Origin of the sequence: Myxococcus xanthus (genome assembly GCF_013116825.1) — a bacterium.
In the GTDB taxonomy this organism is placed as follows: domain Bacteria; phylum Myxococcota; class Myxococcia; order Myxococcales; family Myxococcaceae; genus Myxococcus; species Myxococcus xanthus_B.
On the sequence record NZ_JABFNS010000048.1, the window covers coordinates 1 to 57,294 of the forward strand.

Consider the following 57,294-nt stretch of genomic DNA (forward strand, 5'->3'; position numbering starts at 1 on the left):
GCACCACCGGCCCCCGCGCCCCAGACGGAGGCCCCCGCGCCTGTCGCCGCCGCCCCCGCCGCGGAGCCGGCCGCCGAACCCGCTGCCGCCGCGAATGCGGGCAAGGTCCGCTTCAAGCTGATGAGCCAGCCCTCCGGCGCCCGCGTCTTCTACCGGGGCAAGGAGCGAGGCGTCACGCCCTTCACCCTGGAGATTCCGTCGGGACAGGATGGCTCCGTCACGGTGGAGCTGACCTTCGCGATGGAGGGCTACCAGATGGAGACCGTCGTCACGGGCGGTACCGGCGAGGTGGTGCTGTCGCAGAAGCTGCAGAAGCGCCGGGGCGGCGCGGGCGGCAGCCGGCACGTCGAGGTGGCCTCCGTGAGCGCGGATGAGACGGCGGAGGAAGTCGAGCCGGTGGCCACGCCGGGCGGCATGTCCGCGCCGGTGATGCTCGCCCCCACGGCCTCGCCCGCCACGGAGCTCCCTGTCGCGGCGGCCGTCGGTGGCGCCACGGCCGCGGCAGCCGACGCGGCTCCGGCCAAGGGCTCGGCGACCGGGCTCGCGCTGCCGGTCCTCCCCACCGCGGCGGTGGCCTCCGCGCGTGGCGACGTGCTCCCCTACAACGAGGACATGCCTCGCCCGGAGATGGTCGACCAGGGCAAGGACATCATCTACACGCGCGAAGCGATGGCCGCGAAGTCGAGCGGCGTGATGATTGTCCGCTGCACCATCACCCAGCAGGGCCGCGTGGAGAAGTGCCGGACCATCAAGTCCGTGGCCCACATGGAGCGCGCGGTGCTCGATGCCCTCACGTCCCGGACCTACAAGCCCATTGTCTACAAGGGCTACCCGGTGAACGTGGACTACACCTTCAGCATGCGCCTGGTGGCACCGCGCCGCTGAGGATGCATCCCTGACCGCCCCCGCCGGCCCCAGCGCGCATCAGGGTCCGGTGGAGGGCACCACGGGAGGCGCGGGAGGAACGGACGGCACATCGCCGCCGGGCGGCACGCCCCAGTCCACCACCGGCCAGCCCCGCTTCCGGGCGTGGCGCCGCAGCCGGTGGTCCGGGTGGACGGCCACCGGCCGCCCCACCACCTCCATCACCGACAGGTCCGAATACGAATCGGTGTAGAAGGCGCATGCCGACAGTGCCACGCCCGCCTCGCGCACATAGGCCTCGGCACAGACGCGCTTGCCCTCTCCGAAGCAGATGGTGCCCAGGGCGCGTCCGGTGTGGAGGCCCGCGCCATCGACCTCGAAGCGGTTGCACAGCACCGCGTCCAGTCCCAGCTCCCGCGCCACCAGCTCCGACAGATAGCCCGTGGACGACGTCAGCAGGACGAGCCGCTCACCGGCGCGCCGGTGAGCGTCCAGCACGGCCCAGGCCCCGGGCCGATAGAGCGGCCGCACCTGCTCCTCGTAGAACACGGCGGTGCGCTCCTGGAGCGGCTTCGCGGGCGTACCGGCGAGCTGGGAAATCGCGCGCGCGACGGCGTCCTGCATGGACACGAAGCCCAGGTGGTAGCGCGCAATCCAGAGGCTGGCGCGCAGCGCCTGGAAGCGGGAGATGTGCCCCAGCTCGAGCTCGCGGCGAATCCACAGCGAGCCCGAGTTGGCGGCGATGAGCGTCTTGTCCAGGTCAAAGAATGCGACAGCCACGCCAGAACCTTAACCCCGCCGGTGGGGCGCCGCAGCGCGGACCGCACGCCGCCGCACACGCGTCAGGACGAGCGCGGCCAGCCCCAGCGCCACCGGTCCCGGCGCCGCAGCGCAGCCGCTGCCCCGGCCGTCCGCCTTCAACGCAAACCCCGCCCCCTCCCGCACGAAGCACTGGGTGGGCGGCAGGTGACGCGGGTAGATGTCACAGAACCCGGCGGCCGACCCCGGGTCGATGACACGCTTGCGCGTTTCCCCCGGCGGCGCGGTGGCCTCCATGGTGGCGCCCGGGACGAAGACATGGTCCAGCCCCACCACGTGGCCAATCTCGTGCGTCATGGTGTTCTGGATGTCCGTGGCCACGCAGTCCACCGAGTGCTCGCCTTCACACACCGGAGAATCCACCGTGGTGAAGAGGAAGCCGTAGCCCTGTGCCGGCTGGGACGCGTTCAGCTCGATGTCCGAGTCCAACACCCGCCCGTCGCGATAGGAGAACGTGGACGTGGTGAGGCCGATGGTCCCAGGCGGGTGCTCCCAGCACTGGTAGACGTTGCCGCACGTCTCTTCGGTCCAGCACGCATCATCCGCCGGGGCCACCTCGTGGCACGACGTCTCCCGGAACGTGATGATGTTGTAGTTCTCCCGAGGACGCGTCTCGTCGTAGCCCACGGCGATGGGCGCTCGCCGGTCCTCGCCCCGGGTGAACCGGTAGTCGCTGCACCCGTCGGAGACGTCCCGCCACGAGTCGAAGGACGCCTCGATGGCCGCCACCTCGGAGTCTCCAGGCGTGCGCGCGCTGCCCGCCGCATCCAGGTGGTAGACATACTCACGCACCGGCCACACCAGGCACAGCGGGTGCCTGGGCACCACGGTGCGACGGTAGGACGGCTCCTCCTCCATCTGCGCCTGAGCGGAGGTGGCCAGGCACGCGGCCGCGAGCGCCAGCGCCTTCCTCACTGGACCGCCTCCTCGCGACGGCGGCGGCGCGCCAGCCACAGCGACCAGACGGCCACCAGCGACAGCGCCCCACCCGGCCCCGCCGCGGCGCAGCCGCCAGCCTTGGGCCCCAGTTCGATGGACGTCACCGGGTGGAGGCACGACTGGCTGGCCTGCCCCTGGGGGTAGGCGTCACAGACGAAGCCGCGCGAGCCCGAGTCCACCACGCGCTTGGACACCTCTCCCGGCGGCGCGCTGGGGTTCATGGTGGAGCCGGTGGCACGCGTGTGGTCCAGACCGATGAGGTGGCCGACCTCGTGCGTGGCGGTGTTCTGCACGTCGGTGGCCACGCAGTGGGTCGTCACCGGCGGGACGCACATGCCGCCGTTCGCCGTCGTGAAGGAGAAGCGCGCCGCGTTGAAGGAGATGTCCGAGTCGTAGATGATGCCCGAGCGCTCGTCGTACGTGGTGAGGGTGATGGCGATGGTGTTGTCGTCGTCATCCCAGCAGTCATGCGTGTTGGCACACGTGTCGTCTGCCCAGCACGCATCGCTCGCGGGCACCACGGCGTTGCAGTCCCGGGTCCGGAACAGCACCAGGTTGGTATTGGCTCCCTGGCGCCGGTAGCCCACCTGGCGTTCGTCCACGCGCGGGCCTTCCACCAACGTGAGGTTGCCGCACTCGGCGAAGATGTCCTGCCAGCTCTGGAAGGAGGCGCGAATCGCGTCGAACTCGGAGTCACCCGCCGTGTCCGGGTTGCCGTAGGTGCTCTGGTTCCAGACGACGCGATTGGACGTCCAGTAGAGGCACTGCGTGCCCGTGTCACCCACATCGACACGGCTGCGGACGTAGGGGTCCACCTGGCCCAGGGCCAGGGCCAACATCAGGGGCGTGAGCGGCATCACGGCCTCTGCTCCCCAAGGGCTTCACGGATGGCGGCCTTCAGCTCCGCCAGCGTCATGGGCTGGAGCGCGGACGCGGCCGGCTTTCGGGTGACAGGGTCCAACAGCTGCGACTCGGTGGGCTCCGGGACGGCCAGCGCCGCCTTTCCCTCACGCTTCACCTGGAACTTCCCCTGCGCCATGTCGGAGACGCGGAACGCACGGGGGCCGCGCTTCTGCAGGAAGACCACCACCTCCTCGCCCGGCGTGAAGGACGCCAGGCCGTGCACCACCTGGCCAATGTCCCCCATGCGCCCCCCGGGCTGGGTGACGAGCACCGTGCTCCCAGGCTGGCCCTTGAGCGACTCCGTCACCTGGATTTCAACGTCGGTGAGGATGCGCATCTTGTCGCCGCTCCAGCGGCTCTCCACGCGCCGGACGACACCGTGGACCACGGTGTCCGCGCCTACCGCGAGCCCGGACAGGTCCACGCGGAGCTGGGTGGTGGCGGTCGCGGGCACGCCCACCAGGAGGACAGCCAGGAGCAACGTGCGAACTACCTGACGAATCGACATACGAGTTCTCCCTGGCCATCCAACTTACTCCAGGAATGCCCCTCCGCGTTGACCCTCCATCCTCGCCCTGCTAATCCGCGCGCCCGTATGCCTCCTGCCCTTCGCGTCCGCTTCGCTCCCTCGCCTACCGGCTACCTTCACATTGGCGGTGCCCGTACGGCGCTGATGAACTTTCTCCAGGCGCGGCGCCATGGCGGCACCTTCGTCCTTCGCATGGAGGACACGGACCAGGGCCGCTCCACCCCGGAGTCGGTGCAGGCCATCCTGGACGGGCTGAACTGGCTGGGCATCGACTGGGACGAGGGCCCCGGGAAGGAAGGCCCCTACGCCCCCTACTTCCAGATGCAGCGGCTGGACACCTACCGCAAGCACGCCGACCAGCTCATCGCCGAGGGCAAGGCCTACCGGTGCTACTGCACGAAGGAGGACCTCGACGCGCAGCGGCAGGTGGCGGAGAAGGCGGGCGGCGCGTTCAAGTACCCGGGCACCTGCCGTGAGCGGACCGAGCCCCCCGCCGGCCGCAACGCCGCGGACGCCGTCATCCGCTTCAAGATGCCCGCGGGTGACGGCTCCGTGTCCTTCACCGACAAGGCGCTGGGCACCATCACCAAGACGCACAGCGACCTGGATGACTGGGTCATGATGCGGGCGGACGGCATCCCCGTGTACAACTTCGGGTGTGTCATTGATGACCACCTGATGGACATCACCCTGGTCGCGCGCGGCCAGGAGCACGTCAACTCCACCTTCCCGCAGCTCATGCTGTACCAGGCGCTGGGCTGGACGCCTCCCGACTTCGCCCACCTGCCGCTCATCCTGGGCCCGGACCGAGAGAAGCTGTCCAAGCGCAAGCACCCGGAAGCGGACGTGATGGTGCACAAGCGCAACGGCGTCATGCCGGAGGCGCTGCTCAACTTCGTCATCCGCCTGGGCTGGAGCCACGGCAACGACGAGGTCATCAGCCGCGAGCAGATGCTCGAGTGGTTCGACTTCAGCGACGTGGGCACCACCTCCGGCGTGTGGAACCCGGAGAAGCTGCTGTGGCTCAACCAGCAGTGGATGAAGCAACTGCCGGTGGAGACCGTGGTGGAGCGGCTGCTCCCCTTCCTGGAGGCGAAGGGCATCCAGGCGAAGGGCGACCCGCGGCTGGAGACGCTGGTGCGCACGCTGCGCGAGCGCTCCAACACCTTGGAAGACATCGCCACCACCGCGGCCAACGTCTACTTCCGCTCCGGCATCACCCTGGACGAGAAGGCCGCCACCAAGCACCTCTCCGGAGAGTCCCTCAACCTGCTGCGCAAGGTGCGCGAGACGCTCGCCGCTTTGCCGGAGTGGTCGGTGGAGGCGCTGGACGGCGTGGTGAAGCAGGTGAGCGAGGCCTCCAGCGTCGGCATGGGCAAGGTGGCGCAGCCCATCCGCGTGGCACTCACCGGCAACACCACCAGCCCGGGCATCGGTGAGACGCTGGTGCTGGTAGGCCGCGACGAATCCCTGCTGCGCATCGACGCGGCGCTGACGCGCGGTTGAGCCCCCAGGCGCAGGTAGCGGTGGACGTCGGCAGCGCAGGCCCCTATCTTTCGGACCCATGATGCGTGCCCTTGACAGCCTGAAACGCGGTTTCTATAAGGCGCGCCCGCTCGGAGCGGCGCTGGTGGCGCTCTGGGCGGTTTCAGCGGGCGCCGAAGTCATCAATGGCGCGCAGCTGCCGGATGGGTCCAAGCGGGTCGGTGAGAATCGCTACCGGTCGCCCAGGGATTTCGATGGCACGCTGGAGTATTACCGCGCGGTCTACTCGACGAGCGGTTACCCTCGCCGGCAGATCGTGAACCAGCCGGGCGTCAAGGCGGTTCACATCAGCAACCCCTCGGGGAAGAACTTCGCGGGGCTGAATATTTACGAGGCGAACGACGAAGTTCGCATCTACATCGTCCCGACCCAGCAGGCAGCCAAGCCCGCCAAGAAGCCGGAGACGACGAAGAGCAGGAAGAAGTAAACGCCGCACCGAAGTTGTTGCAGTCCCGAAGTGGTGTTGGTAGAGAAGCGCCGCGGTCGAGCAGGTCCTTGGGGAATCGTCTAACGGCAGGACAGCAGACTCTGACTCTGCTTATCTAGGTTCGAATCCTAGTTCCCCAGCTCGTAGTCTCGCAGTTGCAGTGCTCGTTGGTCCGAAGCAACCTGAGCAGGACGAAACAAAAGGGTTGACGAGGGCAGACGAAAAAAGGTAGAAATCGCGGGCAGTTAGCAGCGGTTGAAACAAGTATCGGCCCTGTCGTCTAGCGGTTAGGACGGAGCCCTCTCACGGCTCAAACTCGGGTTCGAATCCCGGCAGGGTCACACTGAGACGCCCACCTTCTGAAAAGAAGGTGGGCGTTTCGCTTTGCGGGCTAGAGCCTGGTGGCGCGAGACGACCCTCCGTGGGGCCCGGCGCCTCTTTCAAGGCGCGGCCCCGCGCGTTCCTACTCACGGTTCAACGGGGACTTCAGGGCAACGGCGCGGCGATGCTCTGCCGGAAGGCGGCGAGCGCCGCGGCGAGCCGATCTTGCGCCCGCTGTACGCCCCGGCGCAGCAGCAACATGCGCACCTTCTCCGGCAGCGCGACGGCGCCCTGGCTGGTGCCGAAGCCCACCAGGTCCATTCGCAGCGTAATCGCCTCCAACAAATCCCCCAGGTCTGCCTGGGGACTGGCGAGCAGCAGCACGTCGGGCTGTCTGTGCTGAAGGCGCTCGGCCAGCGTGCGCCACTGGGGGTCGCCCGTCTCCACGATGACGACGTCCACGCGCTCCAGTTCGGGGGCATAGGGCGGCAACTCCACCGTCTCGAAGCCAGCGTCCTGAAGAACGGTGACGGTGTTCGCGCTGCCCACGACGGCCACGCGGCCATTGAGGCCCAGGCGCACCGCTTCCTCGTAGGCTCGTAGCTCAGCCTCCAGGGCCTCGTAGGCGAGCTCCGGCGCGTCCTGTCCGGAGGCCAGGAGGGCCGCGGCCTCGCGAGCCACCTCCCGGGCCTGCTCACGCACGAGCAGGCCCGCCGTCCGGCGCTCCAGGGCGGCGCGCACCTTGGCGCGCAACACCCGCAAGTCGTCAAAAGGCTTGAGGATGTAGTCACTGGCGCCCGCGGCGAAGGCGGCGACGACGCTTTCGGAGCTGGCGTAGCCGGTAATCATCACCGCTTCCAGGGACGGCTGGAGACGGCGCGCCTCGGCGATGAGCTCCACGCCGCCCCTGCCGGGCAAATTCTTGTCCGTCACCAGGACGTCGAAGCGCTGCTCGGCCAGCAACGGGAGGGCTTCCTCCGCGCTCGCGGCCAGCGTCACCACCAGGTCGGCATCTCGCTCCAGAAGGCGGGCACAGATGTCCAGCACGACGGGCTCGTCATCCACCACCAGCACCGTCGAGGCGAGCGTCCCCCCTTCCCCTCCTTCACCCTCACCGGTTTCGAACGGGAACTCCATGGCCGCGGAGATTCGCACAGCTCACTTCCAACTACGAAGCCCGCATTTGAGGCCCGCTATGCTCAAGGTGTGACGAGCTTTCAAGACGCATTGCAGGACAACCGGGTACCCGGGCGGCTGGGCGACGTGCGGCTGCGTTATGACGGCGGCCGGCTGGTGGGCGAATCCCTACCGCCACCCTGGGAGCGGCGCGCCCTGCCTGGATTGCTCGTCGGCGTAGGACTGGGGTGCGCGGTGGGCGCCGCCGTCCTGGTGGGAGTCCGGGAAGGAACGACGGCGGCCTTCGGCCTGGGCCTGCTCGCGGCGGCCCTGGTGGGGCTGTCCCTCAAGATGGAGTCCCGGCTGGGCCGCCGGCGCTTCGTCCTGCACTTCCGCACCGAGTCCTTGCGGTTGGAGCAACTGGCCTGGTCACCGGGCGCGACCCGCGCGGCGGTGGTGCCCTTCGACGCGGTGCGGGCCGTCCACATGGTGGAGCGCCCCGGTCCCCGTTACGCGCTGGTGGTGGAGTACGCGCCAGAGAATGCGGAGGGCCCGCTGCGCCGCGCGGTGCTGGTGGAGGCCATCCGCGCCTCGGAGACGCAGGCGCTGCACCGCGTGTGGCGCATGCTCAGCAACGCGTTTGGACTCAGGGGAGCGGGGCTCGCCGGAGGGTGATTTCGATTTCGGTGCCCTCCCCTGGCGTGGAGGACAACCGGAGGCTGCCGCCGAACTGCGTGACGAGCTCCCGGCAGATGGACAGACCCAGTCCGGTTCCCACGCCCACGGGCTTGGTGGTGAACATGGGTTGGAAGACGCGCTCCTGCAGCTCCATGGAAATGCCGCAGCCGTTGTCCGCCACCGTGAGCACCACGTCGTCGGGAGTCGTTGTCCACCGGACTTCGATGCGCCCGGGACGTCCCGTGGTCCCCATGGCCTGCGCCGCGTTGACGATGAGGTTGAGCAGCACCTGGCACAGCTTCACCGGGCCGAAGGTGACGCGCACGGGCTCGCCGTTGCTCGTCAGCCGCGCCCGCTCCCGCACCTCGGCGCGCGCCAGCTTCACCGCGAAGGACACCACTTCCGCGACGTCCGCCGTGGCCTCCAGGTCCTCACCGCGGGCCTGGGCTCGCAGCCCCAGCGCCACCTGCCGCAGGTGCTCGGCGCCGTCCGCCAGGTCCTTGATGAGGGCGGGCAGGTCCTCCACCGTCTCCGCCACGGCGGAGTCCGGGTCCGTCTGCAGGTGCCGCGACACGTACTGGATGACGCTGCCCAGGTCTCGCTGCAGCGACGCCACGTTCTGCGACAGGTAGCCCACCGGCCCCATCAGCTCGTGCGCGATGCCCGCCGTCACCTGCCCCAGGGTGGCCAGGCGCTCGGACTTCATCATGCGCCCTTCCACCTCGCGGATGCGCAGCTCCAGTCGGGCAATCTTGAGCGCGTCATCGAGTGCGGCCTGGAGCTCCGTCCGGTCCCACGGCTTGACGAAGTAGCGCGTCACCTGGCCGCGGTTGACGGCGTCGATGACGGCCTGCATGTCAGCGTAGGCCGTGACGAGCATGCGCTTGGCGTCCGGAGCAATCGTGCGCGCCCGCTCCAGCAGTTCCACGCCCGTCATGCCCGGCATCCGCTGGTCGGAGAGGATGACGCCAATCTCGCCTCGGCGCTGCTCCAGGAGCGCCAACGCCTCGCTGGGCGAGGAGCTGCGGAAGATGCGGAAGCGCTGCCCGAAGTTCGCGTCGAAGACCCGGAGGTTCAGCGCGTCATCGTCGACGTAGAGGACCGCGGGGAGTTCAGACGGGTTCATGACGCTCCTCCTGGCCAGCGTCCCATGAAGGGGGCCAGGCTGGTAAGGCCTAGGATAGCGCCTCACCCCCTTCGCGATCTGCTGGGTACCGCGCGCACCACCAGGATAGGGCAAACGCCTGACGCGCCGCGCCTTCCGGAGAGCCCCTCTCCGTCCAGGGGTCGTGTCAGCGCGTAGAAGCCGACTGTTGCGGAACCGTGGCCTCCAGGTCGCCTTCCAGCGCCCGGGCCACCGCGTCCACGGAGCCGAAGCTGGCCCGGGGAAGCGAACCCAGGAGCGAGAGCACCAGGGCCGGGGCCTCGTTCTCACGGGCTACCCAGGTCAACTGCCGCGCGGACAGCGGAAAGACGGCGCCGTCGAGCGCCTTGTGCAGCGATTCCGCCAGCGGCAGCGGCGGGCCTCCGCGCGACTCCAACTCCGACACACCCTGGGCAAGCCGTTCGCGTGTCATGTCGTCGTTCATTGAACGCAAGTTAAGCAGCGAACGCCCACGGCCGCCGACGTTTTTTCGCGCTCGAGGAGCAGGCAGGGGGACGGGCCGTGCAACCCGCTCGTGGGTGGTCAGCACGCGGTACACGTCCCACCGTTACCGCCACGAAGTGTGCCGCACGGCACCTGCTTGGGAGGACACAGCATGGCGGACAACAAGGGTAAATCCGAGGAGACGAAGCACAACGCAGCCGGAGACAACGGCTATGCGGAGCGCATCGAGCATGTGGAGGGCACGCACCCAGAGCCCTGGCCCGGCATCCGCGGTCGCTCGGATGATGAGGAGAACGAGCTGCCGACCGGGACGTCACGCGAGCGCCAGGCAAGCGTGACGCAGACGCAGCGCAAGCTGGAGCAGGAGGCGCACGGCCGCAAGGAGCCGACGCGCAAGTAACAAGGGACCATCCGGGCCCTGCCCCGCCCTCGCGCGCCCCAGGACGGGCGCGCGGAGCGGGGCAACCGGACGGCCTAGAACAGCAGCCGCGTGGGGTGCTCGAGCAGCCCGCGCAGCTCGCGCAGGAACTCGGCGCCAATGGCACCGTCGATGACGCGGTGATCGCACGACAGCGTCGCCGTCATCATCTTCCGGACCGTCAGCTGACCATCGCGCACCACCGCCTTCTCGGAGACGGCACCCACCGCGAGGATGGAGGCCTGCGGCGGGTTGATGACGGCGACGAACTGGTCGATGCCGAACATGCCCAGGTTGCTGACGGTGATGGAGCCGCCGGTGTACTCCTCCGGCTTGAGGGCGCGCTTGCGAGCGCGCTCCGCCAGCTCACGCACGCCCGACGCGATGGCCTGCAGGCCCTTCTGGTCCGCATCCCGGAGGATGGGCGTGATGAGGCCTTCCTCCAGCGCCACCGCGATGCCCACGTCCACACTGTGGAACTGGACGACCTTGTCGCCCTGCAGCGAGACGTTGATCTTCGGGTAGCGGCGCACCGCCATGGCCACGGCCTTCACGATGAGGTCGTTGACGGAGACCTTGAGGTCCATCGCCTTCGCCTCTTCGCGCACCTTCGACGCCGCCTCCATGTCCACCTCGATGGTGAGGTAGAAGTGAGGCACGCCGGGCTTCACCTCCGTCATCCGCTGCGCGATGACCTTGCGCATGGACGTGAGGGGGAGCACGGTCGGCTCGGGACGCACGCCCGGAGCGGGCTGCGCGGCCGGGGCCTTCTTCGCGGCAGGAGCCACCGCCGGTCCACGGGCGAGCGCCTCCTCGATGTCGCGCTTCACCACGCGGCCAGACGGACCGGAGCCACTCACCTGGGTGAGGTCCAGCCCCTTCTCGCGCGCGATTCGCTTCGCCACGGGGCTGGCGCGGAGCCGCCGGCCCCCCACCTGGGCCGGAGCCGCCGCAGGCTTCGCCGCCGCCGGCTTCTCGGGAGCCGGGGCAGGTGCCTTGGGCTGCGCCGCCGGAGCAGCCGGGGCCGCCTTGGCACCCTTCGCGGTGAGGTACGCGATGGGCGCCCCCACCTTGGCCATCTGGTTCTCCCCGACGACGATCTCCGCCAGGGTGCCGTTGTCGTAGGCCTCGATTTCGAGGTTGGACTTGTCCGTCTCCACCTCGGCCACGGCCTCGCCGGAGGACACCTTGTCCCCCTGCTTCTTGAGCCACTTGACGATCTTCCCCTCCGTCATCGTCGGGGACAGGCTCGGCATCTGGATGGCGATGCGGTTGTCACCGCCGCCCGACGACGCGGGCTTCGCGGCGGCCTGCGGCGCGGGGGCCACGGGCGCCGGCTGGGGCTTCTGCGCAGGAGGCGCGGCGACGGGCGCGGCCTGCTTGCCGGCGCCCACCTTCTCACCCTTCGCACCGATATAGGCGATGGGCGCGCCCACCTTGGCCATCTCGCCCTCGCCGACGAGCACCTGCAGCAGGTACCCGTCGTCGTAGGCCTCGATTTCGAGGTTGGACTTGTCCGTCTCCACCTCGGCCACGGCATCGCCGGAGGACACCTTGTCCCCTTGCTTCTTGAGCCACTTGACGATCTTCCCCTCCGTCATCGTCGGGGACAGGCTCGGCATCTGGATGGGAATGGCCATACGCGTTCAAGCTCCCTCGCGGTACAGCACCTTCTTCACCGCGGCGATGATCTTCGGTGCGTCCGGCTGGGTCGCGTTCTCCAGGTTCGCTGCATAGGACATGTTGACGTCCAGGCCCGTGACGCGCTCCACCGGCGCGTCCAGGTCGTCGAACGCCTTCGACTGGATGATGTCCACCACGGACGCGCCCACGCCGGCGAGCGCCCAGCCCTCCTCCACGATGACGGCGCGGTTCGTCTTGCGCACGCTCGCCAGGATGGCCTCCTCATCCAGGGGCCGCAGCGTGCGCAGGTCCAGGACCTCCGCGCTGATGCCCTCCTTCGCCAACTCCTCGGCCGCCTGCATACAGAAGTAGTACATGCGGCTCCAGGTGATGATGGTGACGTCGGAGCCCTCGCGCTTCACGTCCGCCTTGCCGAGCGGCACGACGTGCTCGCCTTCCGGCACCTCACCCTTGATGGCGTAGAGCCGCTCGCCCTCGAACATGATCACCGGGTTCTCGTCCCGGATGGCGGCCTTGAGCATTCCCTTCGCATCCGCGGGCGTGGCGGGCGCAATCACCTTCAGGCCCGGGAAGTGCGCGTAGTTGGCCTCCAGCGCCTGGCTGTGCTGGCTGGACAACCGGCCGCCAGCGCCGCCCGGACCGCGGAAGACGATGGGGCAGCGCAGCTGGCCACCGGACATGTGCCGCAGCTTGGCCGCGTTGTTGACGATCTGGTCCATCGCGAGAATCGCGAAGTTCCAGGTCATCATCTCCACCACGGGGCGCAAGCCCACCATGGCCGCGCCCACGCTCAGGCCGGTGAAGCCCAGCTCGGCGATGGGCGCGTCGATGATGCGCGCGCTCCCGAACTTGTCCAGCAGTCCCTGCGACACCTTGAAGGCGCCGTTGTAGCGGCCCACTTCCTCGCCAATCAGATAGACGTTGGCGTCGCGTTCCATTTCCTCGGCGAGCGCCTGGTTCAGCGCCTCGCGGTACATCAACTCGGGCATCGTCGGCTCCGACTCGAACTCGAAAAAGGGTTGGTAGACAGGTCAGCGCGCGCCTAGCGGACGAGGCCCGCCTTCTTGTCGGCCGCCTCGGCCTGCTCGCGCGGCTCCAGGTCCCACGTCACCTTCAGCTCCTTGCCACTGGGGTACGTCGGCCAGTTCACCTTCTGCCCCAGCACGCGCTCGCGGGGGCGCACGTCCTCCTCGCCCTCCTCCACGATGGTGTCGCGCCACAGCTCGTCCAGGCTGGGCTCGGGCGACTCGTCGGCGAACTTCACCGCCTGGTCCACCTGCGCATTGACCTCCTCTTCGATGGTCTCGAAGACGTCGTCCTGGGCCAGCCCCTGCTTCTGGATGTAGGCGCGCAGCTTCGGAATCGGGTCGCCCTTGCGCTCATCCTCCACCTCCTGCTTGGTGCGGTAGGTGGCGGGGTCGGCCATGGAGTGGCCGCGGAAGCGGTACGTATTGGCCTCGAGCAGCACGGGGCCCTTGCCGGCGCGGCAGTACTCGGCGGCGTCCTTGACGGCCTCGTACATGGCCAGCACGTCCATGCCGTCCACCGGCTCGCCGCGCATGTCGTAGGCGCTGGCGCGCTTGTAGATCTCCGGCACCGCCGCGACGCGGGAAATGGCCGTGCCCATCCCGTAGCGGTTGTTCTCGCAGATGTAGATGACCGGGAGCTTCCACTTGGACGCCATGTTGAACGTCTCGTGGAGGGCGCCCTGGCTGGCCGCCGCGTCGCCGAAGTAGCAGACGGTGACGCGGTCCTCGTTGCGATAGCGGCTGGCGAAGGCCATGCCCGCCGCCAGGGGAATCTGGCCGCCGACAATGCCGTAGCCGCCGTAGAAGTGATGCTCGATGTCGAAGATGTGCATCGAGCCGCCCTTGCCCTTGCTGTAGCCGGTGTCCCGGCCCATCAGCTCGGCCATGACCATGCCCGCGTCGCTGCCACGGGCCAGCGGCTGGCCGTGGTCACGATACGCACTGAGCATGTAGTCATCCGGTCGCAGGGCCTCCACCGGTCCCACCGCCACGGCCTCCTGGCCGATGTAGAGGTGGCAGAAACCGGCAATCTTCCCCAGCGTGTACTGCTGACCCGCGCGCTCCTCGAAGCGACGGATGAGGTACATCTTCCGGTACATGTCCAACAGCAGTTCTTTCGAGTACGGGCTGGCCACTGCGGAATGCCTCCATGCTGGCCGCCCACGGAACTCCCGGGGCGGCAAACGCCGAGCGACTCAATAGCCGCGCGGCAGTGGGACTTCAAAGCCTTTCAAGCCCCGTCCACGCCAGGTCTATTTCAGGCGCGGTGCGTCAGGAACCCAGCGCGAAGTGCGGGACGGAAATGACGCCATCCAGCAACTCCACCGGTCGGCCCGAATGGTCCGTGGCCAGGTGAATGACGGTGGCCTCTGGAAACTTCCGCCGGTAGTCGTTCGCGTGCGTGGGCTCATTGTCAAACGCAGCCACCACGCTCCCCAGGCGGCCCAGTTGCACGTGCGCATCCCGCTTGAAGGCGTCGTCGTCCTCGGCCAGCGTGGGCTTCATCACGAGGAGCACGCGGTCGTCATCCGGCAGCACCAGGCCGTGACGGCGCATGCAGGAGACGGAGCCTTCCCGCATGGCCTCATGGCGGCCCGTGACGTAGACGAGCCTCGCTCCGGTGGCCACCACCTCGTGGGTGAAGCTGGCCGCGCCGTCGATGGCCTCGTCGTCCACGCAGTAGTCGCTGGTGAAGAAGCGCTCGGCCCAGAAGCGGCGGGCTTCGGCGAAGTGGGACTCCACCAGGGCGTCCTCCAGGCCGCAGGCGCGCATGGCCTCCTTCATGTCCCAGCCCGTCACCCAGTGGCGCGGCTCGCAAGCGGCCAGCACGGCCAGCGAGCGGGCGACACCATACTCCCGGAGGATGCGGGCCTGCCGGGGCCGGTTGTCGAACAGGGTGGAGTCCAGGTCGAACGCCAGCACGGCGGAGGAGCCCAGGGAGCGGGCACGCCCCAGGATGGAACGCAGGGTGTCACGCCAGTCGTCGCGGATACGCTTCTTGAAGTCGTCGTAAGCCATGTGCGCCGGGGAGATTACCCCCGCGCGCGCCAGGGCGCCGCCGAAACCTCCACCCGGGGCGTCATGCGCCCCCTCCCTGCCTGGAGCGTCGGGCCCGCCTCAGGCCGCGGACTTCCACCCCGAACGGCTGGGCGGCATTCCGGGGCCGGGGTCCGTGAAGCGTTGCATGCGCTGGATGCCGTTGCGGTCCAGCACCAGCCGCACGAACTGGACGGAGTCCTGGCTGCGGTCCGTCTCCTCCTCCACCACCGTGAAGCGGAACACCATGTCCACCGGGTAGCGCTTGGTGCCGCGGATGTGGCCCACGGACAGGTCCGCCAGGTCCACGTACTCCAACGCCAGCTCCGGCTCATCCATGTCGCGCAGGAAGCGCTCCACGTTGAGGCGGAGGATGTCCGTCACGCCTGTCAGACCGCGCTGCGTGCGCGGCAGGTGCCGCGCATCCAGGACAATCTGCTTCTGGTAGCGGATGACCGTCTCCGACAGCTCGCCCTGCGTCGCGGTGAGGAAGTCATCCCGCTGGCGCAGCGCCGCCACCGTGTCCGGGACCTTCAGCGAAGGCCCGTAGTCCACCCGCTCCTCACACGCGCCAATGACGCGCCCGGTGACGGGGTCCACCAGGTCCGTGGTCCGGTCCGCCAGGTGCATGGCCGCCACCCGGCTGAGCATCCGGCGCAGGCCCTCCTTGATGCGGTCCTTCACCATGTACCCCACCACGAGGATGAGGAAGAAGTTGAGGCTGGCCTGCGCGTAGCGCTCCTGCGCCCAGAAGGCCACCGCGGTGGCGACCGTCATGGCGATGCCCGCGGCCAGCGCGAAGAGCATCTCCTCCCAGCCCTGCCGCTTCTGCCGCCGCTTCGACGACAGGAACAGCACGTTCATGCAGAACTTCTTCAGGAAGCCCAGCCGGAGGATGTACTCCTCGTTGTCCCCCGTGGGACTGAGCACGCTGCGCAGCCGGTGCTCCTTGCGGTACGCCTCCTCCCGCAGCACCGCCTCCATCAGCCCCTTGCGCAGCCCATGCCACGGCTCGCCGCGGGGCAGCGACTTCATGTCCGCCACCGAGCGCCGGAAGCCGCCCTCCACCAGCAGGCTGACGTACTCGTCCACCAGCCGCAGCGACGCCCGCGAGCGCTCCTGCAGGTGCAGCTCCCCCACCGCGCGCAGCCACACGCGGAAGCGCGCCAGCACCTGCGTCACACCGGCCTGCATGGCCAGGACCTCGGACTCCAGCACCGCGCACGCGTCCGTGGTCAGCGCCGCGGGGCCTTCGCACCGCGACTCCACCCCGGTGGCGAAGCGGCGCAGCGCGCCGCGCAGCACGCAGGACAGGAGCTTGGCCTGGTACACGACGTCCTTCTCGGACCCCATCCCCGTGCGCAACCACGCCTCCAGGCGCACCAGCGGCGAGGTGTCCGAGCTGAGCAGCTCGTTCACCGCCATCACCGGCGTCTTGAAGCGCACGTAGTTGTGGATGTCCGCGTAGAAGTCCGCCCGCGGGTACGTCTCCGCGTCGATGTTCAGGCTCCCCGGCAGGAAGAGATACGCCTCCACGAGGTAGCGCGTCTCATCCGCCCCGGAGGGCTGGTACTCGAGCTTGATCTCAAACTGCTTCCGGTCGTGGACCTCGAAGCGGCTCTGCAGGGGTGCGGGTAACTGGGACACACCGGGAGTCTACGCTACATCCCTGTCACGGGGGAGTGACCCCAACGTCACACATCGTTGGGGCCACACGGATATTACCCGCCCGTACCGGTCCGATTCGCTGGCGCCGCCGGGGGCACCGGCAGCGTGGCCGGCACGGGCGTGGACTTCGGCTGCGGCCGGGCGTTCCACACCTGCGTGGCCAGCAGCAGTCCGAGGAAGGACAGCGGCAGCATGGCGTAGGGCCAGTTGCTCCAGTTGGCGGCGGTCTTCGCCACATCCCCCATCGGCAGGATGGAACCCAGCAGGATGGACTGCAACGCGGTGCCCGCGTACACGGCGCCGTCGATGATGCCAACCGCGAGGCCGGCGTTCTTCTTCCCGCCGAAGTCCATGCTGGCCGTGCCGGACAGCATGCCGTGCACGCCGATGACACACAGGGACATGAAGATGACCGTCCAGCCCAGGGCCACGCTCTCCAGGACGAACACGGAGATGACGGCGCCCACCGACATGCCGGCATAGAGCACGGCGGACACGGGGCCGCGGCGCGAGTCGAAGACGCGGTCGCTGATGACGCCGGCGAACATGCCGCCGGTGATGCCCGCCACGCACAGCAGCATGCCCCAGTTGGCGGCGACGAACGTCTCGGCAATTCCCGTCGCCTTCGCGAACTTGGGGTACCACTGCATGATGGCGTTGCGCATGAAGCCGCTGCAGAACTCGATGCAGAGGATGATGATGATGGCGCGGTTGGTCAGCATGCGCTTCAGCACGCCCGCCACCCCCAACGCAGGCCCCGTCTCGCCGGAGGACGCGTCCGCGGTGTCGAAGTCCGGATGGCCCGCGTGGCTGGGCGTGTCGCGGATGACGAAGTAGTCCACCACCAGGAACACAGCGAGGATGGCCGCGGGAACGAAGAACGCCCAGTACGTGGGCGCCGCCTTCACGATGAGCCGGCTCCAGTCGTAGGCGAAGTAGATGCCCAGCGAGATGAGGATGCCGAACACGCCGCCCAGCAGGCCGCGCTCGCGCACGTGGAACCAGGCCGCGTTCACCTTGACGATGGAGACCGCGCCGAAGCTCTGGAAGTACATGTTGACGGCGTAGAGGAACGACAGCGTCGCCACCAGGCCGCCCGGCGGCGCCCAGTTGTGCGTCAGCACCGCGTACACCACGCCGCCCATGGCCACGTTCGCCACCGCCGAACCCGCGGCCGCCATCAGGATGGTCTTCCGGCCCCCCAGCTTGTCCGTCAGCGGGCCATTGAGGAGGAAGGCCACGCCGTAGACGGCGGTGCCCCACGCGAAGATGGTGCCGAAGTCCGCGTTGGAGGTGCGGTCCCCCATGGCGCTGGTGGCCACGTTGAGGTTGTAGCGCCCCATGTAGAGGAACGCGTACGTCATGCCCAACGGGAACCAGTTGAAGAACCGGCGGCGCTTGAATGCCTCCGAGTGTCCCAGCTCCACCTTGGGCAGGCGCGCGAGAACGAGGCCGATGGCCCCCAGGAGGATGAGGATGGGCAGGAACTGGGCCAGCCAGGGGGGCAGCGACGACATGCAGCAACCTCTGCGGTGGATTGCGGAACGCCGCGCACCCTACCCCGGCACGCGGCCGTGCGAAAACAATGCACGCCCTTCAGGGCTGCAGGGCGAGCAGCCGCGTCAACGCGACTTCCGTCTTCGCATCCGGGATGTCACCGCGCCGGCACGCGTCCAACACGTCCTGGATGGGGCGCCAGTGCAGCTGCGTGCCTTCTTCTAGAGGCGAACCATCCCCTTCGGGCTCCTCGGGTGACAGCTCGGTGACGTCCACCGCGGCGGGAAACACCTTTTCGGACAGGATGCCCGGCGCCAGGAAGAAGCCGCCGCCCAACAGCCGGATGTCCTCCGGCCTCACGTTGAACCCGGCCTCCTCATGCACCTCTGCCGCGGCGCGGCGACGGAGGCCTTCCTCGCCCTTGTCCTCCGGCTCCAGCAGTCCCGCGACGATTTCTTCCACGCGCAAGTAGCCAGACGCAGGGTCTGGAACGGTCATCGCGTCCCGGCTGTCCTTCCGGAAATACGCCGCGGGCCGGAGGTTCATCCGCGTCAGGACCTCCAGGCCTGACGCGCCGCGGCGGTAGACGAGCACCGCCACCGCGTCCAACCGGGGCCGGTCCACCACGTCCACCCGGTATACGGGAGAGGAAGAGCCATCCGCGCGCCGGTTGCGGCAGCGCAGCCGCCGAACCCTGAGAAAGCCCTCGTCACACCTCGCAGAAGACGAGAAATCCTCGATGATCTCGATGTCAGTCACACTGGAATGACGCTGCCGCATGTCCGCCTGCTCTCCTGTGGAGTAGGAACGCCGATGGCAGGAACCTGGCCCATCATGGTGGCGTTGCTTGCCCGACAAAGCTTGATCCCGTACCTTGCGCCCGCTTTACCGCTGTCTCCCTCCCGAAACACGGAATTCTCTTGATGCGTCGCCTCCTGCTCGGCCTCTGCTGCGCCCTGGCATCTGCTTCGTGCATGCCGGTGCTGGAAGGCCAGGACTACAACCTCGAGGGGCAGGAGGTGCGTCTGACGCTCCTTCATACCTCGGACATCCATTCGCGCCTCATCCCCTATGACTTCACGCCGTTGAAGACGGACGTGGACCTGGGGACCATCCCGGAAGCGGGTCCCTTCGGCGGCGCCACGCGCATGGGGGCGCTGCTCAAGCGCGAGCGCTCCCAGGGCGAACGTGTGCTGCACGTGGACTCGGGCGACTGCTTCCAGGGCGCGCCCATCTTCAACCTCAACACCGGCGAGGTGGAGTTCAAGTTCCTCTCCGAAGCGCGGCTCGACGCGGCCGTCGTGGGCAACCACGAGTTCGACGCGGGCCTCCTCAACTTCACCCAGATGGCGCAGCAGCACGCGACGTTCCCGCTGCTGGCGGCCAACTACTTCTGGGACGACTGGCGGGCGAACGGCAACCACCAGACGGCCCTGGAAGTGGAGCCGTACACCATCCGCAACGTGAAGGGCCTCCGGGTGGCCATCATCGGCATGGCCAACATCTCCTCGCTCAACTCCATCGTCGAAGGTGGCAACAGCCTCCAGGTGACGCCGCTGGAGCAGAACGAGGTGGCGCGCGCCTACGTGGACCTGCTGCGCCCCGTCACCGACCTCATCGTGCTGGTCAGCCACCTGGGCCTCCATGAGGACCAGGACGTCATCCAGGGCTACGAGGCCTATTACGAGTACTCCCGCGCCAAGGCCTACGTGCAGCGCCAGAAGGAGCCCTGGCAGGTGCTGGAGTGGTTCGGCCCCGAAGGGGACGACAAGTCCGTGGTGCGCGTGCGCATCCCCGGCGTGGTGGGCGTGGACGCGGTGATGGGCGGCCACCTGCACGTCGTGCTCAACCCGCCGCAGCTGCTCACCGACCCCGCGGGCCGCAAGGTGGTGCTCTCGCACTCTGGCGCGTTCGCCAAGTACGTGGGCCGGCTGGAGCTGGTGGTGAAGATGCCCGAGGTGCTCGGCAGCGGTGAAGGCGGCGAAATCATCAGCCAGGACTACCGCGCGTTCCCCATGGACGCCCTGTGGTGCGACGACGCCATGCGCCGCTTCCGCCACGACAGCAGCGTGTTCTGGGAGGAGGGCCAGTTCCTCCGCGACGAGCGCGTCCGTCAGGCCATCCAGGCGTGCAAGAACCAGGAGGACCGGATGACCACGCATCTGCTCCAGCCGTACATCCTGGGCATGGACTTCAACTTCCAGCTGACGTCCATCTTCTCCTACGCGCCGCGCGACGTGCAGCGCCGCAACAACTCCACGGGTGGTGACTCGCCGCTGGGCAACATCGCCGCGGACTCCATGCGCAAGCGCCGCCGCGTCGAGGCGGAGATGGCGCTCACCAACTCGCTGGGCATCCGCGACAACCTCTACGCGGGCGTGGTGAGCCAGGAGTCGATGTTCAACGTGTTCCCGTTCGAGAACACCATCAACATCATGTATCTCTCCGGCAAGGAGATGCAGGAGTTGTTCGACTTCGTCACCGAGCGCTCCGCGGAGCGCGGCTGCGTCAGCCAGGCGCAGATCTCCGGCGCCCGCTTCACCATGGACTGCGCCCAGGTGCAGGTGAACGACCTGCAGATCGCCTGCAACCCGGCGCTCAACGGCGCGGACTGCCCCAACCAGGACCGCCAGGGTCATGCGCCGTGGCAGTGCCTGGTGGACCAGAGCAACGACGCCAGCGTGGGCCGTTGCTACGCGCACCCGGGCACCAACATCCAGATCAACGGCAAGCCGCTGGACGCCACTGGCACGTACAAGGTCGCGGTCAACGACTACATCGCCAAGGGAGGCTCGGGCTTCAACGTCCTCAAGCGCAACACCACCCGCATCGAGACGGGCATCTCGCTGCGCGACTCGCTCATCGGCTACATGCAGGGCTTCTGCACCTGCGAGGACATCCTCGCGGGCCGCGAGACGTCGAAGTCGGGCCACTACTGCGGCAACCTCATCAACGGCCGCTGGACGGTGAACGAACAGGTGGTGGGCGCCTGCCGCGCCGCCGCCGACTTCAAGGCCGCGCTGGACAAGCAGGTGGGCAGTTGCGAGTGCAAGGATCTGCTGTCGCTCCCCTCGGACGCGGCGGAGCGCTGCGGCGTGCCGGGCCTGACGGCCGAGGACATCCAGAGCCAGTGCGACGTACCGGAGGGTCCGTACACAGGCCGCTGCAACTGCCGGGATGTGCTGGCGGGCAACAACCCCATCTGCGGCACGGTGACGAACCAGCTGCGGAACTTCTGTGAGAACCCCACCTCCGTGTCCATCGCGGACGCGGTTGAGGATTCCCGTATCGGCCGGAGGGTGAAGTAAATGAAGCGCCTTCTCTTCCTGTCGGCCCTGGCGACGGCCGGCTGTTACACCCAGGAAACGCCTCAGCCTGATGGCGTCGCCTCGTTCCGGGTCAACCTCACGGGCATCTACATCGGCGGCACGCGTACCCCGCTGCCGGTGGTGAATGAGTGCGCCACCGCGCACGGCGGCCAGAACCAGGTGCCGCTGGAGGTTCGCGGCACGGCGGACTGCCGGCTGGCCCTGCCCCGAACGCCGGTGGACTTCGACGTGGAGATTCTCGCCCTGGACGCGAAGGGGCAGCCCATGGAGTCGTTCAATGGGCCGGTGTCCTTTCGCACGGTGCCGGGCAACCTGATGGGCGAGTACCGCTATCGCTGGACCCAGCTCACCAACGGCCGGGGCACCGGCACGGTGCGCTCCGGCCAGCTCTACGGCGACAGCCACGTCTGGGTGCAGGACGAGCCGCCCCAGGTGGATTACGCCGACGGGCAGGTCATCCCCGGCGAGCTGCCCCAGGAGCCGGCGACGCGCACCAACGCCACCGGCCTGTCTCGGCTGATGAAGTTCGAGGAGCCGACCATCTCCACGGTCCAGGTTCCGCAGAACAGCGATCAGCTCACCGCGTACGCCGGGACGTACATGCGCATCGGGCGCAACCCGGAGGCTGGCCCGCCGCTGCTTCAGAACTGCCCCGAGGGCGACCCGAACGACAAGCAGCCGGTGACGCTGCTGGTGACGGGCACGGACCCGGGCGGCTTCTTCGTCACGGACATGACGGCCTGCCGTGTGGGCGAGACCAGCGTCCCGGGCGCCAACATCCAGACGGGTGAGCCGGACGGCTACTACCCCGGCCGCTTCAACTCGCTCTACATCTACAACTACTCCTTCCCGGAGGGGCTCGACCCGGGCGACCTGCTGTGGTCGGTGTCCGGCTCCGTGCAGGAGTTCACCGCCACCACGCAGCTCACCTTCCCCGCCTGGACGACGCGCGAGCGCGTCCGGCTGCTGCCCCAGTCGGAGTGGGACAAGTACCTGAAGCTGAACCCGCCGGTGGAGATCAACGGCCGACTGTGCGGCTACAGCGGTTCGCTCTACATGACGGACCCGCTGTGCGGTTACAGCTACGGCAACTACAAGATGGAGAGCCTGGAGTCGTCACTGGTGAAGCTCAGCCGGGTGAAGTTCCCGCGCGTCTTCCACAACTGTGACGCCAACGGCAACGGCACCGTCCCCTTCTTCTGTCCCAACACCCGCGCGGGGACGTGGGGAAGCTGCGGCACGGACAACCCGAACGATCCGGACATCGCCGAGCGGCAGTGCAACATCGACTGCACCATGGGCATTGGCCAGTTCGCGGGTGTCCACTGCGCCGAGCGCAACACGTACAACGGCTTCGGCCAGTTCGTCGTGGAGATGAACCCCACCGGCGCCGCCGCGGCGGGCCTGGACGAGTCCGTCCCCGGGCGCATCCAGACGTTCACCACCACCGTCAACGCCGACCCCACCGTCGTCAACTGGGCCCAGTCGGACACGTTCAGCAGGGATCAGCGCGTCAACGTGTCCTGTGACAAGGCGGCCAACGTGCGCTTCGGCGCCAACGGCACGCCGGTGGCGCTGGCGGCCCAGACTCCGCTGCAGCACACCATGGCCGCGGGTGAGGGCATCGTGTACGCCTCCGTCCAGAACCGCGAGGACGGCACCCTCACCTGCAAGGTGGCGGCGGACGCGCGCACGCGCATCAACCTGGTCACCAAGGACGCGATTCCGGATTTGGTTCCCGACTGCCGCGAGGATGACCCGAACGCCGAGGCGGCCCAGCAGTGCCGCAATCTGCATGCGGCCACCTTCGACGTCGTGGGCCACCTGCGGCAAGTGAGCGCCGCCCGCCCCCGGTGGAACGTGCTGCCTCGCGACGTGGACGACATCTGCTGCTACCCCGGCCCGGGCATGGAGTGCCCGAAGCCGATCCGGCCTTGCGTCAATCCGTAGTCTTCTGATGATTCTCGCGACCCGGTGACGGGAAGCAGGGAGGAGCGGTCCATGGGGCCGCTCCGTGGAGAGGGACATTGAAAACGCTGCAGAAGCTGGCCCTGACCGGCCTGATTTCCCTGAGTGCGCCCGCGTGGGCCAGTGACTTCGTGGACACCCGTCTGTCGTTCGTCTTCGCGGACGACAACGTGCTCGCGGGCTCTGGTGAGACGACGCCGAACAGCCCCGATGCACGGTTCGGCGCCGGCAACCAGAACACGCAGTTCTACGACAACTTCAACACCCGGTTCTCCGGCTTCGAGTCCCTGTCGAACGTGGTGCTCTACAAGCGGGCACCGGCCTTCTTCGAGGGCTTGACGACCGAAGCGGCGCTGACGCTGCTGGTGCTCGAGCGGCCGTCGGGCGGCGTCGACATCCGCGACAACTCCAGCTACATCCGCCTCAACTACCAGCCGCCGGGCTGGAGCGAGAAGGAAGGCATCTCGCTCGTCGGCTTCCCGGTGTCGGCGGACCGTTTCCGTCTGGGCTATGCGTACCGCATCTCCTGGGGTGGCAGCGGCGTGTTCACCACCCGCGCCGCCACCAACGGCGTGCCCGGTGGCAAGCTGCAGATCACCCGCGACAACTGGTACGCGTACGTCGGCGGCAAGACGGCGCTCATGCAGAACGAGCTCATCCGCGAGGAAGAGACCAAGTACGGCCTCATGGCCGGCGCGGGCTGGGACATCCTGGAGACGCTGCGCGTCGAGGCGGGCGGCGGCTACTTCCAGAAGGGCCTGGTGCCCGGCCTGGCGACGCTCGGCGTGGAAGCTCCGGTGAACGCCGCGGGCGTGTCCGGACAAATCGTCTACCACGTGGGTGTGCCCGTCGGCACCAGCGTGGACTTCCGGCTCTACAAGAACGACCCGGACATCTATCAGCGCTTCTTCGCGCCGGAGCGGTACCCGGGCGGCCTGTCGTACACCGTGTCGCTGGAAGGCAGCTACCTGTCGCAGACGCTGGAGAAGCCCAACGACTTCGGCGCCACCAAGCCGCAGGGCGCCACCGCCGTGGCCCTCCAGGCGCGCGCGAAGTACGACCTGCTCCGCGTCAGCCTCCTCGGCCTGTACCGCAGCCTGTCCTTCATCCAGTTCGAGGTGCCGGGCTTCCCGCCGTTCCAGGACTTCCCGGAGGGCACGGAGCTGAAGCCGGAGATGTTCCTCGCGGTGGGCGCGGACTACCACCTGCCGAAGCTGCACTTCACGCCGGGCTTCATCATCGGTGTGCAGCAGCCAGCCTCGTTCCGCAGCCCCACGCCGGTGCTGGGCGGCAACAACCCGCCGGAGAACCTCATCGGCACGCGCACCGTCGTGGTGCGTGACGTGAACCAGCTCAGCATCCTTCCGGAGACGTGCGGCCGCGGCGGCGCGGCGTGCAAGGCGGAGCCCATCTACTCCGCGAAGGCCACGTTCCGCTGGGACCTGTCCGACTCCGTCGCGGCCGTCGGCGAGGTCTACTACACGTACGACACCAACCGGACCACGTTCCGGGACGACGTGACGGGTGTGGCGCAGCCGAGCTTCGAGCGTCCGCACGCGCTGGGCTTCAACACGATGCTCCAGGCGCGCTTCTAGTCCACCGCCCTGCCCCACCGGGGCAGCCGAAGGGCTCCGCGGCCCGGTCTCTCCTCGTGGGAGGCCGGGCCGTCGTGCGTCAGACGGTCGTCATCCGCACCACCTCGTCGAAGGCGGTGAAGCCCTGGGCCAGCTTGCGCACGGCGGCCTCGCGCAGCGTCCGCATGCCGGAGCGCCGGGCCGCCTCCACCATCTGCGAATAGGGGGCCTCGCGGGCGATGAGGTCTCTCAGCTCGCCCGCGCTGGTGACAATTTCGAAGACGCCCGTGCGGCCCACGAAGCCGGTGCCACGGCAACGCACGCACCCGGCCCCCTTGAGCAGGCGCACCCCGCCGGGCAGCAGCGGCAGGGGCGCCTGGAGCGCGAGCAGTTCGTCCGGCGTCAGCGTCGTCTCCTGCGCGCAATGGCTGCACACCCGGCGCAGCAGGCGCTGGGCCATGACGCCCAGGAGGCTCTGCGCCAGGAGGAAGGACGGCACGCCCAAGTCCCGCATGCGCGCCACCGCGCCCAGCGCGTCGTTGGTGTGCAGCGTGGACAGCACCAGGTGGCCGGTGAGCGCGGATTGAATCGCGTTCTCCGCCGTCTCCGGGTCGCGAATCTCGCCCACCATGATGACGTCCGGGTCCTGGCGGAGGATGTGGCGCAGCGCCCCGGCGAAGTCGAGCCCCACCTTGGGCTGCACCTGCACCTGGTTGAAGGCGTCCCACACCATTTCGATGGGGTCTTCAATGGTGGTGACGTTGACGTCCGGGCCCGCCAGCGCCTTGAGCGCGGAGTAGAGCGTCGTCGTCTTCCCGCTGCCCGTGGGGCCCGTGACGAGGATGAGCCCGTGTGGCTGGTCAATCCAGGACTCGAAGGCGCTCTTCTCGTCAGGCTCGAAGCCGAGCTGGGCGATGTCCTGCACCAGCGTCTCCGGGTCGAAGATACGGATGACCACCTTTTCGCCGAACGCGGTGGGCAGCGTGGACACGCGGAGCTCGACCTCGCGGCCGTCGCGCTCCGTCTTGATGCGGCCGTCCTGCGGCTTGCGGCGCTCGGAGATGTCGATGCGTGCCAGCATCTTCACGCGCGAGACGATGGGCGGATGCACCGGCGCCGGCAGCGTGTGCACCGGGTGCAGCACGCCGTCGATGCGCAGACGCACCACGCTGGTGGTGCGCTTGGGTTCGATGTGGATGTCCGAGGCGCGATTGTCGAACGCGTAGCGCAGCAGGTAGTCCACCGCCTGCACCACGGGCCGGTCCGACGCCTCCAACTCCTGGGTGCCACTGAGCGAGACGAGCTGCTCGAAGTTGGCGACCTGCGCTCCGGCGGCGGCGCTGAAGTCGTCGGCGGCGCGCGCCAGCGTCTTCTTGAAGCCGTAGATGTCGCTGATGGACTTGAGGATGTCCGCCTTCGCGCTGAGGACGGGCTCCACCGGCAGCCCCGTCAGGCGGTGGAAGCTCTCGAAGAGTTCCCGGTCGAAGGGGTTGGCCACCGCCACCAGCAGCCGGCCCTGCGGGGTGCGCTCCAGGGGAAGCAGCACGTGCTTCTGCGCATAGGGCCTGGACACGATGCGCGTGGCCAGCGCCATGTCGAGCTTGAGCGGGTCAATCTTCCGGTAGGTCATGCCGGCGGCGCGCGCGGCAGCCTCCGTGACGCGGTCCTCGTCCAGCACGCCTCGGCCGTTGGACAGCGGCACCTGGAACGCCGCCACGATTTCCACCGGAGATACGTCGTACCGCGCGGCCTCCTTGCCGCCACCCGTGGCCCCCTGGTGCGCCTTGAGCACCCGGGCGCGCGCGGCCCCCTCGCGGGCCAGCACCTCCTGGGCCTGCTGGGGTTGCAACAGCCCCTGGGCAACGAGCGCCTCCAACACGAACAGCGTGGTGAAGTCATCCCGGCTCTTCGGAGCAGTGCCACCCACGCCGCTCACTGGCTGTACCAAGCGCGTCTCCTTTCACCCCGGGCCGCCCGCCGGAGCGCGACCCCGAAGCGTACCAGACGGACTCCGGCACGCAGCGGTGCGCCGAGCGGAAAACACCCCTGGCGCCCTCCGCTCGGCCAGCCAGGCATGGAGCCGCTGTCAGGCACGTCGCGCGGCCGTGCGGGCACGGCGCCGCGCGACCGTCAGTGCACGGTGCTGGTCACCGCGAGCACGGCGGCATCCACCAGGGACTCTGGCGTCGGCCGCTCCGCGACGGCCGCCGCGGGCACGCCCAGCCGCTCCAGGGCGGACGCCGTCGTCGGGCCGATCGCCACCACCCGCGCGGTGGCCAGGCGCTCGCGTCCGGCCTCTTCCACGAAGGCCTCGGCCGTGCGCGGCGAAGCGAAGAGCACGACGTCCGGCGGGGAGGCATCCAGCAAGGCCAACGACTCCGGTGACAGGGGCGCGGGCGTGGCGCGATACGCCGTCACCCGCGTCACCAGGAGGCCGTACTCTCGCAGCCCGTCTTCCAGCTCACGCCGGCCTTCCTCGGCGGCGGGAAGCAGGACTTCGTCCCCCGGCTGCAGCGCATCCTTGATGAGGTTGAGCAGGGCCGCGCCCGTGCCCTCGGAAGGTTCGGCCACCACGTTCAGGCCGTAGCCCTCCGCGGCGCGCGTCGTGCGCGGCCCCACGGTGGCCACCTTCACCCGTTGAATCCGGTCCTGGGTGCCCGCCTCGCGCAGGGCCTCCATCAGCGCATCCACGCCAGTCGGGCTCGCGAACACCACCCAGGTGTAGCGCTGGATGTGCTCGGCCGCTGACGCCAGCGGACGTGGGTCCTCCGGAGGATGCAGTTCCAGAAGGGGCACGCTCAGCACTTCGGCGCCCTCATCCTCCAGGAGGAAGCACAACTCCTCGGCCCGCTCACGCGGGCGCGTCACCAAGACTCTCTTGCCTTCAAGTCGCCGTTCCACGCGAGCAGCAGTCTAAGACTCCCGCGCCTCGGAGCGGCGCGCGAAATCACGCAAGATGTCCGCCGCCCCACGCGACAGCAGGTCATCCGCCAGGGATTCACCCAGTGCATGGGCCTGCGACACGGGGCCGCGCACCTCGCCCCGCACCACGTGTGTGCCATCCGGACGGCCCACGAGTCCGCGTAGGAAGACGATGTCACCCGAAACGGTGGCATGCCCGGCCAGGGGCACGGTGCAGCCCCCCTCCAGCTTCGCCAGCAGCGCGCGCTCGGCGGTGACGGCGATGCGCGTGGTCTCGTGCTCCAGCGGCGCCAGCAGCGCGCGCACGCGCGCATCGTCCGTGCGGCACTGGATGGCCAGCACGCCCTGTCCCACCGCGGGCAGGCTCACCTCGGGCGGCAGCACCTGGGTGATGACGTCCTCCAGCCCCAGGCGCTTGAGTCCGGCGTAGGCCAACAGCGCCCCCGCGAGCCCCTGCTCCCGCGTCCTCGCCAGGCGCGTCTGCACGTTGCCGCGCACGCTGACGATGTCCACGTCCGGCCGGCGCGAGCGCAGGATGCAGCTCCGGCGCAGCGACGACGTGCCCACGCGCGCGCCCTGCGGAAGCGTGTCCAACGTCAGCCCGCCCAGGCCACAGAAGACGTCCCGCGGGTCCTCCCGCTCCGGCACCGCCGCGAGCATCAGCCCTTCCGGGAACACGGACGTCATGTCCTTGAGGCTATGCACGGCGATGTCCGCGCGGCCGTCGAGCAACGCCTGTTCGATTTCCTTCACGAACAAGCCCTTGCCGCCCACCGCGGACAACGGCGCGGACAGGAAGCGGTCTCCCTCGGTGGTCATCTCCACCAGGGTCACTTCCAAGCCGGGATGCCGCGAGGTCAGCAGCGCGCCCACGTGACGCGCCTGCCAGAGCGCCAGGGGACTCTGCCGGGTGGCGATGCGCACGTGCGTCATCACTTGCCCCCCGTGGCGACCTGGACTGGCGTGGCCATGCCAGAGGGCGCGGCGGCGGCGGTGCCGACCTCCTCCTCCAACAGACCGAACAGCTCGGCGGCGGCACCCGCCAGGCGGTTGCCCTCCCCTTCCGGCCCCACGGCGCGCAGCCGCGCGGTGGGCTCATGCAGCAGCTTGTTGACGATGGCTCGGCCCATGGCCTCGATGCTCTTGCGTTGCTTGTCGTTGAGTCCGTCGCCCAGGGCGCCCAGCGTGCGCTCCACCTCGGAGCGGGCAATGGCTTCCGCGCGCTGACGCAGTCGCGCCAGCACCGGCGTGCCCTCACGCAGCGCACGCTCCTTGACGAAACGCGCTACTTCCTGCGCGACGAGCACGCCCGCCTTCTGCGCCTCTTCCGCGCGCGCCGCGGCGTTGTCCGCGACGAACTTCTGGATGTCGTCCACGTCGTATGCATGCACCCAGTCCAGCGTGCCCACGGCCGGGTCGATGTCGCGAGGCACCGCCAGGTCCACCATGAACAGCGGCCGCCCCCGGCGCCCGCGCCCCAGGGCGCCCACGTTGTCCCGCGTGAAGAGCGGCACCTGCGACGCCGTGCTGCACACCACCACGTCCGCCGCGGCCACCAGACCGAGCAGATCCTCGAAGGGCCGCGCCTGTCCGCCCACCTCCGCCGCCAGCGCCTCCGCGCGCGACAGGGTGCGGTTGGTGACGTAGAGCTTCGACGCACCGGCCTGCTTCAGGTGGCGCGCCGCCAGTTCACCCATCTCCCCCGCGCCCACCACCAGCACCGTCTTGCCCGCGAGCCCGTCGAACACCTTGCTGGCCAGTTGCACCGCCGCCGCCGCCATGGACGTGGCCGCGCGGCCAATGGCCGTCTCCGTGCGCACGCGCTTGGCGCAGCTGAAGGCCGCCGCGCACGCGCGCATCAACTCACCGCGCACCGCGCCCGCCCCCTGGCCCCGCTCGAAGGCTTCCTTCACCTGGCCCAGAATCTGAGCCTCGCCCAGCACCATGGAGTCCAGGCTGCACGCCACCCGGAACAGGTGCACCAGCGCCGCCTCGCCCTGATGCTCGTAGAGGTGCTCCAGGGCTTCCACGCCGCCCAGCACCTGGAGCTCCGTCAACGCGCGCTGCCGCGCCATCGCCGCGTCCGGCGCGAACAGGTACACCTCCACGCGGTTGCAGGTAGACACCCAGAGGGCCTCCACGGGCGCCTGGGCCAGCCGCTGGAGCACGTCCACCTGACGCGACTCCGGCAAGGCCAGTCGCTCGCGGACGTTGAGGGGCGCCGTCCGGTGGGACAGGCCAATGCAAATGAGCTCCATACTCAGGGCATCCCCAGGGTCGCCGCCGAGGGCGACGACACATCATACGAGGACAGGAAGGACACCATGACCAGGCAGAACCCCGCCATGGTGAGGAAGGCCACCCGGCGCCCCCGCCAGCCCGCGACGGAGCGCGCCACCAGCAGCGCCGCGAAGACAGCCCACGCCACGAGGGTGGCCAGCGTCTTCCCATCCACGGTCCAGGGGCCCGGCGCGGTGCCCACGAAGAAGGCCCCCGTGGCCAGCGTGATGGACAGCGCCATGAAGCCCCACACCACCAGGCGCCGGTTCAGCGTGTCCAGGAACTCCAGGGAGGGCAGGCGGGAGAACAGCAACCCGAAGCGCTTCGCCTTCACCTGCCGCTCCATGAGCACGTACATGACGCCCACGCCCGCGGCGACCGCGAACGCGGCCAGCCCCACCAGCGCCAGGGTGATGTGCAGCGGCAACAGCGGCTGACGCACCCCGGGAGGCAGCGGCGCCTGCCCGCCCTGCAACAGCAGTCCGGGCAGCAGCGCGGCCAGCGCCAGCGGCGTGAGAAAGGCGCCGATGACGGGCCGGCGGTAGCGCACGTCCAGGAACAGGAAGATGGCGAGCAGCAGGAAGGCCAGCGCGGAGAAGCCTTGCGCCAGGCCCACCGGACGTCCGCTCTGCACCCCGAGCAACTCGAAGAGCGCCACGCCATGCAGCGCCAATCCACCGCCCACCAGCACGCGCCCTGCCGTGGCCAGGGCCTCGGACTGGCGGACCAGGTAGGCCAGGTAGACGACAGCGGCGATGCCATACGCGTGGCAGGCGAGCGAGACGAGCGTGTGGCTCATAGGGGCAGGCTCATAACCACGAAAGACGGACGAATCAGCCCATCTTGTTGAGGATGAAGGCAGCCAGAAGGTCTTCTTCAGAGTCCGGCTTCTTGTCCGCGCCCTCTGGCCTGGGCGCGCCGGCGGCGACCTCCGCTACATACCCTGGAACGACCTCATAGGCGTTGTCCCCCACCAGCACCGAGTCGGCCATCTGCTCGGCACCCAGTCGGGCAAGTTGCTCCTCGGTCTTCACCCGGGCCACCAACCCCTGGGTGTCTTCGCCCGACACGAGTTGGACGAAGTGGACCGCGGGCGTGAGGGGGAAGGCCACGCCGCCTTCCGCCATCACCACCAGCCGGCCTTCGCGCAGGTCTGCTTTGTCCGCCAGCGCCCACTCCTCGAGCTGGGTCTGGGGCAGGAAGAGCTTCGTCACGCCTTCCAGCTTACACCAGCCACCCTTCCCCCGGGAGGACGCTTGAGGGAAATGGTTGAAACAGGCGCCATCCATCCGCATCTGAGCCGCCAGATTGGCTGATGGCCGGCCGATCCTTGCAGGCCCACCGGACGCGTACTACACGCGCCGGTGGTGCCCGGACAGGCACGAGGAGACACCATGGCAGGCGCGGACGTGACGAACATCGGGGATGGCGACTTCAAGCAGCAGGTCCTGGACTCCCAGGAGCCCGTGCTGGTGGATTTCTGGGCGACGTGGTGCGCGCCGTGCCGCGCCATCGCGCCCTCCATCGAAGCGCTGGCCTCGCAGTACAAGGGGCAGGTGAAGTTCGCCAAGCTCAACATCGACGAGAACCAGGACACGCCGCAGGAGTACGGCATCCGCTCCATCCCCACCCTGCTCCTGTTCAAGGGCGGCCGCGTGGTGGAGCAGATTGTCGGCGCGGTGCCCAAGGCCCGCATCGAAGAGGCGGTGAAGAAGGCCCTGACGTAGACTCGCCAGGCTGCGGGAGCGGACGCGCGAAAGAGCCCCTGCTGCTCTTCCGCGCACCTCCCGTGGCCGCCTCCTGTCTCACCCCAGCAACTCCACGCAGCGGCGGAGCACCTCCAACCGCGAGTAGCGCTTGTCGTTCCCTGGCACCACGTGCCACGGCGCGTCGGGGCGGTGTGTGCGGTCCAGCATCTCCTGGATGGCCACTTCGTACTTCTTCCACTTCGCCCGGTTCCGCCAGTCCTCGGGCCCCAGCTTGTAGCGCTTGGCCGGGTCCGCCTCGCGCTCGCGAAACCGCTGCAACTGCGTCTTCTTGTCGATGTGGATGAAGAACTTCACCATCCGCACACCGTCCGCGGCGAGCATGTGTTCAAAAGCATTGATTTCATCGTAGGCGCGCCGCCACTCCGCCGGCTTCGCGATGCCCTCTACCCGCTCCACCAGCACCCGGCCGTACCAGCTCCGGTCGAACATGCAGACCTCGCCCGAGCCCGGCGTCTTGCGCCAGAAGCGCCACAGGTAATGGTGTCTGCGCTCTTCCTCTGACGGAGAGGAGATGGGCCAGACCTTGTAACCACGTGGGTCCATCAGCGTGGTGAGCCTGCGAATGGCGCCGCCCTTGCCGGAGGCGTCCCAGCCCTCGAAGACGATGATGGCCTTCCGCCCCGCCAGGTAGTTCTGGATCTGCAGCTCGAAGACGCGCTCCTGGAGCGTTTTGAGCGTCTTCTCATATTTCGCGTGTTCACCCGCCGAGACAGACGGGTCGACCGCTGCGAGTGTCACAGTGCCATGAGGACATACGGGAAACACGTATCCATTTGCAGTCTTGTCATCAATTTTTTGAGATCGTTTACGAGTCAAGACAGACCCTCCAAGGTTGTATTGACAGCGATGACTTCAACCGCCAAATAGGCACATAGCAGTGTCTGTGTTGGCTGACTGTTTTCACTTGGAGTACTCATGGCACGTCCACGCAAAGAATTGTCCACCGTCCCGCTGACGCCGGCCATGGTGAACTGGGCCGAAGCATTGGGAGACGCCATTGGGCGCGGCATGCTGCGCGCGCTCAACGACGGGATGCCCAGGCTGGGCAGCACCTCGCCCAGCTCTACCGCGCTCACCGCGGGCCGGCGCCGCGGCCGTCCGCCGAAGGTGATGGCGGGCGCCAGCCTGGTTTCACTGGATCGCCGTTGCACCATGGAGGGCTGTGCCCGCGAGCAGCGCTCGAAGGGGTTGTGCTCCGCGCACTACCAGGCCGAACGCCGCCGCCAGATTTCGGGCAGCAAGTCGGCCTGAGTGCCTGCCCACCGGACACCCGCCCACGGCCCTGGGCGATGACCGGTCCAACGCATCAGCCCTGCCAAGGGTCGGAAACGGACGACGTCGCCTTGAGCAGTTCCCAGGCCGCCAGCACGTCCACCACGCGCTCCACCTCGTTGGGCAGGGAGCGAGCCCGCTGGGACTTGAGGTAGTCCTCCGCGAAGGCCCTCAGCCGCATCCCCACGAAGAGCCGCGCCAGTGCCACCTCCGTCTGTCCGCTGAAGTCGAGGAAGCGCACGCCAAAGCCGCTGCGGCCCTCCGGCCCGTTCCCCCGCTCCTCCCGCACGATTTCCGCGCGCGCCTCCACGGGCGCGGCGCCCGGCTCCAGCGCGAAGCGCACGCCCAGCACGGTGCCCAACGGCAAGTAGAAGGTGCTCTCCAGGAACGCCCCGCTGACGCTGACGTTGACGGACACGAGGCTCGCCTCGAAGCGACGCTCGCCCGCCTCGTCATCCACCCACACCTCGAAGCGCGTGGCGAGCTGGGCGCGGGGAAAGTGACGGTGCTCCGCCTCGCCCTGATTCATCTCAATCAACGGCGAGAAGGCCGGCCTCGGTTCGGGGCTCACCGCCGCCACGTTGCCACCAGGACGCGCCGGAACCACCGCGGGGCGGACCTCCTTCGCCAGCGCCGCGACCTGCGCTGGCGCTCGCGCGGGCACGCGCACCGGCGCCTCCACCCGCGTGCTCCCGACTGCCTTCTGGCCACCCTTCCTCTGCTGCATGACGCGTCCTCATCTGCCCGGGAGGACTCGCCCTCCACGTGCGTTGGTGGGGTGATTCATACACCACCCCTTGCCGCGCGCCGAGAAACGCTTGCGCCCGTCTCGCGAGGATAAATCCGGAATTTCTCAGAACATGTGACGGCGCATGCTGATGTTCACCAGCAAGCCGATGCTGAGCATCACGGAAAGCAGGGATGAGCCGCCATAACTCATCAACGGCAGGGTGATTCCCGTCACCGGCAGCAGGCCAATCACCATGCCGATGTTCTCGAACACCTGCCAGAAGAGCATCGCCACGACGCCCACCGCGACGAAGGCGCCGAACCTGTCACGCGCGTTGAACCCCACGCCCAGGCCGAAGATGAAGATGGCGCCATAGAGCACCAGCAGGACGATGCACATGACGAAGCCATGCTCCTCCGCCCACACGGAGAAGATGAAGTCGGTGTGCTGCTCGGGCAGGAAGCGCAGGCCCGTCTGGGTGCCCTCGCGCCAGCCCTTGCCGGACACGCCGCCGCTGCCCACCGCGATTTTCGACTGCGCCGCGTGATAGCCGCTGCCGCGCAGGTCCGCCTCGGGGTCCAGCCAGCCGGAGATGCGCTGGCTCTGGTGCTTCTTCAGGTGGTGCCGGACGATGGTGGGCCGAGGCTCCGGCACGTCGCGGATGTAGTCGTTCCAGATGACGATGCCCGCGGCGAACACGCCCGCCACCAGCGTGGCCACCAGATACCAGCGCACCTTCCCGAAGAGGATGATGGTGAGCGACGACAGGCCAATCATCAGCGCGGTGCCCAGGTCCGGCTGCACCAGCACCAGCGCGAAGGGCACGAAGACGACGAGCACCGGCTTCCACAGCCGCGTCAGGCTGTAGGAGGGCGCATTGGGCTGGAAGTCGTCGTGATAGACCTTGGCCAGCATCAGCACGACGCCAATCTTCATGAACTCCGCGGGCTGCATGCGGAACGGGCCGATGACGAACCAGCTCTCCGCGCCCTTCGCCGTGTGGCCGAAGAAGCGCAGCGCGATGAGCAGCAGGATGTTGCCCGCGTAGATGGGCAGCGCCATGCGCTGAATCCACCGGTAGTCCACCAGGCACACCACCAGCACGGCGACCATGCTGATGCCCAGGTAGCCCATCTGCGAGCCCCAGACGGGCGAGTGCGGCGGCCGCGACGCCGAGGCGAGGTTCCAGATGCCCAGCCCGCACACCGCCAGCACGGAGATGATGAGGCCCCAGGGGATGTGGGGCACCATCCGGCGCTCAATCCGCAGTTGCACGCGTGCGGTCCTCTTCATCGCCCGGAAGCCGGGCCGGTGGCCGTACCCTCCGCGTCAGCGCCGCCTCGTCGGCTGAGGGCGCGCGCGTCACGGAGGACGGCGTGTAGGGCTGGTTGGGACGCGGCGGCGGAGCCGTGGCGTCCAGCTTCTTCAAATCGAAGTACTTCTGGAACACCGCCATCGCGGTGGGCGCCGCGTCCGAACCGCCGTGGCCGCCGTGCTCGTTGAGCACGACGATGGCCAGCTCCGGCTTGTCCGCCGGCGCGAAGCCCGCGTACCAGGCGTGGTCCCGCTCGAAGTAGCTCATCTGGTGCGTCTTCAAGCGAATCGCGCCCAGACGGGTCACCTGCGCGGTGCCCGTCTTGGACGCCACCAGGATGTCCTTGTCCCGCATGTGATTCATGCGCGCGCGGTAGGCGGTGCCGCCCGGCTCGTGCGCCACCACCACCAGGCTGTCCACCACCGCCTTGAGGTGCGCGGGCGACAGGTCCACCTTGCGCACCACCTCCGGCTGGAACGACTCGATGGTCTGCCCGTCCAGGTCCTCCAGGCGGTTCACCATCTGCGGCTTGTAGAGCGTGCCTCCGTTGGCGATGGCCGCGTACAGCAGCGCCAACTGGAGCGGCGTGACGTTGGTGTCGCCCTGGCCAATGGAGCTGTTGAGCGCCATGCCCTTGGTGTAGCCGCCGGGCGACGCCTTGTCGTGGTACGCGCTGGTCGGCATGATGCCTGGCACCTCCGCCACCACGTTGACGCCCGTGGGGCTGCCCAGGCCCAGGGCCTTGCCCATCTCTCCAATGGGGTCCAGGCCGATGGTGTCCGCCACCTTGTAATACCAGGTGTCGCAGGACGACTTCATGGCGGTGAATCCATCCATGAGCCCGTGTCCGGCGTCCTTGTGGCAACGCCAGGTGCGCGCGCCCAGACGGTAGCCTCCGGGGCAGTTCACCACCGTCTCCGGGCGGAAGGCGCCGGACTTGAACGCGGCCAGCGCGGTGACGACCTTGAAGGTGGAGCCCGGGCTGTAGTGCTCGGCGGCCACGCGGTTGATCATCGGGTCCAGCGGATCTCTCGACAGAAGCGCCATCTGCGCGGGCGTCACGCGGCCGGTGAGCAGGTTGGGGTCGAAGCCCGGGCGCGACACCAGCGCGCGGATGAAGCCCGTGTTGACATCGATGGCGACCACCGCGCCCGTCACGCCGGGGAAGGCCCGCTCCGCCTCCTCTTGCAACCGCATGTCGATGGACAGCACCAGGTTGCTGCCCGGACGCGGCGACACCACGGCGTTGTCGCCCAGCTTGTCGTTCAGCTCTTCAATGGTCTGCCCGCGCGCGTTCACCACTTCCTTGCGCACGCCGTCGGTGCCGCGCAGGCGCTGCTCGAAGTAGCGCTCCAGCCCGCGCCGGCCAATGTAGTCCCCCAGGGCGTAGCGGGCGCCGTCGCCATTGAGGCGCTCCAGCTCCTCCTGGGTGATTTCATTCATGTAGCCCAGCACATGCGACAGCACGGAGTTGGTGCGGTAGTGCCGGTGCGGCACGGGCGCCACCTCCACGCCGTCCAGGATGTCGCGGCGCGCGGCCAGCCGGTCGTACTCGTCACGCGACAGGTCCACGCGCACCGGCACCGGCTGGAAGGGGGCGTTGCGCCGCCCCATGCGCACCATGTCCTCCACCTTCTTGCGCTGGTCCGGGTCCCACTGGAGCAGCTCCGCCAGGCGGGGGATGACCTGCTCGTAGCAGTCGGTGCAGAAGGCCGGGGTGATGAAGGCGTCGAAGGACGGACGGCTGTCCACCAGGATGGTGCCGCGCGCGTCCTTGATGACGCCGCGGTCGGCGCGCAGCCGCACTTCCTTGACGAAGTTGGCCACGCTCTTGGCGGCGTACTCCTCGCCCCGGGTGATTTGCAGGCGGTAGAGCTGGATGGAAATCAGCCCCAGGCCCGCCATCATGGCCAGACCCAGCCACAGGAAGCGCCGCTTGAGCTCGCGCCCCGGCGTCGTGTTGCCCAAGGTGGGTGGGGTCACCTCAGCAACCCCGCGGGCCGCTCCTGGGACGCCTCGAAGCGCCGCAGCAACGGGTAGAGCGCCAGCGCCGCTAGGCCCGTGAGCGCCACCTGCAGCGGCATCTCCGCCAGCTGCGAGGCCGGACCGTCCTCCTTCACCGTCAGCCAGGTGAAGAAGGTGGCCAGCAGTGAATGGCCCACGTCCGCGCCCATGGCGAACAAGGCGAAGGCCAGCGGCCCGCGGACCTCCACGAAGGTCGGCACCAGCCTTCCCACCAGGAAGATGAACACGGCCAGGAAGGTGTAGAGCCAGGTGGGCTGCCCGCTCATCAGGTCGAGCAGATACCCCACGGAGAAGGCGGAGAAGGTCCCTTCGAGCAGCGAGGCCCGCAGGGCCAGGAACGCCACCAACACCACGGTGACGTCAATCCGGCCGAGCTCCAGCCCCGCCTGCTTCACTAGAACCGACTCCAGCGTAAGCAACGCCAGCGCCAGTGCGACGGACACCAGGAACTTCATTTCGACGCGCCCTCCGCGGCGCTGCCCGGCGCCATGGCGCTGTAGGGGCTGCCCACCACCAACACTTCCTCCAGCTTGCTCGTATCCACCGCCGGAACGATGTCCGCGCCCTGGAACATGCCGTGCTCCTTCTTCTCCAGGTTCGTCACGCGCCCCACCACCACGCCGGGCGGATAGATGCCGTCCGTGCCCGCGGTGATGATGAGGTCACCGTCCTCCACATCCTCGGTGCGCAGCATGTTCTCCAACTTCAGGGGCCCGCCTCCCGTTCCCGCCGCCGTGCCGCGGGCCCGCGAGCGCTGCACACGCACTGCCACCCGGCTCTGCGGGTCCGTCACCAGCGCCACATCCGCATACCCGCCCGTCGCCCGGATGACCTGTCCCACGATTCCATCCGGCGTCACCACGGACATGCCGCGGAACACACCCTGCTGCTCACCGCTGCTGATGCGGACCGACAGCAGCTTCGCCACCGGATTGACGCCCACCACCCGCGCGGGGATTTCCGGCCCGGGCTCGGCCTCCGCGTAGTTGAGCAGCTTGCGCAGCCGCTCGTTCTCCATCCGCGACTCCCCCAGGGACTGCACCGCCGCGCGCAGTTGGAGGTTCTCCAAGCGCAATGCGTCATTCTCCTGCCGCACGCCTCGGAGGTCCAGGTAGTTCTGGACCCCGGCCACCCCACCCTCAATGAGGGACGTCAGCCCCTGTTGCACGGGGGACGCCACGGCGATGATCGCCCGGTCGACGAAGTTGGGTTCCCTGCCCTTCCGGCCACCGAGCAGGAAGGCCACCAGCGGCGAAAGGAGCAGGAAGCCCACGATGAGGGGGCGGTAGTACCGCTTCAGGAGCGACCACACAGGCAGGAGTTTCCGGGGGTGTAATGGGGGAGCAGGGGCTGGCTAAGGGCTCTAAATCGCTTGCATTTTCCGGTGCGTTATCCTAGGCAGTCAAGGCCTGCATGGGGGCGGTTCCTGGTCCACCACCCACCGGCCGGGCTACCAACAACACCGCGTCGCGAGTCCTTCCGCACGGCTTTTCTCGGCGCGTTTGCCCCAGAAGTGACGACAATGGACGGTCTGAATCCCCGGAAGGTTGCCTCGCTCCTGTTCATCATCGGCATCGCGGTGGTGTTCACGCTCCAGTTCGGCCCGGGCAGCTCTGGCTTCGGCGCCACGGGTGGGGCGACGGCGCCCGGTTCGGTGGCCTCGGTGAACGGCAAGGAAATCCCGCTGCGTGACTTCGCGGCGGCCTGGGCCCAGCAGATGAGCTTCCTGCGCTCGCAGGGCAGCCCGGTGCCCGAATCGCTCGCCCGCCAGTTCGGCATGCACAACCAGGTGCTCGACCGGTTGGTGAACACGGAGCTGCTGGCCCAGGCTGCGGAGCGCCACGGCATCGCCGCGTCCGACGATGAGCTGCGCAAGCTCATCCACCAGAACACGGACTTCCAGAAGGAGGGCCAGTTCGACTTCGAGCGCTACCAGCAGGTGCTGCGCGACTTCTACCGGAAGTCCCCGCAGGACTTCGAGGCGGAGCTGCGCCGGCAGCTGGCGGCCCAAAAGATGATGGACGTGGTGCGCGGCAACGCGGTGGTGTCGGACGACGAGGTCCGCGCCCGCTTCGAGAAGGAAGGCAACCAGGCGAAGGTCGTCTTCGCGCGCTTCCTGCCGGCCATGTACGCCGACAAGGTCCCCAACCCCACCGCGGCGCAGCTGGCCGAGTGGAAGAAGGCGCACGAGAAGGACATCCAGGAGTACTTCGAGGCCAACCGCTTCGTGTACCAGCAGCCGGAGCGCATCCGTGCGCGGCAGGTGCTGGTGAAGCTGCCCCCGGAGGCCACCGCCGACCAGAAGAAGGCGGCCCTGGAGAAGGCGCAGGCACTGCGCAAGGAAATCGAGGGCGGCAAGGACTTCGCCCAGGTGGCGCGTGACAGCAGCGAGGACCCGGGCAGCAAGGCGCGCGGTGGCGACCTGGGTTGGGTGGAGCGCGGCAGCTGGGAGCCGGCGCTGGCGGACGCGGCCTTCGCGCTGAAGCAGGGCGAGGTGACGCAGCCGGTGGAGACGAAGTTCGGCGTGCACCTGGTGAAGGTGGATGAGAAGCAGGCCGCCCAGGACAAGAAGCTCGAGGACGTCCAGGACGAGATTGCCACCACGCTCTACAAGCAGGACCGCGCCAAGCAGATGGCCCGCGCCGAGGCGGAGAAGGCGCTGGCCTCCGCCAAGGCGGGCCAGGACTTGAAGACGCTCTTCCCGCCGGAGAAGGAGCAGCCCGCGCTGCTGCGCTTCGAGACGGAGACGCGCCCGGAGGCCGTGGAGACGGACAGCTTCACCGCCGAGGGTGAGGCGGTGCCGCACCTGGGCCCCGCGCCCGAACTGGTGAAGGCGGCCTTCGCCGTCAGCGCCCCGCAGCCGCTCGACAGCGTGTTCCCCCTGGGTGAGGGCTTCGTGGTGGCGCAGGTGGTGGAGCGCCAGAAGCCGGACGCCGAGGGCTTCGAGAAGCGCAAGGAGGAGCTGCGCACCCAGGCCCGTCAGGCCAAGCAGATTGAGCTGACGGAGTCCTTCCTCAAGGCGCTGCGTGAGCAGGGTTCGGTGGTGACGAACACCGCCGCCATCGACTCCGTGGTGGGCACCGGGTGAGTCCCGGCGTCCAACCGTGACGCCCCCGAGGGCCGGGCCGAGGGTACTCCCCTCCCCGGCCCTCTCTCATTGCGGGCTTCGCGGCCAACAAGCCGAAGCGCCGGCTACCGCTCCGGAAACTCGTGGGAGCCTGTGCCGCCGTTGGGCGCAATGGGCTCGGCGATGCAGAGCGCGTCCCGGCCCCGGGCCTTGGCCGCGTACATGGCGAAGTCCGCCGCGCGGATGAGGTCCAGCGCGGACGAGGCATGGTCCGGGTAGGTGGCCACGCCCACGCTGGCGGTGAGGCGCACGTCCAGGCCCTGCTCCAGCAGGAAGCCCCGCCCCCGAAAGGCCTCGCAGACGCGCTGGCCGATGACGGCCGCACCCGCCTGGTCCGTCTCCACCAGCAACATGGCGAACTCGTCGCCGCCGTAGCGGAAGACGGCGTCCAGGTTCTGCCGGCCCAGGGCAATCAGCAGGTCCCCCACTTCCTTCAAGGTGGCGCTGCCCACCAGGTGCCCGTGGGTGTCGTTGATGCTCTTGAAGTGGTCCAGGTCCAGGAAGACGAGCGACACCGGGTGGCGGAAGCGCTCCGAGCGCTTCACCTCCTGGTCCAGCAAGGCGCGCAGGTGCCGGGCGTTGTAGCAGCCGGTGTGCTCGTCCGTAATCGTCAACTCCTGCACCCGCCGGAAGTTTCGCGCGTTCTCAATCGCGATGGCCGCGTAGTCCGCGATGGCGGTGAGGATGGTGAGGTCCTCGTTGGTGAAGGGTGGGTCCATGGGCCCGTTCACCAGTTCGATGATGCCCAGGACGCGGCCCCGGGCCAGCAGCGGCACCGCGAGGATGGAGCGGGTGTGGAACGCGGAGGCTTCATCGAAGCGTGGCGAGAAGCTGGGGTCCCCGCCCACGTCATGGACGAGCCGCGCCGCGCCGGACGTGAAGACGGCGCCGGCAATGCCCTCGCCCGGGTTGAGCTGGAGGCCCTTGAGCACGTCCGCGCCGTCACCCACCGCGATTTCGAAGTAGAGCTTTCCGGTGCGCTCGTCCTGGAGGATGAGCGACCAGTTGCGAGGCAGCAGCAGGCTGCTGACCTTCTGCATCACCAGCGCCAGCACCTCGCGGAGCTCGAGCGTGGACGTCAGGGCCTTCGCCATCTCATTGAAGGCAGCCAACTGCTCCACTGTCCGCTTCATGGCCGACAGGAGGTCCGCGGGATTCATCCGTAGAGTCCACTCCGGGGCACAAGTCTGGTAAGGCCGGACCGAGCCGTAACATGCACATGAACGCAGATCAAACGTTGCTCGTCCTGGCCTCGGCGTCGCCGCGACGCAGGGAACTTCTGGCACAGCTGGACATCCGTTTCACCGTTTCCGCGGCGGACATCGACGAAACGCCCCACGCCGGTGAGGCGGCGGAGGCCTATGTCGGTCGGCTCGCCCGGGAGAAGGCCCACGTGGTGGCCTCCCGCCACCCGGGCGCCTGGGTGCTGGCCGCCGACACCACCGTCGCCCTGGGCGCCGAGCTGCTGGGCAAGCCCCGGGACGCCGAGGAAGCGCAGACCATGCTCACGCGCCTGTCCGGGCGGACGCATGACGTCTACACGGGCGTGGCCCTGGCCGGCCGGCATGAGGAGACGCTGGTGGTCCGCACTCGCGTCACCTTCCGGTCGCTGAGCCCCGGGGAGATGTCCTGGTACGCGAACAGCGGCGAGCCCCTGGACAAGGCGGGGGCCTACGCCATCCAGGGCAAGGGCGGTTTCCTGGTGGCGGGAGTGGAAGGCAGCACGTCCAACGTCGTGGGCCTGCCGCTGGGCGAGACAGTGGCCCTGCTGGAGCGGGCCGGCCTCCCCTTGCCCTGGAGGGCCTCATGAGCGGCAGCGTCGCGGAGCGGCTGGCGTCGGTGCGGGAGCGGGTCGCGGCGGCCTGTGCCCGGGCGGGGCGGCCGGTGGAGTCGGTGACGCTGGTGGCGGTGTCCAAACTGAAGCCCGCGGACCTCATCCGCGAGGCCTATGCCGCCGGCCAGCGCGACTTCGGGGAGAACTACGCGCAGGAGCTGCGGGACAAGGCCGCGGAGCTGGCGGACCTGGAGGGTGTGCGCTGGCATGCCATTGGAGCGCTCCAGACGAACAAGGTGAAGTACGTGGCGCGGGCGGCTGGGGCCTTCCACGCCCTGGACCGGCTGGAGGTCGCCCGCGAGCTGTCGAAGCGCCGCGAGGGCGCCCCGCCCCTGCCCGTCTACGTCGAGGTCAACGTGGGCGGCGAGGCCACCAAGAGCGGCCTGGCGCCCGACGCGCTCGGCGTCTTCCTGGATGAGGTCCGCGCCCTGCCTGGGCTCCAGCCGGTGGGGCTGATGGCGCTGCCGCCCCCCACGGAGGAAGAGGCCCGGGCCCGCGCGGACTTCCAGGCCCTGCGCGAGCTGGCCCGTGTGCACGGGCTGCCGGGCCTGTCCATGGGCACCACCCATGACTTCGAGTGGGCCATTGAAGAAGGCGCCACCGTCGTGCGGGTGGGCACCGCCATCTTCGGTGAGCGCGCGCTCAAATCTCCTTGAACTTCACCCGCCCCTCCGAGTTCACGCTGACCTTGAACTCGGAGCCGCAGTAGTTGCAGCGCACCTCGTCCCCTTGGGCGAGCGCTTCATCCACGGGGTTGTTGGCGTTGCACGAAGGACAGTCGAAGTCCTTGTGCGCCTTGCCACCTCCGCGCGCGGATTCCTTCTCGTCATCGTCGAAGTCGAACGAACCGCCACCACCAGACATGTGCCCCTCCTGCGGGATGGCGCCCGACACCGCGGGCTGCCCCGCGCGGAGGCTACCAGCGGTGTCGTGGAGTGGACACGCCGCTGCGCGGCGCACCCGCCTGCCGGGCGAACAGGCCCCGGCCGGGAAGAAGCGTGCGGGAGCGTGACGTGGGAAAGTGTGCCTCCCCGTGAAGTGAGCGGCCCCATTTGAATGGCTGGTCAACAACCGCGTCAGTGGAAATGGGCGGTGGCGGGAATGGTTCCAAGCCGGGTCTGGCGCGGTGCGGCCCGGCTACCTAATTTCCAAGCGAGGGAGCTCACCCGATGCAAACGCAGTCCAAGTGGGGGTTCGCGGCGGCGCTCGCGGGGCTGGTCTGGTCGGCGACGGCCATGGCCCAGGAGTCTGCGAACCCGGCGTTCGGCCCTGGGGAGCAGAGCTCCTACCGCGTCAGGTACCTGGGCATCACCGCGGGAACCGCGCAGGTGACGGTGGGTGCCCACATGAAGCAGTGGGGCCAGGACGTGTGGCCCATCGTCGCGGTGGCACGCTCCAACGACATGCTGGGCGTGTGGCCCATCAAGGACAAGTTCGTGTCCTACTGGCAACCGGAGAGCCAGCGCGTGGTGGGCAGTGACTTGCACGCGGATGAGAACGGCTCACGCCGTCGGCAGCGCATCAAGATGGAGCCGGACGGCAAGACGGCCTTCGTGGTGAAGCAGAAGGAAGGCGAGTCCCCGCGCGAGTCCACCCGAGAGGTGACGGAGGGCACGCTGGACGTGACCGGCGCGACGTTCGCATTGCGCAACCGGGAGCTGGTCGTGGGGCAGGAGTATGCCTATCCCGTGTTCACCGGCAGCAAGCAGTTCACCCTCCGCGCGAAGGTGGAAGGGCGTGAAGTCCTGGGCACGGCGCTGGGCGACAAAGAGGTCTTCAAGCTCAGCGTGAAGACGGAGTTCGGCGGCAACCTCGCCTCGAAGCGGGACATGTTCGTCTACTTCACCACGGACTCCAGCCACGTGCCGGTGCGGGTGGAGGCGGAGTTCGCGCTGGGCACCATCGTCGCGGAGATAACCGACTACAAGCCGGGCCGGAGCATGACGGTGGCCCGCGCGGAGAATGGCGGGTAGCACCCGCCGGAGAGTGAAGGGGGCGGATGGGCGCAGGATGGGCGTGGGCGGTGGTGGCGGCGGCGATGTCCGCCACGCAGGAGCCTCAGGTGGTGTCGCCCCTGGTCAAGGTCCGGCCGGGCGAAGCAGTGAAGGGACGCAAGGAGGCGCGCCTCAGCCTCGCGCGCGGTGAGTGCGAGGCCGTGCAGGTGGCGCTTCCCGGCCGGGTGGTGCGCCCCACCGTGGCGCCGCTGACGTTGAAGGGCCCGGGCGCGGCGCTGAAGGCCAGCATCTGGCGCGAGGCCTTCATCGACGTGAAGACGCCGTCCAACGGCCAGGGCCACAAGGGCCCCTGGCCCGACGCCCTGGTTCCGGTGGATGCGCCGGGACATGACTCGAAGCTGCCCACCGTCTTCTACGTGGAGGTGTGCGCCCCGGAGAAGCAGGAGCCGGGGACGTACCGGGGACAGCTGCTGGTGAAGGCGGGTGACGCGAAGGTCCGGCCGGTGCCGTTCACCGCCGAGGTGCAGCCCTTCGCCCTGCCCGCCACGTCCTCGCTGCCCAACAGCTTCGGAGTGTCGATGTACAGCATCGCCCGGGGCCACGGCGTGGCGCCGGAGTCGGCGGAGGCGCGCAAGCTGTTGCGTGACTACGGACGCGCGCTCCTGGAGCACCGGGTGAGCGCCCACGGCATGAGCATGACGCCGCCTCCCGTGCGCTTCGAGAAGGGCCGCGCGGTGCTGGACTGGCGCGAGTACGACGCGGAGATGGCGCCCTTCCTGGACGGCAGCCTGCTGCCCTCCGGCGCCCGCTTCACCAGCACCGACGTGCGTGACAGCAAGCAGGCGAAGACGGACGCGGAGAAGACGGCGTACTACCGCGCCTTCGCCGAGCACTTCCGCGAGAAGGGCTGGCCCGCGCAGCTCTTCTTCTACGCCAAGGACGAACCCAAGCCCGAGGACGTGCCGCTGGTGAAGGCCCAGTCCTCCCGGGTGCGCGCGGCGGGCGCGATTCCCGTGCTCGTCACCAGCCCGCTGGATGACGCGCTGAATGGCGCGGCGGACATCCTCACGCCCACGCTCAACTGCTTCTACCCGCGACCCGGGCCGCAGACGTGCCGCAGCGTGGTGGAGGCACGCGCGCTGCGCAAACGGCTGCCAGGTGACACCCGGGTGTGGTGGTACCAGAGCTGCAATTCGCACGGCTGCAACGGCGGCCCCCCGGCGGACAAGGCGGTGGACGCGGCCTACAGCGGCTGGGCTTCGTACATGGTGGACCACCCCGCCCCGCTCAACCGGGCCATGGGCGTGCTCGCCTTCTCCTCCGGCGTGGACGGCGAGCTCTATTTCGACACCGTCTTCGCCTACAACACGAAGAAGGACCCCTGGAAGGACGTCTTCGAGTTCGGCGGCAACGGCGACGGCACCCTCTTCTATCCGGGGACACCCGCCAGGGTGGGTCCTTCTGGCCACCAGCCCATCCTCACGCTGCGGCTGAAGCACATTCGGGACGGACTGGAGGACTACGAGTACCTCCGGTTGCTCGCTGAGCTGGGTGACGCCGCCTTCGCCCGAACGGCCGCGCGCAAGTTGGCGCGCACCGGTTGGGACATCAACGCGGATGCGGGAGAATGGGAGGCGGTCCGCGAGGAAGTCACCACCCGGCTCCGGAAGCGCTGGGCGGAGTCCGAATATGCGAAGCGCCCGGACCGTCAGACGCCGCAGAGCACCCCGTAGTCTCTGGAAGGAAAAGGATGAGCCCCCTGCGCACCCTCTTCGCGGCCCTGTTGTCACTGTCCAGCGTCAGCGCCTGGGCCCAGTTGCCGGACGCGGAGGCGGACGCGTCGGAGGCTGAGGGCGCCAAGGCCGAGGCGCCCCTCACCGTGGCGCCTTGCACTTCCGCGCTGCCGGCACTGCGTACGCCCATGGCGTTCATGCCGGGTGAAGTGCTCGAGTTCGACCTCGACGCCATGGGTGCGCAGGCGGGCACCATGACGATGCGCGTCCACAAGCAGAAGGATGGGCATCTCCCCATCCAGGTGGAGGCGCAGACCAACACCTTCTTCTCCAAGGTGCGGCGCGTGCGCGGCAGCGCCACCGCGTACCTCCACCCTCGCACGCTGCGTCCCAATCGATACGTCGAAGACACCATGGAGAACGAACAGCGCCGCAAGGTGAACGTCGCGTTCGGCCAGAAGGAGCGCACCGTCAAGGTCGACTACCAGTTCGGCCAGCGCCCCAAGGGGCAGTTCAACTACACCTTCGACAAGGACGGCCTGGATGTGGCCGGAGCCATCTATCTGCTGCGCCAACTGCCGCTCAAGGACGACCTCCAGGTGTGTTTCGACGTCTACGGCGTGCGCCGCATGTGGCGAATGCAGGGCGCGGTGGTGAAGCGCGAACAGGTGACGACGCCGCTGGGCCAATTCAATGCATGGCACGTGACGGGCACCGCCGTGCGGCTGGACCGGCCCAAGCAGAAGCGTGAGGTCCACGTCTGGATTTCGGACGACGCGCGCCGCCTGCCGCTGGCCGCCGTGGGCACCATCGACCTGGGCGCCGTGCGCGCCACCCTCACCTCCGTGTCGCGTCCAGGTGAGAAACCGCAGAAGAGCGAAGGTCAGGAAACGATGAAGTGGTGAACGCCTGACGCACCACTTCGTCGCGGCGCCACGACCTGGGCGTTGGGCTGGCGGATGGGCGTCCGGACAGAGCAGCGACGGACACCGAGTGGCGCACCCCACCGCTGTGGGGCCTGGGGCTGACGCAGGAGGTGCCGCCGGATGCGAGCCATCTGAATGACGGGCGTGCCCGGGCCTTGGAGGAAGCCCTCCTCTGGCGCGGTGGCGAAGCGAAGCCCACGCGTGGGCTGGGGGCCTCGGACCGTGCAGTGATGGCGAAGCGCCTGGATTCGCGCTGGGGGCCGGGGCCCCTCGGCGCGCTGGGCTTCGGCCCTGACTGGAAAATTGACGGAGTGCTACCTGCCTGTAGCGTCGAGGCCATGCCCCCTCCGGCCCTGAGCCTCGTCGCCCCTACGCCGTCGCGCAGTGCAGACCCGGTCCGGTTGGCGGTGGAACAGCTCGCCCGCTCACTGCCTGCGCGCACCGACGCGGCTGTGCTCGTGGACCTGCTGGAGGATGACCTCCGTGAGGGGCTGGATGCGCTCGGCGAGGTGGAGGCCCATTTCACGGACCTGCTCGACACGCTTCGCACGGAAGCGGTGACACCGGCCGCGCTGGTGGAATCGGGTGATGACCTGCGCGTCCTTCAGCAGTTGGATTCACTCCACGACGCCGTCGTGCGGCTGCGCAAGCGCCTGTCCCAGGCCGCGAGCATGAATCGGCTGGCGCATGCGCCGGTGCGCAGCCGCTGACACGCTGCCGTGAAGCCTCGTTCCTACGCCCGCCCCAGCCGCAGGCACTGTTGAGGCAGCGCACGGCCGCGAACGCCGATGCACTGCCTCGACAGTGCCGTCGCGGGCCGAGAGCAGGCGACGGCCCACGCCCATGCGCTCCCCCCCATCATCCAGGTAGCCTTGTCGTTACGAACATCCACTCAAGGCCCCGCCGCAGCAGGCGCGGCGGGAGCAGGAGCGGTCGTCGCGGGCCCCAGCACGGGAGAAGGCGTCGTGGGCAGCGGGAGCGCAGGCGCGGCGTTGAGCGGCGCGGGCGTCCCCAGCAACGGCGCCGGAGTCCCGGCATTCAGCGGCGCCGGCGTGCTCAGCAACCCCGGCGGCGGCGTGGCGGGATTCGAGTTGAGCGGAGGCTCGGTGGCGATGATTCCCGCGCTGGACTGCCCCGTGCCGACAAACGCGTCGAACGAGCCCGGCGCCAGCGGCTGCACCGTGAACGAACCGAAGGTGGATGCAGTGGGCGGCGTCGCGAACGCCCCCGTCGTGCCTCTCCCGGGCGTCCCCGCCACCACGGCGGTTCCATCTAACGGCGTCACTGGAAGCTGCCCCGAGTATGTCACGGGCGTGTTCGTCACCATCGGCACGGGGAAGCCCCCACTGATGACCTCAGGCGTCACCGGCCCCCCTGGCACCGTCGTGGTTTGCACCGGCGCAGTCGCCAGGCGCCCTGGAGCCGTCGCCGGCACCGTCACCCGCGTCACGGCCCCCGTCTCCTGAAGCGCCTTAGCCGCCCCACTGCCTCCGATGGCCGAAGGCGCGGGAGGAGGCGACGCCCTCACTGGCGCCCCTAGCACGGCGGAGGGCGGTACCGGCGTCAGTGAGCGCCAGCTCAGCGGCGGATTGCCCGTGTTCTCCACGAAGGGCCGCGAACTCACCGCAGTGCCGCCCACGTCGATGGCTACGTCCTCGAACACGAACTGGATGAAGCCCCGCGGCTCGAGCCGCGGCGGGAGGTTCCACACCAGCACCACGAGCTCCGTGTCGTCGTAGCGAGCCTGCCGCAGCAGCCGGTGGGTGTCGTCATCCGCGTACGCGCCAGCGGCCAGCGCCGCCGCATGCACGAAGGCCGTGTCCGTCAGAAGCTGTCCGTTGCGCCAGACGCTGCCCACACCCCAGACAGCCACCGCGGCATGGGTACGCGTCATCGCCGTCCAGCCCAGGCCACTGTCCCCATAGAGCGGGACGTCCAACAACACGCCGCCGCCAATGGCATGTCGAGGCGGGCGAGGAGGCGGGCCTGAGCCCCCCTGCCCCTGCTCCGGCGGGAAACCAGGCCGCAGCAGCGCTACCCGGTACTCCGTGGCGCCCAGGCGGAAGGACGCTTCCAGCGTCCCTTCATCCCCAAAGGTGGCGCCCGGAAGGGACACGCGGTCCTCCACCGTCAGCGACGCGCTCCCCGTGCCGCTTTCAGCGAGGTCCGTGAAGGGAAGTGAGCCTTGGATGAAGAAGCCGTCTGGCTGCTCGGTCCTCGCGCTGGCCTCGCGGCCCTCGAACGTGAACCCGCCTGGCGCCGTGGCCAGCAAACCGGACAGAACGAACGTGGTGAAGGGTCCCGCCATCGACGCTGCCTCCTTGGTCTACAAGGTAGGCAGCGGAGCGGGGAACGGCATGCCCCACCCCTGCGAACTAGATGAGGCCGCGCGCCCTGCGGATCTGCTCGACCGTCTTGTTGTACTCGATGTCGAAGGCGCTGGTGCCCTCCTGCAGGTGCTTCAGGCGGGAGCGGGCTTCCTTGTCGATTTCGTCGTCCACGTCGAGGTGACGCTTCATGACGGCGAAGATCTTCTGACGCAGCCCGTTATCCGCCGAGTACACTTCTTCGACGTTCCGGCTGATGAGCAGGAATTCAATCATCTGGTTGATGACGTACTCGATGCCCTCGTCGCCCATCTTGAAGCCGCGGACGTCCGCCATCTCGCGCTTCACCTGGTTGAACTTGGAATAGTCGTAGCCGCGACGCTCCAGCGCTTCACGCGTCGCCTGGTTCACACGCTCCTCGTTCGCAAGGTACTCACGCATGATGGCTGACAGGTCCATCTCGGCGTCGGCCACGCGCATCGGCTCCACCTCGATGTCCCCGTCCTGCATGAGCTGCTGAATGGCCTCGCGCGAGATGATCGGGATCACCTTCGGATACAGCCTCATGTCGGTCCCTCGCCCTCTGTGAAACGTGCTCGGAATCGTCAACCGCTATAGTTCAGCGCCGAGCCCAGTCGCAATGAAAAACCCCAGGAACGTCGCGCTTCCAGCGCACTTCCCATCAGGTCTGCAGCGGAAATTAATCACGCTGCCCCGGGTGGCGACCCTCCCTGCGTTTTTTCGTCGACGGGTTCGTGCGCGTCGTCAAGGGAAGCCTCCCGTACGGGATCTTCCGCATCCTCTTCTGGATGTCCGTGGAGGCCCGCATGGACGCGTTCCGCCATGGCCGGTCCGACGACTTCCGCGAGCTCTTCGATGGAGGCGTCCCCCACCCGCTTGAGCGAGCCGAAGTGCCGAAGTAGTTGCTTGCGCCGCGTCTCCCCCACGCCAGGGATGTCCTCCAGTGCCGAACGCACCCGGCTCTTGCGCAGCACCTGCTTCTGGAAGGTGATGGCGAAGCGGTGGGCCTCGTCCCGCATTCGCGTGAGCATGAACATCTCCGCCGAGTTCTGGGATAGGACGATGGGGTCCTTGCGCCCCACCACGAAGATGCGCTCGGGGCTCCGGGCGCTCTCCGCGTCGCGGTCGAACACCTCCAGGTCGCGGCTCTTGGCCAGACCCACCACGTCCACCGACTCCACGCCCACGTCCTTCATCGCCGCGTGCGCGCTGGCCAGTTGCCCCTTGCCTCCGTCGATGACGAGCAGGTCCGGCAGGTCATTGTCCTCCAGGCCCTTCTTCAGGCGGCGGGAGATGACCTCGTACATGCTGGCGAAGTCGTCCTGCTTCTCCAGCGTCTTGATCTTGTACTTCCGGTAGCGCGACTTGTCCGCGTCCCCATCCGTCACCGCCACCTGCGACGCGACGATGGCCGAACCCTGGAAGTGCGAGATGTCGAAGCACTCCATGCGGCGCGGGAAGTTGCGCAGGCCCAGCCGCTGCTGGAGCCGGGACAGCACGGTGTCCGTTTCGTCCTTCGTGCGACGGCGCTCCACGAAGGCCTGTTCGGCGTTCTTCGCCGCCATCTTCACCAGGTCCAGCTTCTCCCCGCGCTTGGGCACCAGGACGCGCACGCGCTCGCCCTTGCGCTCCGTGAGGAGCGCCTCGAGCCCCCCGGTGCCGTCCTCCAACTCCAGCGGCAGCAGCACCTCCTCCGGCACGAAGCTGCCCTGGTCGTAGTAGAGGTTGACGAACGAGGCGATCAGCTCCTCGTCGGGGAACTCCTGGCTGCCGAAGGGGAAGGCCTGCCCGCCGTTGAGCCGGCCCTGCCGCACCCACAAGACGTAGAACAGGATGCGGTCCCCTTCCCGGTGGAAGGCGAAGACGTCCTGGTCCTTGAAGTCGGTGGTGGCGACCTTCTGCCGCTCCAGGCTCCGCTCGATGGCGCTGAGCTGGTCTCGTATCCGCGCGGCCTCTTCGAACTTCAGCTCCTGCGCGGCGCGCTTCATGCGCAGGCGCAGGCCCTCCACCAGCTCCCCCGCCTTGCCCTCCAGGAACATCACCACCTCGTCCACGCTGCGGTGGTAGTCCTCCTGGGGCACCGGGTACACGCACGGGGCCGGGCAACGGCCAATCTGGTGCAACAAGCAGGGCCGCTTGCGGTTGGCCAGCACGTGGTCGGTGCACGTGCGCAGGCGGAAGAAGCGGTTGACCACCCGCAGCGTCTCGCGGATGGCCCCCGCGCTGGAGTACGGCCCGAAGTAGCGCGCGCCGTCGCGCTCGTATTTGCGCACCACTTCCAGGCGAGGATAGTGCTGGGTGCGGTCCAGGCGCAGGGAGATGAACTGCTTGTCGTCCTTGAGCAGGACGTTGAAGCGCGGCCGGTGCTTCTTGATGAGCTCGTTTTCGAGCAGCAGCGCTTCCTTCTCGTTGCTGACGAGCACCGTCTCCAAATCGCCCAGCAACTGGTCCAACAAGGACACGAAGACGCGCGTGTCGCCGGTGCGATTGAAGTACGAGCGCACCCTGCTGCGCAGGTTGATGGCCTTGCCCACGTAGATGACCTGACCCCGGCGGTCCTTCATCAGGTACACGCCGGGCTCGGTGGGCAGTGCGTCCAGCTTCTCCAGGAGCTTCGCGTCCATGCCAGCCCCCGCCTACTTGCGGCTCCGAGCCCGCGCGGAGCGTCCTCCGCCCCCGCGCCCCTTGCCCTTCTTCGGGGCTTCGGCTTCCGCCGCCTTCGCCGGGGCCCGCAGCAGCGAGCGCGACGCCGGCTTGAGCCCCAGGTCCATGTCCTTCAAGAGCTGCACGCGGTCCCGGTACTCGGCCGCCTTCTCGAACTGCATCTCGTCCGCGGCGGCGAGCATGTCCTTGGTGAATTCCTCGATGAGCCGCTTGATTTCCTTCGGCTGAAGGACGTCGTCCTCGCCTTCGGCCGCCAGCGGCAGGGCGCCCGCGTCACCCGCCTCATAGGCCGCGTGCTCGGACAGGTCGGTGATGTTGCTCTTCACCGAACGCGGGGTGATGCCGTGCGCCTGGTTGTACGCGCGCTGGATTTCGCGGCGGCGCGTCGTCTCGTCCAGGGCCTTCTTCATGGAGTCGGTGACGTTGTCCGCGTACATGATGACGCGGCCGTTCACGTTACGGGCCGCGCGGCCAATCGTCTGGATGAGGGAGACGTGGCTGCGCAGGAAGCCCTCCTTGTCCGCGTCCAGGATGGCCACCAGGGACACCTCGGGGATGTCCAGGCCCTCGCGCAGCAGGTTGATGCCCACCAGGACGTCGAACTCGCCCTTGCGCAAGTCGCGGATGATGGCCATGCGCTCAATCGCGTCGATGTCCGAGTGCAGGTAGCGCACGCGCACGCCTACGTCGGAGAAGTACTCCGTGAGGTCTTCCGCCATGCGCTTGGTGAGCGTCGTCACCAGGACGCGCTCGCTGCGGGCCACGCGCTGACGCACCTCCTCCAGCAGGTCGTCCACCTGATTGCCCACGGGGCGAATCTCCACCTCTGGGTCGGTCAGGCCCGTGGGGCGGATGATCTGCTCCACCACGACGCCCTGTGACTTCTGCAGTTCGTACTCCGCCGGCGTCGCGGAGACGAAGATGGCCTGGGGCACCAGCTCCTCGAACTCACCGAACTTGAGCGGGCGGTTGTCCAGCGCGCTGGGCAGGCGGAAGCCGAAGCCCACCAGCGTCTCCTTGCGCGCGCGGTCACCACGGTACATGGCGCCAATCTGCGGCACCGTCTGGTGGCTCTCATCGAGCATCACCAGCAGGTTGCGTGGGAAGTAGTCGATGAGGCACGGCGGCGGCTCTCCCGCCGCGCGGCCGGAGAAGTGCCGGGAGTAGTTCTCGATGCCGCTGCAGTAGCCGACCTGCTCAATCATCTCCAGGTCGAACATGGCGCGCTGCTCCAGCCGCTGCGCCTCCAACAGCTTGCCCTCGCGCTTGAACGTCTGCAGCTGTTCGGACAGCTCGTCGCGAATGGTCTGAATCGCGCGCCGGCGCACGTCCTCCTCGGCCACGTAGTGGCTGGCGGGGAAGATGACGATTTTCTCCAGCGCGCCCAGCGTCACGCCGCGCAGCGGGTCGAACTCGGTGACGCGCTCCACCTCGTCGCCGAAGAAGCTGACGCGAACGGCCCGCTCCTCCTCGTACGCGGGGAATACCTCGACGGTGTCGCCGCGCGCGCGGAAGGTGCCTCGGTGGAAGTCCAGGTCGTTGCGCTTGTACTGGGCTTCCACCAGCTTGCGCATGAAGGTGTCGCGCCCCATCTCCTCGCCCACCGCCGCGCGCACCGCCAGGTCCACGTAGCTGCGGGCCGCGCCCAGGCCGTAGATGCAGGACACGCTGGCGACGATGATGACGTCGTCCCGCGTGCGCAGCGAATGGGTGGCCGAGTGGCGCATCCGTTCGATGTTGTCGTTGATGGACGAGTCCTTCTCGATGAAGGTGTCCGTCGACGGGACGTAGGCCTCGGGCTGGTAGTAGTCGTAGTACGAGACGAAGTACTCGACGGCGTTGTGCGGGAAGAGCGCCTTGAATTCGCCGTAGAGCTGCGCGGCCAGCGTCTTGTTATGGGCCATCACCAGCGTGGGCCGCTGTACGTTGGCGATGACGTTCGCCATCGTGAACGTCTTGCCCGACCCGGTGACGCCCAGGAGCGTTTGGTAGCGGTCACCCCGCAGGACGCCCTGCGTGAGTTCGCCAATGGCCCTCGGCTGGTCGCCTCCGGGACGGTGTTCGCTGACGAGCTGAAAGTCCGACATACCCGCGAGACTTAACACCGCGCGGGTGGGAAGGCCGGATGTTCGTGACCGCGCTACTTCAAAGTGTCCTGCCGCTTCAACGCTTCCAGGGATTGCAGCCGGGCAGCCTCGAACTCATCCCCCTTGTTCCAGCGCGGAAGCTCGGGTTGCCGGGCAACGTGGGCCCCCAGCAGGAAGAACAGGCGGATGTCCTCCACCGCGCCGGAAAAGTCCCAATCCGGACGCAGCTCGTCCGACGGCTGGTGGTAGTGCTTCGACTCCCAGACCTCCCGCTGCTGCTTGCCCCAGCCCTCCGGCTTGCCGATGAAGTCCATCCCGCTGCCGAAGTACGCGGCGGGAATGCCCCGCTTGGCGAAATTGAACTGGTCCGAACGGTAGAAGAAGCCCCGGTCCGACAACTGGTCCGCCTTCACCACCCGGCCCTGCGTCTTCGCCAGGGCGACCAGCGTGGCGTCCAGGTTGGACTTGCCCAGACCGATGACGGTGAGGTCGCGGGTGCGGCCACGAATGTTGGCGCCGTCGATGTTGATGTTGGCGGCGACCCGGCCGTGGGGCACGGGCGGATGCTCGGCCAGGTACTGCGAGCCCAGCAGCCCCTGCTCCTCGGCGGCCACGGCGGCGAAGAGGATGGAGCGGCGCGGCGCCTTGGGGAGGGCCTTGAACGCCTTGGCGATGTTGAGCATCGCCGACACACCGGACGCGTTGTCGAGCGCGCCGTTGTAGATGGTGTCTTCGCCCGGCTTGCCACCTTCCTTGCGGCCCAGGTGGTCATGGTGCGCGGTGTAGAGCACCACCTCCTGGGACAGCTTCGAGTCACTTCCGGGCAACAGCGCCAGCACGTTGGCGGTGGGACTGCGGCGCACCGTGTTGGTGAGGCGCGATGACACCGTCACCCCGAGTGGCACGGGCTGGAAGTCGCGTTTCTGCGCGGCGGCCCACAGCGCCCCCAGGTCCTTGCCCGCCAGTTGCAACACCCGGCGCGTGGCCTGCTCGGTCGTCCAGGCCTTCACCTGGAGACGGGGCACCTCCGCCGCGGGCAGCTCGAACTGCTCGCCCGTCCACGACGTCTGCACCACCTGCCACGGGTAGCCCGCGCTCGGCGTGGTGTGGATGATGATGGCGCCCGCCGCGCCCATCTTCGCCGCCTGCTCGTACTTGTAATCCCAGCGGCCGTACCAGAGCCGCGTCTTCCCCGCGAAGAGCCGCGGGTCATCCTCCGGGTCGCTGTTGAGGATGAGCAGCGTCTTGCCGCGCAGGTCCATCCCCTTGAAATCGTCCCACTGGTACTCGGGGGCCTGGATGCCGTAGCCCACGAAGACGAGCTCGGACGCCGCCAGCTTCGACTCGGGGGCCTGCACGCCGGAAACGGCGATGAAGTCGTCGTGGAACTTCAAGTGCACCGCGCCCTGATGCGACTGGAACGACAACTCCCTGGGGCTGCTGGTGACGCCCACCAGGTCAAAAGGCTGCAGGTACGAGCCGTCCGTGCCCAACGGCCGCAACCCGAGCGCCTCGAACTGCGAAGCGATGTACGCCTGCGCGAGCGCGTCCCCCCGTGTGCCGGGACCGCGGCCCTCCAGCAGGTCACTCGCGAGGAAGCGCACGTGCGCGCGCAGCACCTCCGGAGCGATGACACCGGACGCGGACTTCTCCGCGGGCGTCGTCAACTGCACGCGCTGCGCGAGCGCAGGAGCGGAGCAGAGGGCGAGAAGCAGAGGCAGCGAGCGCATCATGGTGTCCCGAGCCCTAACACGAAGCCCGGGACACCCGAAGCACTGCATCAGCCCTGGAGCGGCGCCACCTTCCACGTCGTGCCAGCGGGCGTGTCCATGATTTCCACGCCCTTCTGCTTCAGCTCGCCTCGCACCCGGTCCGCGGCGGCGAAGTCCTTCGCCGCGCGGGCAGCGGTGCGCTCGCCCAGCAGGCGCTCCACCTCCGCCACGTCGATGCCCCGCTCGCGCACGGCGCGCTCGCGGCGGCGCAGCAGCCACGCATCGGGCGCGTCCTCGAAGAGGCCCAGGACGCCGGACACCCTGCGCACGTCCTCACGCAGCGCCTGAAGCGTGCGGCCCACCAGGGCCTTGTCCTTGACGGGCGGCTTGTCGGTCAGCTCGTTCATCATCCCGAAGAGCCCCGACAGCGCGCCCAGGCCGCCCGCGGTATTGAAGTCGTCGTCCATGGCGGACTCGAACTCGGTGAAGAAGCGCTGCGGGTCGCCGTGCAGGGGCCCCTTGCCGAAGTCCTTCCCCGAGATTCGCTCGTCCACCTTGCGAAGCGTCTCGTAGAAGTACTCCATGCGCGTCTCCGCATCCGCCAGCGCCTTGTCGGAGAACGACAGCGGGTGGCGGTAGTGCGTGGCGAGGAAGAAGAATCGCAGCGCTTCCGGGTCCACCTTGGTCAGCGCGTCGCGCAGGCGCACCACGTTGCCCAGCGACTTGGACATCTTCGCGCCTTCCAGGTCCAGGAAGCCGCAGTGCATCCAATACCGGGCGAACGTCACCCCGTTGGCGGACTCGCTCTGCGCGATTTCGTTCTCGTGGTGGGGGAAGATGAGGTCCAGCGCGCCGCCGTGGATGTCGAACGTCTCACCCAGGTACTTCGCGCTCATCGCGGAGCACTCGATGTGCCAGCCCGGACGGCCGGGCCCCCAGGGGCTCTCCCACGCGGGCTCCCCCGGCTTGGCCGCCTTCCACAGGGCGAAGTCGAGCGGCTCGCGCTTCTGCTCACCCGGCTGCACGCGCTCGCCCACGCACAGTTCGTCCAGGTTGCGCTTGGACAGCTTCGCGTAGTCCGCGTCGCTGCTCACGGAGAAGTACACGTCGCCCTGCGAGGCGTACGCGTGGCCCTTGTCCACGAGCTTCTGGATGATGGCGATGATTTCGGGGAGGTGGTCGCTCACCCGCGGCGAGAAGTCAGGCTCCAGCAGGTGGAGCGCCCGGGTGTCCTCCCGGAAGATCTCCACGTAGCGTGCCGCCAGCTCCACGGGGGCCTCGCCCGTCTCCGCGGCTGCCTTGATGATCTTGTCGTCCACGTCCGTGAAGTTGCGGACGTACCGGACCTTCAGGCCCCGGTGACGGAGGTAGCGGACCACCACGTCGAAGGAGGTGAAGGTGCGAGCATTCCCGATATGAATATAGCTGTAGACGGTAGGACCACAGACGTAGACCCCCACCTCGCCGGGAATGGCGGGCTGCAGCAGCTCCTTCTGCATGGTCATCGTGTTGAAGAGCCGGATGGCGGGCGGGGTCACGTGCGGCAATCCTCTTGGGTCCATAGGCGTGGGTGAGTCCCGCACTCTAGAGTCTCGGGTCGCGAACAGGCCAGTATTCGCAAGGGGTTCGTCGCCGCCCCCAATCTGGGAGAATGGGCATCATGGCTCCACCGAACCCAAAGC

General features: G+C 68.5%; 51 protein-coding genes, 2 tRNA genes and 1 pseudogene. 20 read left to right on the forward strand and 34 right to left on the reverse strand.

The genetic code is table 11. From position 1 onward, the window contains the following. Positions 1–885, forward strand: an 885-nt coding sequence (locus tag HNV26_RS16055) for an energy transducer TonB (RefSeq protein WP_171452827.1), incomplete at its 5' end; no start/stop codon positions are given. A gap of 39 nt (positions 886–924) precedes the next feature. On the opposite strand, the gene HNV26_RS16060 is transcribed toward HNV26_RS16055, so the two are convergent. The 4 genes from HNV26_RS16060 to HNV26_RS16075 are packed head-to-tail and all read right to left on the reverse strand — an operon-like array spanning position 925 to position 4,033. After that, complete coding sequence (locus tag HNV26_RS16060) at positions 925–1,644, reverse strand: HAD family hydrolase (protein WP_171442271.1); 720 nt, start codon at positions 1,642–1,644, stop codon at positions 925–927. A 9-nt stretch (positions 1,645–1,653) separates the two neighbouring features. Beyond that, entirely contained in the window at positions 1,654–2,637 is a 984-nt protein-coding gene (locus HNV26_RS16065) for a myxosortase-dependent metalloprotease, MXAN_2677/MXAN_2678 family (protein ID WP_171442272.1), read from the reverse strand. Further along, positions 2,595–3,482, reverse strand: coding sequence for a myxosortase-dependent metalloprotease, MXAN_2677/MXAN_2678 family (locus HNV26_RS16070; protein WP_171442273.1), 888 nt, complete (start codon positions 3,480–3,482; stop codon positions 2,595–2,597). The genes HNV26_RS16065 and HNV26_RS16070 overlap by 43 nt, the downstream gene beginning before the upstream one ends. After that, entirely contained in the window at positions 3,479–4,033 is a 555-nt protein-coding gene (locus HNV26_RS16075; protein ID WP_171442274.1) for a hypothetical protein, read from the reverse strand. The genes HNV26_RS16070 and HNV26_RS16075 overlap by 4 nt, the downstream gene beginning before the upstream one ends. An 87-nt stretch (positions 4,034–4,120) precedes the next feature. Here HNV26_RS16075 and gltX point away from each other — a divergent pair, with 87 nt between their 5' ends. The 4 genes from gltX to HNV26_RS16095 all read left to right on the forward strand — a co-directional run bounded on the left by gltX (position 4,121) and on the right by HNV26_RS16095 (position 6,367). Next, entirely contained in the window at positions 4,121–5,560 is a 1,440-nt protein-coding gene (gltX, locus tag HNV26_RS16080) for a glutamate--tRNA ligase (protein WP_171442275.1), read from the forward strand. A gap of 58 nt (positions 5,561–5,618) precedes the next feature. Continuing rightward, on the forward strand, positions 5,619–6,026 hold the full coding sequence (locus HNV26_RS16085) for a hypothetical protein (RefSeq protein WP_011552742.1): 408 nt from the start codon (positions 5,619–5,621) through the stop codon (positions 6,024–6,026). A 69-nt stretch (positions 6,027–6,095) separates the two neighbouring features. Beyond that, positions 6,096–6,166, forward strand: a tRNA-Gln gene (locus HNV26_RS16090). A 129-nt stretch (positions 6,167–6,295) separates the two neighbouring features. Continuing rightward, positions 6,296–6,367 (forward strand) — tRNA-Glu (locus HNV26_RS16095). A gap of 145 nt (positions 6,368–6,512) precedes the next feature. Here HNV26_RS16095 and HNV26_RS16100 read toward each other — a convergent pair. Next, the gene (locus HNV26_RS16100) at positions 6,513–7,484 is read right to left on the reverse strand and encodes a response regulator (RefSeq protein ID WP_216612380.1); all 972 of its coding nucleotides are present in this window, start codon (positions 7,482–7,484) and stop codon (positions 6,513–6,515) included. Positions 7,485–7,553: 69 nt separating this feature from the next. Between HNV26_RS16100 and HNV26_RS16105 the strand changes: the two genes are divergently transcribed. Then, a complete protein-coding gene (locus HNV26_RS16105; RefSeq protein WP_171442277.1) occupies positions 7,554–8,138 on the forward strand; it encodes a hypothetical protein in 585 nt (194 codons plus the stop codon). Here the strand turns inward: HNV26_RS16105 and HNV26_RS16110 are convergent. Continuing rightward, positions 8,110–9,267, reverse strand: coding sequence for a sensor histidine kinase (locus tag HNV26_RS16110; RefSeq protein WP_171452828.1), 1,158 nt, complete (start codon positions 9,265–9,267; stop codon positions 8,110–8,112). The two genes, HNV26_RS16105 and HNV26_RS16110, sit on opposite strands and share 29 nt — an antisense overlap. Positions 9,268–9,433: 166 nt before the next feature. After that, entirely contained in the window at positions 9,434–9,730 is a 297-nt protein-coding gene (locus HNV26_RS16115) for a DUF2795 domain-containing protein (RefSeq protein ID WP_253816655.1), read from the reverse strand. A 171-nt stretch (positions 9,731–9,901) separates the two neighbouring features. Here HNV26_RS16115 and HNV26_RS16120 point away from each other — a divergent pair, with 171 nt between their 5' ends. Next, entirely contained in the window at positions 9,902–10,150 is a 249-nt protein-coding gene (locus HNV26_RS16120) for a hypothetical protein (protein WP_090489079.1), read from the forward strand. A gap of 74 nt (positions 10,151–10,224) precedes the next feature. Here the strand turns inward: HNV26_RS16120 and HNV26_RS16125 are convergent, their stop codons facing one another. The 7 genes from HNV26_RS16125 to HNV26_RS16155 all read right to left on the reverse strand — a co-directional run bounded on the left by HNV26_RS16125 (position 10,225) and on the right by HNV26_RS16155 (position 18,822). Beyond that, positions 10,225–11,808 (reverse strand): pyruvate dehydrogenase complex dihydrolipoamide acetyltransferase, encoded by a 1,584-nt coding sequence (locus HNV26_RS16125; RefSeq protein ID WP_171442278.1) that lies wholly within the window; start codon positions 11,806–11,808, stop codon positions 10,225–10,227. Positions 11,809–11,814: 6 nt separating this feature from the next. Continuing rightward, positions 11,815–12,801, reverse strand: a complete 987-nt coding sequence (locus HNV26_RS16130; protein WP_171442279.1) for a pyruvate dehydrogenase complex E1 component subunit beta — start codon at positions 12,799–12,801, stop codon at positions 11,815–11,817. Between the two features lie 53 nt (positions 12,802–12,854). Further along, entirely contained in the window at positions 12,855–13,976 is a 1,122-nt protein-coding gene (gene pdhA / locus HNV26_RS16135) for a pyruvate dehydrogenase (acetyl-transferring) E1 component subunit alpha (RefSeq protein ID WP_171442280.1), read from the reverse strand. 136 nt (positions 13,977–14,112) lie between these two features. Next, positions 14,113–14,859 carry an HAD family hydrolase gene (locus HNV26_RS16140; protein ID WP_171442281.1) on the reverse strand — a complete coding sequence of 249 codons (747 nt, stop codon included), beginning with the start codon at positions 14,857–14,859 and terminating at the stop codon, positions 14,113–14,115. A 99-nt stretch (positions 14,860–14,958) separates the two neighbouring features. Then, entirely contained in the window at positions 14,959–16,524 is a 1,566-nt protein-coding gene (locus HNV26_RS16145) for a hypothetical protein (protein WP_171442282.1), read from the reverse strand. Between the two features lie 74 nt (positions 16,525–16,598). Continuing rightward, positions 16,599–18,062, reverse strand: a complete 1,464-nt coding sequence (locus HNV26_RS16150; protein ID WP_171442283.1) for an MFS transporter — start codon at positions 18,060–18,062, stop codon at positions 16,599–16,601. 79 nt (positions 18,063–18,141) lie between these two features. Continuing rightward, complete coding sequence (locus tag HNV26_RS16155) at positions 18,142–18,822, reverse strand: NUDIX hydrolase (protein ID WP_171442284.1); 681 nt, start codon at positions 18,820–18,822, stop codon at positions 18,142–18,144. A gap of 143 nt (positions 18,823–18,965) precedes the next feature. Here HNV26_RS16155 and HNV26_RS16160 point away from each other — a divergent pair, with 143 nt between their 5' ends. The 3 genes from HNV26_RS16160 to HNV26_RS16170 all read left to right on the forward strand — a co-directional run bounded on the left by HNV26_RS16160 (position 18,966) and on the right by HNV26_RS16170 (position 24,934). After that, positions 18,966–21,350 (forward strand): bifunctional metallophosphatase/5'-nucleotidase, encoded by a 2,385-nt coding sequence (locus tag HNV26_RS16160; RefSeq protein WP_171442285.1) that lies wholly within the window; start codon positions 18,966–18,968, stop codon positions 21,348–21,350. Continuing rightward, positions 21,351–23,321 (forward strand): single stranded DNA-binding domain-containing protein, encoded by a 1,971-nt coding sequence (locus tag HNV26_RS16165; protein WP_171442286.1) that lies wholly within the window; start codon positions 21,351–21,353, stop codon positions 23,319–23,321. Between the two features lie 77 nt (positions 23,322–23,398). Beyond that, positions 23,399–24,934 carry a hypothetical protein gene (locus HNV26_RS16170; RefSeq protein ID WP_171442287.1) on the forward strand — a complete coding sequence of 512 codons (1,536 nt, stop codon included), beginning with the start codon at positions 23,399–23,401 and terminating at the stop codon, positions 24,932–24,934. 79 nt (positions 24,935–25,013) lie between these two features. Here the strand turns inward: HNV26_RS16170 and HNV26_RS16175 are convergent, their stop codons facing one another. The 6 genes from HNV26_RS16175 to HNV26_RS16200 all read right to left on the reverse strand — a co-directional run bounded on the left by HNV26_RS16175 (position 25,014) and on the right by HNV26_RS16200 (position 31,410). After that, positions 25,014–26,861, reverse strand: coding sequence for a GspE/PulE family protein (locus tag HNV26_RS16175; RefSeq protein ID WP_171442288.1), 1,848 nt, complete (start codon positions 26,859–26,861; stop codon positions 25,014–25,016). 182 nt (positions 26,862–27,043) lie between these two features. Then, positions 27,044–27,814: a uroporphyrinogen-III synthase gene (locus HNV26_RS16180; protein ID WP_171442289.1), complete on the reverse strand. Its 771-nt coding sequence runs from the start codon at positions 27,812–27,814 to the stop codon at positions 27,044–27,046. 12 nt (positions 27,815–27,826) lie between these two features. After that, a complete protein-coding gene (gene hemC, locus HNV26_RS16185) occupies positions 27,827–28,771 on the reverse strand; it encodes a hydroxymethylbilane synthase (protein WP_171442290.1) in 945 nt (314 codons plus the stop codon). Then, a complete protein-coding gene (gene hemA, locus HNV26_RS16190) occupies positions 28,768–30,093 on the reverse strand; it encodes a glutamyl-tRNA reductase (RefSeq protein WP_171442291.1) in 1,326 nt (441 codons plus the stop codon). Before hemA ends, hemC begins: the two co-directional genes overlap by 4 nt. A 2-nt stretch (positions 30,094–30,095) precedes the next feature. After that, complete coding sequence (locus HNV26_RS16195; protein WP_171442292.1) at positions 30,096–30,914, reverse strand: cytochrome C assembly family protein; 819 nt, start codon at positions 30,912–30,914, stop codon at positions 30,096–30,098. A 34-nt stretch (positions 30,915–30,948) separates the two neighbouring features. Continuing rightward, the gene (locus HNV26_RS16200; protein ID WP_171442293.1) at positions 30,949–31,410 is read right to left on the reverse strand and encodes a hypothetical protein; all 462 of its coding nucleotides are present in this window, start codon (positions 31,408–31,410) and stop codon (positions 30,949–30,951) included. A 99-nt stretch (positions 31,411–31,509) separates the two neighbouring features. Between HNV26_RS16200 and trxA the strand changes: the two genes are divergently transcribed. Beyond that, positions 31,510–31,842, forward strand: coding sequence for a thioredoxin (trxA, locus tag HNV26_RS16205; RefSeq protein ID WP_011552722.1), 333 nt, complete (start codon positions 31,510–31,512; stop codon positions 31,840–31,842). 78 nt (positions 31,843–31,920) lie between these two features. On the opposite strand, the gene HNV26_RS16210 is transcribed toward trxA, so the two are convergent. Then, positions 31,921–32,622, reverse strand: a complete 702-nt coding sequence (locus tag HNV26_RS16210; RefSeq protein ID WP_366816883.1) for a polyphosphate kinase 2 family protein — start codon at positions 32,620–32,622, stop codon at positions 31,921–31,923. 177 nt (positions 32,623–32,799) lie between these two features. Here HNV26_RS16210 and HNV26_RS16215 point away from each other — a divergent pair, with 177 nt between their 5' ends. After that, complete coding sequence (locus tag HNV26_RS16215) at positions 32,800–33,135, forward strand: hypothetical protein (RefSeq protein WP_171442295.1); 336 nt, start codon at positions 32,800–32,802, stop codon at positions 33,133–33,135. Positions 33,136–33,190: 55 nt separating this feature from the next. Here HNV26_RS16215 and HNV26_RS16220 read toward each other — a convergent pair whose 3' ends face one another. The 5 genes from HNV26_RS16220 to mreC all read right to left on the reverse strand — a co-directional run bounded on the left by HNV26_RS16220 (position 33,191) and on the right by mreC (position 38,538). Next, entirely contained in the window at positions 33,191–33,883 is a 693-nt protein-coding gene (locus HNV26_RS16220) for a PilZ domain-containing protein (RefSeq protein WP_171442296.1), read from the reverse strand. 126 nt (positions 33,884–34,009) lie between these two features. Further along, positions 34,010–35,137, reverse strand: a complete 1,128-nt coding sequence (gene rodA / locus HNV26_RS16225) for a rod shape-determining protein RodA (protein ID WP_171442313.1) — start codon at positions 35,135–35,137, stop codon at positions 34,010–34,012. A gap of 7 nt (positions 35,138–35,144) precedes the next feature. Further along, complete coding sequence (gene mrdA / locus HNV26_RS16230; protein WP_171442297.1) at positions 35,145–37,184, reverse strand: penicillin-binding protein 2; 2,040 nt, start codon at positions 37,182–37,184, stop codon at positions 35,145–35,147. Further along, a complete protein-coding gene (locus HNV26_RS16235; protein ID WP_171442298.1) occupies positions 37,181–37,681 on the reverse strand; it encodes a hypothetical protein in 501 nt (166 codons plus the stop codon). Before HNV26_RS16235 ends, mrdA begins: the two co-directional genes overlap by 4 nt. After that, complete coding sequence (gene mreC, locus HNV26_RS16240) at positions 37,678–38,538, reverse strand: rod shape-determining protein MreC (RefSeq protein ID WP_171442299.1); 861 nt, start codon at positions 38,536–38,538, stop codon at positions 37,678–37,680. The genes HNV26_RS16235 and mreC overlap by 4 nt, the downstream gene beginning before the upstream one ends. Positions 38,539–38,748: 210 nt before the next feature. Here mreC and HNV26_RS16245 point away from each other — a divergent pair, with 210 nt between their 5' ends. Then, on the forward strand, positions 38,749–40,314 hold the full coding sequence (locus HNV26_RS16245; protein ID WP_171442300.1) for a peptidylprolyl isomerase: 1,566 nt from the start codon (positions 38,749–38,751) through the stop codon (positions 40,312–40,314). A gap of 104 nt (positions 40,315–40,418) precedes the next feature. On the opposite strand, the gene HNV26_RS16250 is transcribed toward HNV26_RS16245, so the two are convergent. Beyond that, entirely contained in the window at positions 40,419–41,513 is a 1,095-nt protein-coding gene (locus HNV26_RS16250; RefSeq protein WP_171442301.1) for a GGDEF domain-containing protein, read from the reverse strand. Between the two features lie 53 nt (positions 41,514–41,566). Here HNV26_RS16250 and HNV26_RS16255 point away from each other — a divergent pair, with 53 nt between their 5' ends. Next, a complete protein-coding gene (locus HNV26_RS16255; RefSeq protein WP_171442302.1) occupies positions 41,567–42,163 on the forward strand; it encodes a Maf family protein in 597 nt (198 codons plus the stop codon). Continuing rightward, a complete protein-coding gene (locus tag HNV26_RS16260; protein ID WP_171442303.1) occupies positions 42,160–42,843 on the forward strand; it encodes a YggS family pyridoxal phosphate-dependent enzyme in 684 nt (227 codons plus the stop codon). The genes HNV26_RS16255 and HNV26_RS16260 overlap by 4 nt, the downstream gene beginning before the upstream one ends. Here HNV26_RS16260 and HNV26_RS16265 read toward each other — a convergent pair. Then, positions 42,830–43,051, reverse strand: coding sequence for a hypothetical protein (locus tag HNV26_RS16265; protein WP_140861974.1), 222 nt, complete (start codon positions 43,049–43,051; stop codon positions 42,830–42,832). The two genes, HNV26_RS16260 and HNV26_RS16265, sit on opposite strands and share 14 nt — an antisense overlap. Positions 43,052–43,356: 305 nt before the next feature. Between HNV26_RS16265 and HNV26_RS16270 the strand changes: the two genes are divergently transcribed. From HNV26_RS16270 to HNV26_RS16290, 5 genes and pseudogenes are all read left to right on the forward strand, one after another. Next, positions 43,357–44,160, forward strand: coding sequence for a DUF3108 domain-containing protein (locus HNV26_RS16270; protein WP_171442304.1), 804 nt, complete (start codon positions 43,357–43,359; stop codon positions 44,158–44,160). 26 nt (positions 44,161–44,186) lie between these two features. Further along, positions 44,187–45,875 (forward strand): DUF4091 domain-containing protein, encoded by a 1,689-nt coding sequence (locus HNV26_RS16275; protein ID WP_171442305.1) that lies wholly within the window; start codon positions 44,187–44,189, stop codon positions 45,873–45,875. Positions 45,876–45,892: 17 nt separating this feature from the next. After that, entirely contained in the window at positions 45,893–46,780 is an 888-nt protein-coding gene (locus HNV26_RS16280; RefSeq protein WP_171442306.1) for a DUF3108 domain-containing protein, read from the forward strand. Positions 46,781–46,815: 35 nt separating this feature from the next. Beyond that, positions 46,816–46,989 (forward strand): annotated as a pseudogene (locus HNV26_RS16285) (di-heme oxidoredictase family protein); the annotation flags it as partial. A 150-nt stretch (positions 46,990–47,139) separates the two neighbouring features. Next, positions 47,140–47,511: a hypothetical protein gene (locus tag HNV26_RS16290; RefSeq protein WP_171442307.1), complete on the forward strand. Its 372-nt coding sequence runs from the start codon at positions 47,140–47,142 to the stop codon at positions 47,509–47,511. Between the two features lie 182 nt (positions 47,512–47,693). On the opposite strand, the gene HNV26_RS16295 is transcribed toward HNV26_RS16290, so the two are convergent. From HNV26_RS16295 to cysS, 6 genes are all read right to left on the reverse strand, one after another. Next, positions 47,694–49,109, reverse strand: a complete 1,416-nt coding sequence (locus HNV26_RS16295) for a hypothetical protein (protein ID WP_171442308.1) — start codon at positions 49,107–49,109, stop codon at positions 47,694–47,696. Between the two features lie 67 nt (positions 49,110–49,176). Continuing rightward, entirely contained in the window at positions 49,177–49,695 is a 519-nt protein-coding gene (locus HNV26_RS16300; RefSeq protein WP_013939209.1) for a DUF507 family protein, read from the reverse strand. Positions 49,696–49,832: 137 nt separating this feature from the next. After that, positions 49,833–51,773 (reverse strand): excinuclease ABC subunit UvrC, encoded by a 1,941-nt coding sequence (uvrC, locus tag HNV26_RS16305; RefSeq protein ID WP_171442309.1) that lies wholly within the window; start codon positions 51,771–51,773, stop codon positions 49,833–49,835. A gap of 12 nt (positions 51,774–51,785) precedes the next feature. After that, positions 51,786–53,900, reverse strand: a complete 2,115-nt coding sequence (gene uvrB / locus HNV26_RS16310) for an excinuclease ABC subunit UvrB (protein WP_171442310.1) — start codon at positions 53,898–53,900, stop codon at positions 51,786–51,788. A 53-nt stretch (positions 53,901–53,953) separates the two neighbouring features. Then, positions 53,954–55,630 (reverse strand): M28 family metallopeptidase, encoded by a 1,677-nt coding sequence (locus tag HNV26_RS16315; RefSeq protein ID WP_253816657.1) that lies wholly within the window; start codon positions 55,628–55,630, stop codon positions 53,954–53,956. Between the two features lie 50 nt (positions 55,631–55,680). Beyond that, positions 55,681–57,150 (reverse strand): cysteine--tRNA ligase, encoded by a 1,470-nt coding sequence (gene cysS, locus HNV26_RS16320; RefSeq protein ID WP_425270576.1) that lies wholly within the window; start codon positions 57,148–57,150, stop codon positions 55,681–55,683. Between the last annotated feature and the right edge of the window lie 144 nt (positions 57,151–57,294).

Bases quoted from the DNA above. Each gene is read 5' to 3' on its own strand.
- HNV26_RS16165 (WP_171442286.1), top strand. From the start codon at position 21,351: ATGAAGCGCCTTCTCTTCCTGTCGGCCCTGGCGACGGCCGGCTGTTAC.
- HNV26_RS16125 (WP_171442278.1), bottom strand. From the start codon at position 11,808: ATGGCCATTCCCATCCAGATGCCGAGCCTGTCCCCGACGATGACGGAG.
- gltX (WP_171442275.1), top strand. From the start codon at position 4,121: ATGCCTCCTGCCCTTCGCGTCCGCTTCGCTCCCTCGCCTACCGGCTAC.
- HNV26_RS16200 (WP_171442293.1), bottom strand. From the start codon at position 31,410: ATGCGGATGGATGGCGCCTGTTTCAACCATTTCCCTCAAGCGTCCTCC.
- rodA (WP_171442313.1), bottom strand. From the start codon at position 35,137: ATGGTGCCCCACATCCCCTGGGGCCTCATCATCTCCGTGCTGGCGGTG.
- HNV26_RS16295 (WP_171442308.1), bottom strand. From the start codon at position 49,109: ATGGCGGGACCCTTCACCACGTTCGTTCTGTCCGGTTTGCTGGCCACG.
- HNV26_RS16085 (WP_011552742.1), top strand. From the start codon at position 5,619: ATGATGCGTGCCCTTGACAGCCTGAAACGCGGTTTCTATAAGGCGCGC.
- HNV26_RS16155 (WP_171442284.1), bottom strand. From the start codon at position 18,822: ATGCGGCAGCGTCATTCCAGTGTGACTGACATCGAGATCATCGAGGAT.
- uvrB (WP_171442310.1), bottom strand. From the start codon at position 53,900: ATGTCGGACTTTCAGCTCGTCAGCGAACACCGTCCCGGAGGCGACCAG.
- HNV26_RS16275 (WP_171442305.1), top strand. From the start codon at position 44,187: ATGGGCGCAGGATGGGCGTGGGCGGTGGTGGCGGCGGCGATGTCCGCC.
- HNV26_RS16300 (WP_013939209.1), bottom strand. From the start codon at position 49,695: ATGAGGCTGTATCCGAAGGTGATCCCGATCATCTCGCGCGAGGCCATT.
- HNV26_RS16130 (WP_171442279.1), bottom strand. From the start codon at position 12,801: ATGCCCGAGTTGATGTACCGCGAGGCGCTGAACCAGGCGCTCGCCGAG.
- HNV26_RS16315 (WP_253816657.1), bottom strand. From the start codon at position 55,630: ATGCGCTCGCTGCCTCTGCTTCTCGCCCTCTGCTCCGCTCCTGCGCTC.
- hemA (WP_171442291.1), bottom strand. From the start codon at position 30,093: ATGGAGCTCATTTGCATTGGCCTGTCCCACCGGACGGCGCCCCTCAAC.
- HNV26_RS16250 (WP_171442301.1), bottom strand. From the start codon at position 41,513: ATGAATCCCGCGGACCTCCTGTCGGCCATGAAGCGGACAGTGGAGCAG.
- HNV26_RS16195 (WP_171442292.1), bottom strand. From the start codon at position 30,914: ATGAGCCACACGCTCGTCTCGCTCGCCTGCCACGCGTATGGCATCGCC.
- HNV26_RS16255 (WP_171442302.1), top strand. From the start codon at position 41,567: ATGCACATGAACGCAGATCAAACGTTGCTCGTCCTGGCCTCGGCGTCG.
- HNV26_RS16220 (WP_171442296.1), bottom strand. From the start codon at position 33,883: ATGCAGCAGAGGAAGGGTGGCCAGAAGGCAGTCGGGAGCACGCGGGTG.
- uvrC (WP_171442309.1), bottom strand. From the start codon at position 51,773: ATGGACGCGAAGCTCCTGGAGAAGCTGGACGCACTGCCCACCGAGCCC.
- HNV26_RS16245 (WP_171442300.1), top strand. From the start codon at position 38,749: ATGGACGGTCTGAATCCCCGGAAGGTTGCCTCGCTCCTGTTCATCATC.
- HNV26_RS16100 (WP_216612380.1), bottom strand. From the start codon at position 7,484: ATGGAGTTCCCGTTCGAAACCGGTGAGGGTGAAGGAGGGGAAGGGGGG.
- HNV26_RS16260 (WP_171442303.1), top strand. From the start codon at position 42,160: ATGAGCGGCAGCGTCGCGGAGCGGCTGGCGTCGGTGCGGGAGCGGGTC.
- HNV26_RS16115 (WP_253816655.1), bottom strand. From the start codon at position 9,730: ATGAACGACGACATGACACGCGAACGGCTTGCCCAGGGTGTGTCGGAG.
- HNV26_RS16140 (WP_171442281.1), bottom strand. From the start codon at position 14,859: ATGGCTTACGACGACTTCAAGAAGCGTATCCGCGACGACTGGCGTGAC.
- HNV26_RS16215 (WP_171442295.1), top strand. From the start codon at position 32,800: ATGGCACGTCCACGCAAAGAATTGTCCACCGTCCCGCTGACGCCGGCC.
- HNV26_RS16160 (WP_171442285.1), top strand. From the start codon at position 18,966: ATGCGTCGCCTCCTGCTCGGCCTCTGCTGCGCCCTGGCATCTGCTTCG.
- HNV26_RS16280 (WP_171442306.1), top strand. From the start codon at position 45,893: ATGAGCCCCCTGCGCACCCTCTTCGCGGCCCTGTTGTCACTGTCCAGC.
- HNV26_RS16235 (WP_171442298.1), bottom strand. From the start codon at position 37,681: ATGAAGTTCCTGGTGTCCGTCGCACTGGCGCTGGCGTTGCTTACGCTG.
- HNV26_RS16150 (WP_171442283.1), bottom strand. From the start codon at position 18,062: ATGTCGTCGCTGCCCCCCTGGCTGGCCCAGTTCCTGCCCATCCTCATC.
- HNV26_RS16265 (WP_140861974.1), bottom strand. From the start codon at position 43,051: ATGTCTGGTGGTGGCGGTTCGTTCGACTTCGACGATGACGAGAAGGAA.
- HNV26_RS16075 (WP_171442274.1), bottom strand. From the start codon at position 4,033: ATGTCGATTCGTCAGGTAGTTCGCACGTTGCTCCTGGCTGTCCTCCTG.
- HNV26_RS16290 (WP_171442307.1), top strand. From the start codon at position 47,140: ATGCCCCCTCCGGCCCTGAGCCTCGTCGCCCCTACGCCGTCGCGCAGT.
- HNV26_RS16110 (WP_171452828.1), bottom strand. From the start codon at position 9,267: ATGAACCCGTCTGAACTCCCCGCGGTCCTCTACGTCGACGATGACGCG.
- trxA (WP_011552722.1), top strand. From the start codon at position 31,510: ATGGCAGGCGCGGACGTGACGAACATCGGGGATGGCGACTTCAAGCAG.
- HNV26_RS16120 (WP_090489079.1), top strand. From the start codon at position 9,902: ATGGCGGACAACAAGGGTAAATCCGAGGAGACGAAGCACAACGCAGCC.
- HNV26_RS16270 (WP_171442304.1), top strand. From the start codon at position 43,357: ATGCAAACGCAGTCCAAGTGGGGGTTCGCGGCGGCGCTCGCGGGGCTG.